Raw genomic sequence first — 53,749 nt, 5'->3', positions numbered from 1 at the left:
GAAGAATGCCCCGCCGGGTGCCAATCCTGTGTCAGGATCACCGTATCGAACGTATCCATGATCGCATTGATCGGTGCGACGATCTCGTCCCCTCCGGCTACGGCAAGCGCGCCGCCTGGGCAGAAGTCATTCTGAACATCGATAACGAGCAGGGCGTGGGACATGCTGGCCTCCTAAAGTCGTGTTATCGGTATGGTGCGCAGCGGGTATCGTCAATCCGGTCTCTTGTGTGTTTTTGCCAAGGGCATTAGATCGCCCACATGTACACAATCGCTGCCCTCTATCATTTCACGCGTTTTCCCGACCCAGATGCGCTGCGCCCAGCTTTGCACGAGCTTTGCCGCGCGCAGTCGGTAAAAGGCACTCTGCTGTTGGCGCAAGAAGGGATCAATGGCACCATCGCCGGACCCCGCGCAGGTATCGATGCGGTTCTGGCGCATATCCGTGCGTTGCCAGGATGCAGTGATCTTGAGTGGAAAGAGGCGACCTCGGACCATCCGCCCTTCGGCAAGATGAAGGTGCGGTTGAAGAAAGAGATCGTGACTATGGGGCAACCCGATGTCGATCCCCGCGCAAATGTCGGGAATTACGTCGAGCCTGAGGACTGGAACGCGCTGATCCGTTCAGATGATGTGGTGGTGATCGATACCCGCAACGATTACGAGGTGGCGATTGGCACTTTTGAGGGTGCAATAGACCCTAACACGGCCAGTTTCCGCGATTTCCCGGCGTGGTGGGAACAGAACAAGGACCGTTTTCACAACAAACGCGTTGCCATGTTCTGCACCGGTGGAATCCGGTGCGAAAAATCCACCAATTATCTGCTGGGGCAAGGGGTCGAGGATGTCTATCACCTGAAGGGTGGCATCCTGCGGTATCTGGAAGAAACGCCACCCGAAGACAGCACTTGGCAGGGTGAGTGTTTTGTCTTCGACAACCGCGTCTCAGTTGGTCATGGTCTGGTCGAGGGGCCGCACAAGCTGTGCCATGGTTGCCGTCGCCCGATCCTGCCCGAAGATGTGAAACGCCCTGAATACGAGCATGGCGTATCCTGCCATCGGTGTATCAATGAGACTTCAGAACAGGACAAGTCGCGGTTTCGCGAGCGGCAAAAGCAGATACAGCTGGCCCGCGCGCGGGGCGAGGAACATCTGGGCTCTGACTGAAATCAGCTTGCAGGCCGCGTTTGAAATCGGATGATTGTGCGCAAGCCCAACCGACGGAGCGCTCATGACCCACGAACCCAGAACCCTGGAAGAATGGAAATCAACTTTTCTGGCGGCGCTTGGACTGGTCTTGGCAAGCTTTCTTGCGTGGTACGGTCTGTCGCGCCTGAACGAAGCCACTGCAGGCGACACCATTGGCACGCTTTCCTCGGTAGGCCTTCTAATCTGGATCGCCTCGCAGTCCTGGTACTACATGACCCAGGTGAAATCTCCCCGGAGGTTGTTGTTCCTGATGGGGGTGTCCTTCATCCAGGTCGTGCCATTCCTGTTCGCAGCCGTCTACGGCGCGTTTGGATATAACGACCATTGTGTGATCGGCGCCGAAGGGCCAGCCGATATTCTGTATTTCTCATACGTCACCTTCACAACGGTCGGATATGGGGACATGTCCCCAACCGGCTTTTGCCGTGGGCTGGCTGTGGCCGAGGCTGTGACGGGTTACATCCTGTTGGGCATGTTTGTGGCCGCCGCCGTCGCGCTATACGCGCGCAACCACGGCAAATAGAGCGATCTATTTATTATGATCGATCCAGCGCGACATCATTTGTTTGTCGCGGAAACACTCGGACGGGATCGGGCGGCGCTTGCTGCGCGAGATACGTTCGGCAAAAGCAACCTGCTTACCTGTTGGGTAGTTTGCAAAGGGCGACGGATCATGCGGCTTATGGGCTGAAATCCAGTCCGACAGGGATTTGCGGTCACGCTGCGCCTCGACCGGAATCTCAAGCGCTGATTGTTGCGCGATGGCGCGGGCAAAGCGCATCTGCCGATCTGTAACTGGCAGCAGGTGATAGTCGTTTGTCGGGCCGCTCAGGGCGGAATTTCGCATGTTCTGGGCCATCGGGTAATCCTCTGACTATGTAGAACATAAATAGAACATTAACCTTTCGTTTCAAGGGAAGACCCTTTGGATTAGGCGAGAACCTGCCAATCCGCGGCTTGATTGACTGATCAGTCAATAATCGATAATTCGATCCTCAACGCACGCGATCTCTTTGCCTAAAGAGATTTCTGAACACAGAGGGAACCGGCATGAAGTTTCAACCTGAGGCCAGCCACTTCATCAATGGCGAGTATGTCGAGGACACCAATGGCGCGCCCATCGACGTTATCTACCCCGCCACCGGAGAGGTCATCGCACGGCTACATTCCGCCACGCCTGAGATTGTTGAAAAGGCTCTAAACAGTGCAAAATCGGCCCAAGCGGCTTGGGTTGCCCTATCGGGCACCGAGCGAGGCCGTGTGCTGCGACGCGCGGCCGATATCATGCGGGATCGCAATCGTGACTTATCGATCATCGAAACCCATGATACCGGCAAACCTCTGCAGGAAACGCTGGTGGCCGACGCTACCAGCGGCGCGGATGCGCTGGAGTATTTTGGTGGTCTGGCGGCCTCGCTGACGGGCGAACATATCCCTCTGGCAGACGGGGATTTTGTCTATACCATCCGCGAGGCGCTGGGCGTTTGTGTGGGCATTGGGGCATGGAACTACCCGACGCAGATCGCTTGCTGGAAGGGTGCCCCGGCGTTGGCGTGCGGAAACACAATGATCTTCAAGCCTTCCGAGACTACTCCGCTGTCGGCATTGCAAGTAGCCGAGATTTTGATCGAGGCAGGTGCACCCAAAGGCGTCTATAACGTTGTTCAGGGCTACGGTGATGTAGGCGCCAGTCTGGTGACCGAACCCCGAGTGGCCAAGGTCTCGCTAACAGGGTCGGTTCCAACGGGCCGCAAGGTGTACGCTGCTGCCGCCGATGGCATGAAACATGTCACCATGGAATTGGGTGGCAAGTCCCCGATGATCGTGTTCGACGACGCCGACATCGAAAATGCCGTGTCAGGCGCCATTCTGGGAAATTTCTACTCCTCGGGACAGGTCTGTTCCAACGGCACTCGAGTTTTTGTGCAAAAGGGAATCAAGGAAGCGTTCCTTAAGCGCCTGTCTGAACGCCTTGCTACGGCGAAAATCGGCGACCCGATGGATGAAGAGGTCAACTTTGGCCCGATGGTCAGCGAAAACCAGATGAATATCGCGCTTGGCTATGTCGAAAAGGGTAAGGCCGAAGGCGCGAGGCTGATCTATGGCGGCGAACGGGTCCAAGGCGATGGTTTCTACATGCAGCCCACGGTTTTTGCCGATGTTAAGGACGATATGACAATCGCGCGCGAAGAGATTTTCGGCCCGGTGATGTCGGTGCTGGATTTCGACACCGAAGAAGAGGTTTTGGCCCGTGCCAATGACACCCAATTCGGTCTGGCCGCCGGCGTCTTCACCAACGACCTAACCCGCGCCCACCGCATCGTGGCAGGTTTTGAGGCGGGGACTTGTTACATCAACACATATAACCTGGCCCCGGTTGAGGCACCGTTCGGCGGATCTAAGATGTCGGGCGTCGGTCGCGAGAACTCGAAACTGGCAATCAACCACTTCAGCGAGATGAAGACAGTCTACGTCTCGATGAATGATGTGGAGGCCCCATACTGAATAAATCCGGTTGAATAGTCTCTGTTCTTGACAGTTCACGTCGGGGGCAGAGCACATGCCGGTTCGTACATATGGCTAAATTCCTCAAGACGACTCGTCCGCAAACCGGAGATCAGCCTATGAAAACACACGCCCAAGCTTATGTGATCGGAGCAGTTTGATCCTTTATCATCTGGCCTAGTTTGGTTGGATTGACGTGGCGATGCTGGAAAGGGCGAGCTATCTTGGGGCCAACCCCAGACCATGTCCCAGGCACAATACGCAATGCCAATTGTAGCGATTGTTTTGGCGGAGCATGTTCGCATCTGGGCTGAACACATCTCAGGGGCGGGTCTGCCGGATCCCGATGTGGCAACCGTAATGCCCCGGATCACGGTTTCAGAAAGTCTGAGTCGCTCGGCCTGGATTACCAAGCGCAGATGTGGTGATCGTAATCTCAGATGGAGTTGTCCAAGAACCAGCACACTTGAACGCGTGCGGTGGTCCTGAATGATCATTGAGCCAGCTGTAGATCTTCGACACGTTCACGGAGTTTACCGCCACTGTCCTATGGGCATCATGGATTGATGCATAGGAAGTCCAAAATGAATTCAACACCTTTGTTAGAGGCTGATTTTGGCGTCTATCAGCCTACAGGCCAAAGCAGTTACACTTGTCTCTGCAAGAACAGACTTCCAAGGTTCAGTTCGGGTCGATTGCGCGCACTGTCTCAAGCATTTCAGTGATCTGCGCGCGTGCGATGGTGCTGTCCTGTATTAGCATTGCGGCGTCCGACAATGGCTTGTCCGGCTGTCGCGCAACCGGCTTGATCAGGGATGTTCGGATGCGGGACAAATCGGTGAAGGTGTTTGACCTCTCTTCATCCGCACCGCCGGAGCCCGCCAACCAGTTGTATCGATCGGCCATCTCGTGCTTCCCGCCTGCCTGCAATGCGCGCGCGACGGCATCGAAATCCTGTGTTTGCATCATGGCCTGGGCGCGCAACTCTTGCGCGGTGTCCGAGGAATCGTCCGCGATTTCCAGCAGCGCCTGACGGGGACGGTTGTCCATCAGAGCCGCCTTTGCCCGAAGCCGAGCACGATCACGGCTGCGTTCCCGATCTTGCGGTCGGTTTGCCAGCGCGTAAGCCTGCGCTGAAAACCCAAGGTCAGCCAATCGCTCTGCCATGGACACGGCAGTTTCGACCGCCAGCGCGTTGCGTCGCCTGTCCTTCAATTCCATCACATGGCGCAGGAAAGTAATGTCGTCCGCCCGCTCCGCCAGCAATTGGAACACCTGATCTCGTGTCCTCTGCCATTCGTCGGAATCTGAGACATCCTCAAAACCGGCAAGAGCTCCGGTAAAATCCTGGGACAAAGCCATCGCCAAAGCGTGAGCACGCGCCAACATCGGGCCAAGTTCGGACTTCCGAAGCTCGCGCGCATAACTTGCAGCTAAATCGAGGTCGCGGGGCGAGACCGTACCCCGGTCCGACCACCGCTTTTCGATCAACCGCGCAAGTGCCAACGGCGCATCGGTCGCGGCATCGGGCGCCGATATGACCTCGGTCAACAGCGTTTCCGCGGTATCGGTATCCCCTGCAGCATCCGCGATTTTGGCTTGGGCAAAGGTTACATCAGCGGGTTCGTCCTCTAAGATCCGTTCGACCGCACGCAAGATCCGGCGCGATGCTTCAAGCCGGCCTGCCGAGACAAACATCTCGGCGATATCCGGGCCGAGATGTTGCCTGAGATGCCACGGCAGCCGACCAAAACTGCGTTCGATCGCTTTCACATGCGCATCGGATTGAAGTTTACCCTCACTCAAAAGCGCCCAGAGTGCGGCGGCACCATCACATCTTTGCTGCCCTGCCAAAGGGTTCGGCGTCGGTGCAGGCAACCCGTCCATCACTGATGCGATGGCCGCTAATCTGCGCTGCTCAACCGAGGTCTCCGACAACAAAGACAGGGCTTGGTGCGCTTCTACACCGAACCCGAAATACGTATAGAGCTTCGCCAAATCCATTGCATACGCCTGGTCGACACGATCGAATTCCTGAAATAACCCGACCCGCAATTCGGCCACATCCTCGGAAAATGATCGAGCGCCCGACCATGTCCCAAAACCCAGTTCGCTGTCCGTGATACATTCCGGTTTGCTATCAATCTGAGGAACTGCCAGATTGCCCAGCCCCGAAACCTCATCGAGCACCGAAGACAGTCGCAGATTTGGCACCAACTTTTCCGAAGATCGCAGCGGCCCAAAACTGGACGATTCCCTGCTTCCGACACCTGCCAGTTCAAGATCAACAACCTCTCGATCAGCGCTTTGCAATATACGTGATGCTAACTGCTCCTCAAAATTTCGTTGATTTAATTGCAGCAAAGGCAAGGCCAGTTCGGTGGCTGGAATATCAGTAGGTAAGGGTTTTTGGGCCGGGATACTCGCAGTCCTGGGAAGCGCCTCTGGCTCTACCGGGTCACTTGCAGGTGTACCCTGGCCGGGTGCGATATCTATGACAACCATAGTTTGGCGATGCAGAAATGCCGTTGCCACGCAGCCGCACCCAAATGTCATCTCCAACGCTGCACCTGGCCCGGCCTGTTGAAGCGATTGCAGACGGTTCCCCGACAGGCGGTCGAAGACAGCTGCAGTGTTGAATGTCGCATTATCGATGCCAATGCTCAGCCGCGCGCCGTTCTCGACCGGATCCAACATCCAACCGGTGCCAGAGGGGACCTGTACCACCAGACGCGTGTATCCCTCATGCTCGCCCGATCGCACGGTCAAAGCCTGTGCTGACGCGCTTGTGCCCCATGTGAGCAAGACCAAAGACAATGCGCGGATCATGCTGCAGCCTGCTTGAGTTCCTTAAGCGCGTCTTCAAGTTCCGAGAAACCGGGCCGGTTGTGGGTCGGTGTGTTCTGGCGGCCGACCTCTATACACATGGCCGCGTTGTGGTTGTGAAGATTAGCCACCAGAACCTCTTTGATGAGTTGGTAAAAGTGGTTGTCTTCTTCGACAACAGATTTCAGCTTGCCCGCAAAAGGGCCCACCAATCCATAAGCCAGAAAAACCCCCAGAAACGTCCCAACCAACGCGCCGCCGATCAGCTTACCTAGGACTTCCGGTGGTTGGTCGATTGATCCCATCGTCTTGATCACACCCAGAACGGCGGCCACGATCCCCAAGGCGGGCAACCCGTCAGCAACGGTTTGCAGCGCGTGGCTTGAATGCATGGCATGGTGGAAGTTCGCCTCCATCCGCTTCTCCAGCACCTCCTCAACCTGGTGCGGGTCGTCATAGTTCATCGCCGCCGAGCGCATGGTGTCACAGATCAGGTCCACCGCTTCTTTGTCGGCTTGAATCTTGGGATATGCGGAAAATAGCGATGAGCTTCCTGGCTCTTCAATGTGCTGCTCTACCTCGACCGGGTTCGCGCGTGCGATCCGGATCAGAGAGAATAACAAGCATAACAGATCGCGATAATCCTCGGGCTTCCATTTGGGTCCTTTAAAAACTTTCGCGATATCCTTGGCGGTGTGTTTTACGCCGCCGATATCATTGCTGATCAGAAATGCGCCGACTGCGGCCCCTCCGATCATCATCATCTCGAAGGGCAGTGATTTCATAATGATGGCCATCTTGCCGCCTGCGGCAAGGTAGCCGCCGAATACCATGACAAAGATGACGGCAATTCCGATGAGCCCGATCATGAAAGGTCTCCAGCGTTGAGGGTGCAGATAGATATGGCCATGAGGGTCATTCCTGTGGGGCACGTGCATTGCGCCCGGCCATGATCACGCTGATGGTGTAAGCAGCCTCGGGGCTGAGACCGGCCATAACTTCAGCGGCAGCTTCAGTTGGCATTCGAGACAGGAAGCCAGCGGCGAATACCGCGTCCATCGTTTCGAACAACGCGGCGGCATCTTTGGGCTTCATGCTCTGATACACGTCAGTCAGTTGTGTCAGATCGTTTTCGGCGGCCTTTTCGGCAATCGCCACCGTTTCACGCAGAGCGTTCTCGGCGTCCTCCAGCATGGTGAGCCGGGTTTCGATCGCCTGATCGGCAATGCTGAGCGCCCGTTCCCGGTCCAAAATCGTGCTTTCACGCTGGTTTAGAGTCTTTTCACGGCGTAATAGTTCCGTAAGCAGCAATTGTAGATCTGCCGCATTCGCCTCTTTGCGTTCACCACCGACGGGCGAGGCCATGTTTGGTTCCGCGCCGCGGGCAAGTGCAGGCCCGGCCTCAAGCCCGATGCGAATAATCGCAGAGCCGACCATCAGCAAGGAAATGACGGTCAGAACACCGCCGCGCGCTCGGCGATCAGGCGCTTTTGCCCGGTTGCGACTCATTTCGCTGCTCCGCCAGATGGAGCGGCGTGCCGAAAGAACATCAGGCCTTCTGGTTTCTTTGCGGGCGGCTCTGGTGGTGCTTCCGATGGCTCAGTCGAGACCTCAGTTGGTTCACCAGACGGATCGGATGCAGTTTCTTGTGCTTCGCCGGGCTGCTCAGACCTGTCCTCAGCAGGTGCGTCATCTGGCTGATCCATGGGAACGTCCGGCTCAGAGGGCTCTTCCTGAACGACATCGTGCATCGAGGCCATCATAAGCTCCAACCGTTGTGCGACGGTTTCCGCCCGTTCGGTCAGCGTCTGCAACGCGGTGCCGGAATCACCCGAAGCCTGACGCGCGCTATCCAGCGATTTTCGCAACTCTTCTGCTTGCGAGGACAGCACGGAAACGGCGCCACCCACACCCTTCTCAAGATCGGTAAACCGCTTCAGGCGTCGCGACAGAACGAAACAATACAGACCAGCCCCAAGAGCGCCCGCAACCAGCAGAATATCGGCAATCAACTCCACCATCGCCTCCTAATTCAGTACAAATTCCATGACCAGAACGTCACGCACGCGGCCTTCGCCCACGACGATCCCAATGCGTCGTAGCAGGTGTCCGCGGATCCTCATCAAAGCCAGAGAATCTTCCAGATCGGTTAACTCAAGGGCGCGCAAATAGCTGTTCAGAACGTCCATGATTCGCGGCTGCATCTTTTCAACCTCGGCGGCGTAGCCCGCATTCACTTCAAGCTGCGCGTGAAATTTCAAATGTCGCGAATCATCTGACTTGACCGAGATGATCACCGGCGGAAGATCGACAAATTTCACATCGGGAAGTGCCTTTACGGAAGCGTCTTCGCCTTTCTTTTTGGCCTCTTTCACCATCTCGGACCCACCTATGGGAAGCAGGCCGGATGCAGTTATGAAATAGCCGCCAACACCGCCCGCGATAGCCAGAATCAGCCCAAGCAGAAAGCCTTTTTTCCCTGATTTTTTAGGGGCTTCCGCCTCATCTGCAGTTGCGTCGGTCATGCCGTCCTCATGAATCTGTTCGGCAACCGTCATAACCCCTCAGGGACTAACCGATTGTTAAGGGCAATCGTCCAAACAAGGGCAGAGCCGCACAGAATGTCGGTGAGTCGGAGGTAAGCGTGCAGCAGATCGGAACTGTCTGGGCAAGTTTGGACAGGCGCAAACAAATTATCGTGGCCGGTGCCGTGGCACTGGTGTTTCTGGGTGTGCTTGCGATGTCACGGATTGTGACAGCGCCGTCGATGACGCTGCTTTATGCGGGGCTCGAAAGCGGTGCGGCAGGGGAAATCGTGCGGGCGCTGGACCAGCGTGGTGTGACCTATGAAATAAGGGGTGGCTCGATCTACGTCCCCGGCGTTCAGCGGGATGAGTTGCGGATGACTTTGGCCAGCGAGGGCCTGCCTGCGAACGGCAATCGCGGTTACGAACTGCTGGATTCGCTCAGCGGCTTTGGCACTACGTCGCAGATGTTTGATGCCGCCTATTGGCGCGCAAAAGAAGGAGAGCTGGCGCGCACGATCGTGGGCAGCCCGCATGTCAGCAAGGCCCGGGTGCACATCGCCAACAGCTCCTCCAACCCGTTTCAGCGCAGCATAGCACCAACCGCTTCGGTTTATCTGGTCCCGTCGGGTGCACCGATTAACGGAGATCAGGCAAAGGCGATCCGGTTTTTAGTGGCGTCGGCGGTTAGCGGGCTGGCACCGGAAAACGTCACTGTGATTGATTCAAACGGGGCCGTGATTGGCGCGCAGGACACGGCGGTGGCAGCCGATACTGCAGATGATAAGGCGCGCCAATTGCGTGAGAAAGTCCTGCGTCTGGTCGAAGCCCGGGTCGGGGCCGGCAACGCGGTGGTTGAGGTCAGCGTAGATACGGTGACCGAAACCGAGTCTATACGGGAACGTCGCTTTGACCCCAAAGGCCGTGTTGCGATCAGCACAGATGTTGAAGAACGGTCGGACAGTGCGCGTAATCAGTCAGCGGATGTGACAGTGGCGTCGAATCTGCCGGATGGCGACGGGGCCGGAGGCGATGAATCCAATTCGAATGCCACTCAGACCCGGGAACGGGTGAATTATGAGGTGTCAGAGACCGAGTTGGAAGTTCATCGCGCGCCGGGCGCCATCAAACGCCTGACCGTTGCCGTGCTGGTAAACGGCGTGCGGACGGTGGGTGCAGATGGGGTCGAGAATTTCGAACCCATGCCGCAGCCTGAGCTTGATGCGCTGCAAGAGCTTGTGGCCTCAGCTGTCGGGTTTGATGCTGAACGCGGCGACGTCATCACACTGAAATCGCTCGACTTGCCCATGGTTGAACCCCAGGGCGAGTTGGTGTCGGGGTCGATCTGGCAGAACATGCATATCGACGCTATGTCGCTAATCCAGATGGTGGTTTTGGCGCTGGTTTCCCTTGTTTTGGGTCTGTTTGTGATACGGCCAATTCTGACGAAATCTGCGGCATCGGCGCTGCTGCCAGCAGGTGCACCGGTCGAGGTCGCCCCAGCGCCTTCCCTGACCGGGGAAATTGCGACCGCAGATGCGCCGGACTTTGCACCGCTCGCGGATGCGGCGCAGCCGAATGTTCCGGCGATTGCCGCTGCGCGAGGGGAAGATCCTGTCGACCGTTTGCGCGCCATGATCGGCGACAAGCAGGAAGAGACGGTAGAGATCCTGCGCAGCTGGCTTGAAGAAGGCGAGGAGAAGGTGTGATGTCGATCGCTCATCTTCTTGAAGACTTCACCGCCCCTGCGGCTGGGGTGGCCGTACATCTACTGGATGAAGACGCACTGGAAGAACAGCGGCTTGCTGCATTTGAACAAGGCTATGGGGCGGGCTGGGAAGATGCGGTTCAGGCGCAGGAACAGACTGGCACACAGCTAAGCTCCGATCTGTCGGCGACGTTATCCGACCTGTCCTTTACCTATCAAGAAGCATTGACCCGCATGACCCTGTCGCTGGAACCGATGTTCCACAGCCTGGTTCAGACTATTCTGCCTGAGACGATCGAGCATGGCTTTGCGAAGCGATTGACCGAGCAGCTTTGCGACATGGCGCGTGAGCAGGTCGGCCAGCCACTGCAGCTGACTGTTCCGGCGGGCACTTCGGATCAGGTCGAGGCGATGCTGCCGCAGGATATCTCGCCGCGTCCCCAGGTTATCGAGGATGTCTCGCTCCAGCCGGGACAGGCGCGATTGCAGGTGGGGATCGCCCAACGCGAGGTGGACTGCGCTGCCTTGCTCTCATCCATTGCTGCAGCGTTCGACGCATATCTGTTTGAAGCAAAAGAGGCTTTGTCAAATGAGTGATCCTCAACCACCGAAACCCGAAAAACCCAACCCGTTCGAGACTGTTCCGATCGAAGTCACCGTCTCGGTCGGGCGTGCGCGGCCTTTGATCCGTGACCTGTTGAGCATGGGTGAAAATGCCGTACTGACACTGGACAAGCGGATCGAGGATCCGGTTGACCTCTATGTCGGGGATCAATTGGTCGCGCGCGGTCTGTTGGAAGAGATGGAGGGCGATCAGTCCGGGCAACTGGCGGTACGGCTGACCGAAATCTCGGATCTGCAGAACGGGATCGGATGATGCGCCACCTGTTTTGGCTGGCATTTTTGCTGGTCATACCCTCCGGTGGCGCGGCGCAAGAACTGTCGCTGTCCCTGGGCGAGGGCGGGTCGATCTCGGCCCGGACCATCCAGTTGATTTTGCTGATCACGGTGCTCAGCCTGGCACCGGGACTGGCGATCATGATCACCTGTTTCCCGTTTTTGATCACGGTTTTGGCGATCCTGCGGCAAGGAATCGGCTTGCAGCAGTCACCACCAAACATGTTGATCGTCAGTTTGGCGCTGTTTCTGACCTATTTCGTCATGGAGCCGGTTTTTACCGAGGCGTGGGAGACAGGGATTCAGCCGATGGTCGAGGAAACGCTTGACGTAGAGCCTGCGCTGGAACGCGCGCTGGTGCCGTTTCGCAGTTTTATGGCAGCGCGTATTGATGCAGACACGTTTCAGGCCATGGCAGACCTGCGCCCGGATGGTGCTGCGATCCAACTATCGCCCGAAGCCCCGTTATCCGTGCTGATGCCGTCCTTCATGTTGTCGGAAATCGCGCGGGCCTTTCAGATCGGGTTCCTGATTTTCCTGCCTTTCCTGATAATCGATCTCGTTGTCGCAGCGGTTTTGATGTCGATGGGAATGATGATGGTGCCCCCGGCTACGGTCTCGCTGCCGTTCAAATTGGCGTTTTTCGTCATCGCTGATGGCTGGGCCTTGATCGCCAGCGCCTTGGTGCGCAACTATGCGCCATGACTATTGCCGTGTGATCTGTAGTCGGGCGCGCAGACCCTGATCTCCGGCCTCGAAACTCAGCGTTCCGCCATGTTGTTCGGCAACGGTGCTGACAATTGTCAGGCCCAATCCGAACCCGTCCGAAGATCCGATGTTTGATCCGCGCTGGAACGGTGCCAGTAGCGCCTCGATATCCGCGACCGATAGGTCGGTGCCCTTGTCCTCGACGACGATCGTGGCGGTCTGAGCATCAGTTTCCAGTTCAACCTCGGCGTGACGACCGTATTTCAGGGCATTATCGATCAGATTGGACAACGCTCGTTTCAATGCGATCGGTTGACCCGTCACCAGGATGCGCCGCGTTTCCGGTAGCGACGCATGCCCACGGCGTGACATGAAAACAGACGACGCGCTTTCGACGACAACCGGATCAACGGCTTTCAACGACACAGGCCGGTCCATATCCTGATAATCGGCCACAAGCGATTCAACCAGCGAGGTCAACGATATCTGGCGCGGTTCCTCGACGCTGAGTTCCGATCGCGTGTAAGTAAGCACGCTTTCTATCATGCCGGTCATCTGGTCCACGTCGGCCTCGAGCTTTTCGCGCAACTCGCCATCGGGAATCAGCGCCGCACGCAGCCGGACGCGGGTTGCAGGGGTCCCCAGATCGTGGCTGACACCCGACAGTACAATGGCGCGTTTCTCAAGCTGCGCACGTTCGGCATCGAGGTGATCATTCACCGCAGTCACGATATCGCGCAGCTCTTCAGGCCCGTCCGCGTCATAGCTTTGCGGCCCGCCGCGACGTCGGCGGTCACCAAGTGCCTGAGCAAAGCGTGCGAAACTGTCAGAAACATTCCCGACCGAGGTCAGAAGCACCGCCAAGGACACAATGCCCAGCAATATTGCGGGCAAACGCAGATCAACCGGCGCAGCCTTACAGCCCCAGATTGCGGTGCCGTCGACTTGCTGCCAGACCCCGCGCCCGAATTGCGCGATCAGGATAGGTTCGCTGCAATATGTGGCCAACAGGCGGGTCAGGTTCCCCATCTTCTCGGGGCCGGTCTGATCGCTGCCAGATACGATGTCTGAAACCGGATAGACCAGTCGATCCGATAACACCGCAAGCGTCAATTCGCGGCCACTCAGGGGGGCTGAACTGTCGGTCAGGATCGACAGATTGGTGACAAAGCGGCGATCCGCAAAGCCGGGCATTTGCTGGAACGCTCCACTATCAGCAAGCGCGGCTGCCTCGGTTGGCAATGGGTTGATCAATAGGCCGGGTGGCGGCGCCATCCCCGTTCGCAAGTCTTCGTATATGGTGAAACCAGCAACAAATGCTGCGGTCTGGTACCGGTTCCACGCCTGTGCCGAGGTGAACCACATCCCGGCAGCGACCAGCCCCGCGACAAAGGCGGACAGGGTCCAGAGCCAGCCAAAACTGCGCAGGCGCAGGGTCATGCGTCCTCATCCACCATAACGTCCGCGGTAAACAGATAGCCAACACCGCGCTCGGTGCGCAGCATCTGGGGGTCTTTTGGATTGGCCTCGATTTTCGACCGCAACCGCCCCACCAGCATATCTATGGCACGGCCTTGCGCCTCGGGCTTGTCGGCCTCACCGGTTACATCCAGTGCGGCGGCGATCTCATCACGGGTCAGCGGAATATGCGGGTTCGCCAGCAAAACCTTCAGCAGGGCGGTCTCCCGTTGGGACAGGGAAACCAGATAGCCTTCGGGCGAATGCACCTCGTCCCGTTTGCCGTCAAAGACCCAGCCGTCAAAGTGAAAGGTGCGCGTGCGGCGGCGGTATGCCAGCGAAGGCGTGCGTCGGGCGCGTTGCATCACCGCACGGACGCGGGCCAGCAACAGTTGCGGGTTGAATGGTTTGGCGATGTAATCGTCTGCTCCAACCTCATATCCTGCCATGCGCTGATGATCCGCCGACAGGGCCGATACCAGAATGATCGGTACATCCTGTTCGGCCCGCAACCGGGCACAGATCTCGACGCCGTTTTCATCGCCCAGCATCACGTCCAACAGGATCAGGTCGATCCGCCCCGAGGTTAGATGCGTGCGTATTTCACTTTCGGAACTGGCAGGCAGAGCAATATACCCGTTCTGCTGAAAGAACTGGGTCATCATCGACCGCATCTCCGAATCGTCGTCCACCACCAGGAGCCGGGGAATGCCCACTCTGTTTCTCCTCCTCAGGGTTCTCCATCGCCGCCAATTGTAACGAATGGAAACGGATTCAAGGCCAACGTAACACGGGGTAACAAAAGCGGTGAAAATTTCCACCTTGTCAGGATATTGCATCGCATTCTGCGTTGCCATGCGGCAATCCGTTAGCGCTATATCACCTATGGCCGCCCTTGGGGTGGCACCGAATTCTCAGGGAGGAGAACAAAAAATGAAGCGTTTTGCATTTGCCACCGTGTCGACCTTGGCCGTAGTGGCCGGGTCGGCTGTTGTGGCTGAACCAAAGGCCGAAGTTCTGCACTGGTGGACATCCGGTGGTGAGGCGAAATCGGTCGCGGTTCTGCAGGAAGAGTTCGCCTCGAACGGCGGCACATGGACCGATATGCCGGTCGCAGGTGGCGGCGGCGATGCGGCCATGACTGCGCTGCGGGCCCGGGTTCTTGCGGGTAACGCGCCGACTGCTGTTCAGCTGAAAGGACCTGCCATTCAGGAATGGTATGAAGAGGGCGTTTTGGCAGACATTTCATCCGTGGCAGAAGCCGAAGGCTGGGCCGATGTGCTGCCAGCATCGATTGCAGGCCACATGATGTGCGAAGGTACGTGGTGCGCAGCACCTGTGAACGTGCACCGCATCGACTGGATCTGGGCCAATGCTGACGTTCTGGCCGCCAACGACATTGAAATGCCCACAACTTGGGAAGAGTTCAACGCCGCTGCCGAAAAACTGCAGGCTGCCGGAGTGATCCCGTTGGCCCATGGTGGCCAGGCGTGGCAAGACGCCACAGTGTTCGAAGCGGTTGCGCTGGGTCTGGGTGGCCCCGAGTTCTACCAGAAAGCCTTTGTCGATCTCGACCCCGAGGCGCTGACCTCTGACACCATGGTGCAGGTCTTTGACCAGATGCGCACCCTGCGCGGTTATGTGGACGAAAACTTCTCAGGCCGCGACTGGAACCTTGCCACCGCCATGGTGATGAATGGCGAAGCAGCTTTCCAGATCATGGGTGACTGGGCCAAGGGCGAATTCCTGGCGGCTGGCAAGAAGCCCGGCGAAGACTTCCTGTGTGCCTCGACCCCCGGCGACGGATATCTGTACAACGTCGACAGCTTCGCCATGTTCGAAGTGGAAGGTGACGACAACCGCGCTGGTCAGGAATTGCTGGCCAAGCTGATCGTCGCGCCGAAATTCCAGGAAGTGTTCAACCTGAACAAGGGTTCGATCCCTGCGCGGACTGATGTGGCGCTGGATGCGTTCGACATCTGCGCGCAGATCTCGGCCGAAGATATGGGTTCGACCTCGGCAGGCGGTTCGCTGCTGCCGTCTTATGCCCATGGCATGGCGCTGCGCGGGTCGCAGGCCGGTGCGATTACGGATGTTGTAACCGCACATTTCAACTCGGATATGTCCTCGGCTGACGCGGTTCAGCAACTGGCGGACGCGGTAGCAAACAGCTACTGATCCAATACGCTCTGCCCCCTATAGTGAGGGGCAGAGCATCTTTCCCCGGAGGCTAAAATGTCCGAATGGCTGGAAAACCACCTGCCCAAGGTGGTGCTGGCACCGTCGTTCATCGCCGTATTGATCTTTGTCTACGGATTTATCGGATGGACCGCATGGGTGTCGCTAACCCGATCGAAACTACTGCCGAAATACGAGATCAAAGGCTTCATTCAGTATGAACGCCTGTTCGACTCACCCCGCTGGGATACGGCGATCAACAACCTGTATATCTTTGGCGCGCTGTTCATCGTGATCGCGATGGTACTGGGCCTGTTGCTGGCCATCCTGCTGGATCAGAAGATCCGCGTCGAAGGCGCGATCCGGACGATCTACTTGTACCCGATGGCGTTGTCGATGATCGTGACCGGTACGGCGTGGAAGTGGATTTTGAACCCGGGCCTGGGCATCGAATCCATGGTGCAGGGGTGGGGCTTTCCGAATTTCGAATTCGACTGGCTGGTGAACCCTGACTATGCGATCTACACTATCGTGATCGCCGCGATCTGGCAGAGTTCCGGCTTCGTCATGGCGTTGTTTTTGGCCGGTTTGCGTTCGGTCGATGGCGAGATCATCAAGGCCGCACAGGTCGATGGTATCCCCACTTGGCGCATCTATACGGCGATCATCATCCCTTCGATGGCCCCGATTTTCCTGTCTGCTTTCATCGTGCTGGCGCACCTCGCAATCAAAAGCTTCGACCTTGTCATCGCCCTGACTGGTGGCGGTCCGGGCTACGCAACCGATCTGCCCGCTACTTACATGTACGCCATGGCGTTTTCGCGCGGCGATATTGGTCAAGCAGCCTCGTCCGCGATGATCATGATGCTGGTCGTCTTTGCCATCGTGGTTCCCTATCTTTACTCAGAGCTGAGGGCGAAAAATGACTGATCTGTCGATGCCCCAAACACAAACCCGCACCCAAAGCGCTACGGGCAAGATTGCCCTGCGTTGGTTGCTTTATATCCTGCTTGGCCTGTTTGCACTGTATTACCTGATGCCGCTCTTCGTGATGTTGACGACTTCATTGAAAAGCCTTGAGGAAATCCGCACCGGCAGCCTGATTTCGCTGCCGCGAGAGGTCAGCTTCGACGCCTGGAAAACCGCATGGTCCGGCGCTTGTACCGGTATCCAGTGTGAAGGTTTGCGACCCTATTTCTGGAACTCGGTTCTGATCGCGGTGCCTGCGGTATTTTTGTCGACCCTGTTGGGTGCGCTGAACGGCTATGTCGTGGCGCAATGGCGGTTCAAAGGGGCCAATATCATCTTCTCGCTGATGCTGTTCGGTTGCTTCATCCCGTTCCAAGTTGTTCTGCTGCCAATGGCACGTCTGCTGGGTATGATGGGGATTGCGGGTACCATTCCGGGCCTGATCTTTGTCCATGTGATCTACGGGCTGGGCTTCACCACGCTGTTCTTCCGCAACTACTATGTCACCATTCCGGCCGAGCTGACCAAGGCCGCTCGTGTCGACGGTGCAGGCTTCCTGCGAATTTTCTGGTCGATCTTCCTGCCGCTGTCGCTACCAATCATCGTGGTGACTGTGATCTGGCAGTTCACGCAGATCTGGAACGACTTCCTGTTTGGCGTGTCGTTCAGCCAGGCAGGGACACAGCCCGTGACTGTTGCGCTCAACAACATCGTAAACTCCACCACCGGCGTCAAAGAGTACAACGTCGACATGGCCGCCGCGATCATCGCGGGGCTGCCAACGCTGCTCGTCTATGTCGTTGCCGGTAAGTATTTCATCCGCGGCCTGACCGCTGGCTCAGTGAAGGGATAAGACCCATGGCTCCCATCCTTGATATCAACAAACTCTACAAGAATTACGGCGCGACCGAGATTCTGAAAGACATCAACATCTCGATTGAACCGGGCGATTTCCTGGTGCTTGTCGGCCCCTCGGGCTGCGGTAAGTCTACGCTGCTGAACTGCATTGCGGGACTGGAAGAGATCACCGGTGGCACATTGTCCATCGGCGGCAACGACATGACCCATGTCAGCCCCAAGGATCGCGACATCGCGATGGTGTTCCAGTCTTACGCTTTGTACCCGACCATGTCGGTGGCCAAGAACATCACCTTCGGCATGAAAGTGCGCGGGGTCGATCAGGCCACGCAGGAAGCCAAGCTGAAAGACGTCGCCTCCTTGCTGCAGATCGAACCATTGCTGAACCGCCGCCCCAGCCAACTGTCGGGTGGTCAGCGTCAGCGGGTCGCGATGGGCCGGGCGTTGGTGCGCGACCCCAAGCTGTTCCTGTTCGATGAACCGCTGTCGAACCTTGACGCCAAGCTGCGGGTCGAGATGCGGACCGAGATCAAGAAGCTGCACCAGACACTGGGCGCATCCATAGTTTATGTTACCCACGACCAGATCGAAGCGATGACGCTGGCCACCAAGATCGTAGTCCTGAAAGGCGGGGTCGTGCAGCAGATCGGTACTCCGGCTGAGATCTACAACAACCCGGCCAACCTGTTTGTGGCGGATTTCATGGGCTCACCTGCGATGAACCTGATCCCGGCACAGGCATCGAACAATGGCTCGGGGACGCAAATCTCGATCGCGCGCGAATCCGGTGAAACGCTGGTTCTGAACGATGCACGCGACTTGTCTCTGCCGCAGGATGTCATCCTTGGTCTACGCCCTGAAGATATCGCCGAGGCGGGGTTCCGCGCTGGCGCAGGCGTGCAGGAAGCCGCCTGCATGGTCGATATGGTCGAACCCGCAGGGGCAGATACCTATGTGGTGTCGGAATTGGGTGGCAAGCAGGTCACGGCGCGGCTGCATGCTGAAACCAGCGCGCAGGCCGGTCAATTGCTGAACCTGGCGTTCGACATGAGCAAGGTGTCCTACTTTGCCAAGGAAACGGGTGAACGGCTGAATTAAGTTGCCGTTGGCCCGCACCAACCCGGGGTGGGCCATAGCAATCACGGTCGGTTTTGGCCGGTTAATTTGAAATATGCTATCTTGGGACGTAGCGAAGGGAGTCGCGCTATGTCCGATCCGTATTCCGATCTGGCCGGGCAGGATATCTCGGTCCAAGAGCGTATCGCCGAAGCTATGGAAGCGCGGTGTCTGGAGCCGGCGCAGAAAGATATCAGGGATAGCTATCTAAGTGATCTGATTGTCCCTGAGGGCGGGTTCGCGGTTGAGCTGGGTTCAGGCACCGGGCACATCACGCAAGAGCTGCTGTCAGTTGGCGGGGTGGAGCGCGCGCTCGGCATTGAGCCCTCACCGGTTATGGTCGAACGTGCGAGAAACAGCTTCGCCAGCGAGAGCAATCTTGTTTTTGAAACCGGCGATGCAAAGGCAACCAGGCTTGAAGATAGCTCAGCAGACCTTGTTCTGGCGCATACACTGTTGTGCCATGTACCCGGCCCCGAAGATGTGGTTTCCGAGGCCTTTCGGATACTGAAACCGGGCGGGATATTTGCGATTTGCGATGGGGACTACGATACCGCCACAGCGCAGATTGCCGATTTTGATCCTCTGGATCAACTCATTCGGTTCATGATCAATCAGAACGTCACAAACCTCTGGATCATGCGCCAGATTGGCGGTGCACTCTCTCAAGCAGGTTTTGAGTTGGGCCGTCGCCGGGGACACGGTTATGTGGCCGAAGGAGAGGCGACTTACTTTCTGACCGTTATCGACCGTGGTGCGGATCGAATGGCCGAGACCGGGTTGTTGGCGCCTGAAACGGCACAGGCGCTGAAATCCGAGGCCCGGGCGCGTGTGTCTGCAAGCACGTTTTTTGGCTACATGTCTTATGTCAGCCAGATCGCGCGCAAGCCTGCAACCTGAACAAAAAAGCCACCGCGCGAACGGGTCGAGCGGTGGCCGGCGTAGGATAATACCTCTGATCAGCCAGTCTTTTTCAGATCCTTGATCAGGCGATTCAGGTCGCCGCCGCGCGCATCCAGCATTGCGCCAATCTCTGTGCGCTCGGTCAGCAACAAATTCACACCTTCGATGAACATGTTGTAGAACTTTCCACGACCCGATTTGTCGGACACCAGGAATGTCACTTCGAACGGGGATGAGCCGCGCAATTTGACCGAGGTTCTGACCTCGTATCCGGTCTTGATCTTGCGCGCGTTACGCACGGTGACCTCACCGCCGATGAACTCGCGGAACCGGCGACCATATTTGCGCGAAATATAGCCTTCGAACGCTTTGGTGAACTGACCCAGCTGTGCGGATGAGGCTGTGCGTGCATCCGCCCCCAGCGCATAGCGGGCCATGATCGGCACATCACCGTATTGCACAAAGATCTTTTGAAAATCACGCAGCATGGCATTTTCGGATTTACCCGAGTCAATGATACGCGTGATATCGGCCACAACGCTGTTGACCAGCTGTTTGGCCTGCGCTTCGGTCAGCGCGAACGCGGGCAGAGGCAATGCGGCAACTGTCATCCCGGTCAGGGCGGTGGCCACAAAACGGCGTCGGTTCAACAGGTTATTCGGCATAGGGGTCCTCGTACGGGTCAAGATAGGGGTCTCTGACAGGGTCGGTCCCGGTGGTGGCGTAGGGATCGTCATACAGACCCAGATAGGCGTCTTCATCATCCCTTGCCAGTTCAAAGCGGCGATTTTGCAGGTAGATCGTGCGCGCTTGCGCGTAACTGTCTGCACTTTCGTACAGAATCGAATCAACTGTATCCGAGAACCGACCGCGATCTCCCATCCGCCGCACGACCTCGGCATAGACACCAATATTGTCGACCGGGCGGGTCGGGCTAAAGTTGATCGGATTCGAGAACAGGTTGACCACAACGCCGACCGCATCGCGCGCGGTGGACGGGCCGTAGAAGGGCAGTTCCACATAAGCACCTTCGCCCACGCCCCAGACATGCAGGGTTTCGCCGAAATCAGTATCAACAGGCGGCAGGTTCAGCTCATCGGCCGGGGCTGACAGGCCAAAGCCGCCCACGGTCGAGTTGATCAGAAAGCGCAGCAGCGCATTGCCGGACTGTTTCAGATTGCCTTGCAGCAGATAGTCCAGCGCCTGCCCGGGCATCGTCAGGTTTTCGGCAAAGTGATTGAAACTGGTAACCATCGGATCTGGTACGATCTTCACATAGCCTTTCGAGGCCGGTCGGAACAGGAATCGGTCCACACCCAGATTGAACTTGTGAATGCCCCGGTTGGTCCCTTCATAGGGGTCAAAAATCTCACCCCGCGCCGCTGCGTCCTGAGGCTGCGTCGCGCATGCCGATAGGACCGTCAGGATGCCGAATATGATCAGGTGCTTCAGACGAATGTAACTTGGCACTGTCTTCGTTACTCCGAAAATTGCCCAGCGGTATCCGGGCCTTCAATCAATACAGCCTTTGCACCCTTGGTGGCGCAATTGGTCTCACATAGAGGTTTCGCGCAGGATTTGAAACAACAACTCGCGTTTACCTCAGCCGATGGGGCGACGTAAAGTGACACGAATTCAACACTTCCTGAATAAGAGAAGACCTGCCCAGTTTGCAGGCAATGGGAAAAATCCCGCTTTCACGCTTTCGGAAACAGGTTTTCCCGGTTAGCGTCCGCGCGGAATCACTATGAGATGAGGATAATCCACATGAGCATCGCAGCAAAACTGGACAGCCTGGGTGTCAGCCTGTCGGACGCACCTGCTCCGGCAGCGAACTACGTTCCTTTCGTGCGCATCGGCAACATTGTCTACGTGTCGGGCCAGATCTCCAAGGCGGATGATCTGATCACTGGTAAGCTCGGTGATGATATGGATGTTGAGGCAGGCGCCGCTGCAGCCAAAGTCTGCGCCATCAACCTGTTGGCTCAGGTCAAAGCGGCTTGTGGTGGCGATATCGACAAGCTGGTGCGCGTGATCAAGCTGACCGGTTTTGTAAACTCGACCGCTGATTTCACAGAACAGCCGAAGGTGATCAACGGGGCCTCCGACTTCCTGGTCGAAGCGCTGGGCGACGCCGGTCGTCATTCGCGCTCGGCCGTCAGCGCAGCCTCATTGCCTTTGGGTGTTGCCGTTGAAATCGAGGGTATTTTCGAGGTTCAATGAAACCGTCCCTTCCGTCTGAGTTCCTGCAGCGCCCGATAGCACATCGCGCGCTGCATGACATTTCTGATCAGCGGCCCGAGAATAGCCGGGCCGCCATTCGTGCCGCAATAGACGCCGGTTATGGGGTCGAGATTGATCTGCAACACACCCGTGACAATCGGGCCATGGTGTTTCACGACTATGACATGACACGTCTGACCGGGCAGCCCGGACCGATCCAACAGATCACCGAGACACAAGCGCGGGCCCAGACGCTTCTGCATTCTGACGGTGAAGGTATCCCCTCGCTGGAAGAGGTGCTGGCCATTGTTGCAGGACGGGTGCCCTTGCTCATCGAGCTGAAGGATCAAGATGGTGCAATGGGCCCCGATATCGGCGCTTTGGAAGCAGATGTTGTAAGCGCACTGAAAGACTATGAAGGCCCGGTCGCGTTGATGTCGTTCAACCCGCATTCAGTCGCAGAGATTGCACGCCTTGCGCCACATTTGCCGCGCGGTCTCGTTACCAGCTCTTATGAGCCCAAGGTCGAGCTTCTGCCGCAAGCCGTCTGCGATCATCTGCGCAACATCCCGGATTTCGACCGCGTTGGAGCCAGCTTTATCAGCCATGAAGTCATCGATCTTGACCGCCCCCGGGTCGCTGAGTTGAAGGCACAGGGTGTGCCGATCCTGTGCTGGACCGTGCGTTCGCTTGAACAAGAAGCAGAGGCACGCAAGGTTGCCGATAATGTTACGTTCGAAGGCTATCTGGCCGAACATCCCGCTTGATCCCGGCGCGCGCGATCACAGATAAAGGTGCAGCGCGGAGGGGATATGGATCAGGCACAGATTGAGGTTCGGGTTCTGACATCGGTCTCGCAGATTTCCGCGAGCGACTGGGACAGTTGCGCCTGCCCTGAGGTTGCCGATGGCGGGCGACCGCTTGATCCGTTCACGACACATCGGTTTTTGCATGCCCTGGAAGAAAGCGGCTCGGTCGGGCGTGGTACTGGCTGGCAGCCGCAATACCTGACAGCCTATCTGGACGGGATGCTGATTGCGGCAGCCCCGATGTTTGCCAAGTCGCACTCCCAGGGTGAATACATCTTCGACCATAGCTGGGCTCATGCCTATGAAAGCGCGGGCGGGCGATATTATCCCAAGCTGCAGATCGCGGTGCCCTTCACACCCGCGACTGGCAGGCGTTTTTTGGTGCGACCCGGCTACGATGCTGTCGGGATCTCGGCGCTGGTGCAAGGAGCGGTGCAACTGGCCGCCGAGAATCGAATTTCTTCCCTGCACGCGACCTTCTGTACCGAGGCCGAGGCGCTGGCAGGGGAACAGATGGGCCTGATGGTGCGTCACTCGCAGCAGTTTCACTGGCTCAATGATGATTACGCCGATTTTGACGAGTTTCTGGCTGCGCTGTCCTCGCGCAAACGCAAGAATATCAAGAAGGAACGCAAGCAGGCCTGTGATTTCGGTGGGCAGATTCGAACAATCACCGGCGATGATCTGCGACCCGAGCATTGGGACGCGTTCTGGCGGTTCTATCAGGATACCGGCGCGCGAAAATGGGGCTCGCCCTACCTGACGCGACAATTCTTTGATATCGCTCAGGAAACCATGACGGATGACATCGCCTTGGTGTTGGCCGAACGTAATGGATACCCCGTCGCCGGTGCGTTAAATTTTGTCGGGCGGGAAACGCTGTATGGCCGGTATTGGGGCTGTGTCGAACATCACCCCTGCCTGCATTTCGAACTGTGCTATTATAGGGCGATCGACTTTGCCATTGCGGAAGGTCTGGCGCGGGTTGAGGCCGGTGCGCAGGGCGAGCACAAGCTGGCGCGCGGCTATCTGCCAACCCGCACGCATAGCTTGCACTGGGTTGGCGATCCGGGTTTTGCTGATGCGGTTCAGAAATATCTGGACGCCGAGTCCCACGCAGTGGGAGAAGAGATCGAGATTCTGACGGATTATGGTCCGTTCAGGAAATCGAACCCGGAGGAACAGCAATGACCGAACTTCTGTCAACCGAGACCCGCGGCCCGCTGCTGGACCCGCTGTTCAGAAATGGCTGGACCATGGTCGAAGACCGCGATGCGATCACCAAGACCTTCATCTTCGATAATTTTGTCGCCGCCTTTGGCTGGATGACGCAGGTGGCGATCTGGGCCGAGAAATGGAACCACCACCCCGAATGGTCGAATGTCTACCGCACGGTAGAGGTGGTCCTGTCGACCCATGATGTTGGCGGTCTGTCTGCACAAGACGCCAAGCTGGCGCGTAAGATGGACAGCCTGCTAACGGTCTCCGCGTGAACCCGTCCCACCGGCCAGCAATGTTGCCGTTCCCAGCTGCTTGAATTCTGCCGGAGTGATCGTGCCGTCGCTGACATTGATATTGCCCGGAATTCTGATCGTACGGGTGCCGATGGACCGCACGCTGCGGGCCGCCGGATTGATGTCGAGACACCGATTTTCATAACAGGTCAGACCGCTGGTATTGATCTGAATCTGCACCTGACCATCAGGGCCGCTGATCACCGGGGATTGCTGTACGTCACATGCGGCCAAAGCCACCAGGCTACCGAGGCAGATCCATTTATTCATGACACGCTCCTGCCAACCAAGTTGGCGTTTAATCTAAGAGACCGTTGCCATCCTTATCCGCAGCGTCAAAATCGTTCTGCATCTGGCTGACATACTCTGCCTTTGAGATAAGACTGTCGCCATCCCGGTCAACGGCTTCGAACTGTTTGATATCCAAGAACGGTTTTGCTTCGCTCAGGCCCAGAGTGCCGTTCTTGTCTTCGTCCATTGCCTGAAATGCATAGTCCGAGAAGGCGTTGAATTCGTCCTTGGACAGGAAGCCGTCATTGTTGGTGTCGATGTTATTCAACTCGGCCTCGTGCAGTTCTGCGACAGTCTCTGCGTTTGCAGCAGCAGCCATCACGAATACGGTGGTGATAATTAATACTCGTTTCATCTCAAATCTCCTCAGCACGCGTAACGTTCGCCAGACACGCCACCCGCAGCGGCGCCCGCCGCCGTCAGGATGGTCTTGCCTGAACCACCGCCAAATTGATTGCCGATCACTCCACCGATCAGGGCGCCGCCTATGGTACCACTCAGGCAGGCGATCTCGTGCTGTCGCGCAGCCTGTTGTTGGGGTGTGGGTGCAGGTCCGCACGCCGCCAGGGCCCCGGCGGTGCCAAGAAACAATGTAAGAAATTTCAGTCGCATCAATGAACTCTCCAGTTGTATGGGCCAAGTATTGGCGCATCGGGGCGTTGCATCAAGTTAAATGCGTTTCACGTGGCCCCGGTCAAACCGGGGCCGACAGGGATCAGATACTATCAAGCAGGCCTTCACCAGCCGAGACCTCACAGACACCGGGGTTTTCTTCCAGATTCATCGCCACAACCTTGCCGTCTTCAACCAGCATTGCATAGCGTTTGGAGCGTGCAATCAGGCCTACGGGCGGGGCGTCGAAATCCATGCCGATGGCCTTGGTAAACTCGGACGCTGCATCGGCCAGCATGGTCAGCCCGGCCGCTGTTGCACCGGTGCTTTCTCCCCAGGCGCCCATCACGAAAGGGTCGTTGACCGAGATACAGATGATTTCCTCTACACCCTTGGCATCGAACTGGTCCTTGGTCCGCATGAAGCTTGGTACATGAGCGGTTGTGCAGGTTCCGGTGAACGCACCGGGTACAGCAAAGATCACAACCTTGCGCCCTTTGGTCTTGTCTGAAATCCGAACCTCCTCGGGGCCTTCGGCACCCATCTGGATCAGCGTGGCCTCGGGCAGCATGTCACCTGTTGCAATCATTTTTACGCTCCTGTCATTTGGATTTGCAGAGTCGGGCTTTGCCGCAATATAGGTGGTCGAAACAAAGTAACCACGTGAATTCTGCAGGGTGAGCGAAACATGAGCCATATTGTCGTGATCGGGGCAGGGCAGGCCGGTGCTTCTTTGGTAGCACGGCTGCGCAAGGACGGGTTCGAAGGTGACATCACCCTGATCGGAGCCGAGCCGCATTTGCCCTACCAACGCCCGCCCTTGTCCAAGGCTTACCTGTTGGGCGAGATGGAGCTGGAGCGCCTGTTCTTGCGGCCCGAGAGCTTCTATGCCGAAAACAATATCACCCTACGGTTGGGTCAACGTGTGACGGCGATTGATCCAAAGGCCAAGACGGTGACCCTCGGCGATGAGGTGATCACCTATGATGAACTGGCGCTGACCACTGGGTCCGACCCACGCCGCCTGCCCGCAGCGATCGGGGGCGATCTTGAGGGTGTCCATGTGGTGCGAGATCTCGCCCATATCGACGAGATGGAACCTCGGGTATCGGATGGCGCCCGCGCGCTGATCGTTGGTGGCGGCTATATCGGGCTTGAAGCCGCCGCCGTTTGTGCCAAGCGCGGGGTCAGGGTGACCTTGGTCGAGATGGCCGACCGCATCCTTCAGCGTGTTGCGGCGAAAGAGACAAGCGACTACTTTCGCACGCTGCACACCGAATACGGGGCCGACATTCGTGAGGGCGTCGGGTTGGATCGTCTGGTTGGTGAAAACGGCAAAGTGAAGGGTGCTATTCTGACCGACGGCACCGAGCTTGAGGTGGATTTCGTCGTGGTTGGCGTCGGCATCGCGCCGTCGATTCAATTGGCTGAAATAGCCGGGTTAGAGCTGGATAACGGCATCAAGACCGACGCCCATGGCCGCACCTCAGATCCGTCGATCTGGGCGGCGGGCGATTGCGCGTCGTTCCCGCATGGCGAAGGCCGTATCCGCCTGGAAAGCGTGCCGAACGCCATTGATCAGGCCGAGATCGTGGCCCAGAACATGTTGGGCGCGGCTAAGGATTACACTGCAACGCCATGGTTCTGGTCCGATCAGTATGACGTCAAGCTGCAGATCGCCGGGCTGAATACCGGCTATGACCGTGTGGTGACTCGCAAGGGTGAGGGCGCGACGGTGTCCTTCTGGTACTACAAGGGCGATCAGCTGATCGCGGTCGACGCGATGAATGACCCGCGCGCTTATATGGTCGGCAAACGCCTGATTGATGCGGGCAAGACCGCTGATCCGGCTGTTGTTGCCGACCCAGAAGCGGACCTGAAACCGCTGCTCAAAGCGTGAGGATCATCGCCGGAGACTTCCGGGGCCGGGCTCTGACTTCGGTTGGCAAAGGCGATGCCGGTGCGCATCTTCGCCCGACCACTGACCGGGTAAGGGAAAGCCTGTTCAACGTTATAAATCATCAGATCGACTTCGACGGCTTGCAGGTTCTCGACCTGTTTGCGGGCACCGGTGCATTGGGACTTGAAGCGCTGTCTCGAGGCGCGTCCCACGTCACGTTTGTCGATGATGGGAGGGTCGCGCAGGGTCTGATCCGCAAGAATATCGCCCTGACCGGAAGCGCCAGCCAGACCACTTTGATCCGGCGGGATGCGACCCGTTTGGGCGAAAACCCGGGCACTGTTTGTGATCTGGTTTTTCTGGATCCGCCTTACGGAAAAGCTCTGGGTCAAAGGGCACTGGCCGCGGCTACCCAAGGTGGTTGGTTGTCTGATGACGCTCTGATCGTCTGGGAAGAAAGCACCCCCATGCTCGCGCCCGAGGGCTTCACGCTGCACGACGCGCGGAAATATGGCGACACGCATATCTCGCTGATGTGGCGCACAGGGGGCTGAGATGCACGATCTGGTTATCTTTGATTGCGACGGCGTTCTGGTCGATAGCGAGGTTTTGTCCAATCAGGTCATGGTCGACAATCTCGCTGGCCATGGCCTGCACTTGTCCTTAGCCGAATGCATGTCCCTGTTTGTTGGCGGCACCATGACCGGTGTGCGCGACAAGGCGCGCGAGCTGGGGGCTGATCTGCCGGATGACTGGACTGATCAAATCTATGCGGAAATCTACGAGACGCTGAAAGCAGGCACGCCTCTGGTCGCGGGTATCCGTGAATTGCTGGCGCAACTGGATGCAAGCGACATTCTCTACTGTGTCGCCTCAAATGGGCGGCCTGAGAAAATGAAGATCACTTTGGGCCAGAATGGTCTTTGGGAGCGTTTTCAAGATGTGATGTTTTCGGCTCAGGTGCTTGGAACGGGCAAGCCCGACCCGACCCTGTTCCTGACCGCTGCACAGCATTTCGGCGCAACGGTGCCGGTTGTGATCGAAGACAGCGAAAACGGTGTCACCGCAGCAATCCGCGCCAATATGCGCTGCCTGGGCTACGCGGCCCATGATGATGGTGCGCGATTGGAAGAACTAGGGGCCGAAGTGTTCTCCGACATGTTACATGCGCCCAAGCTTTTGGGACTTTGAGCCATAAACGTGTTATGCTTGGTCCATGGACCGCGCTATCACACCTCCGCTCTGGGCTTTTTCGAAAGACGCCGACACCACAACTGGGCCTCCGCCCAAACCGATGCGCGCGCCGGTGTTCATTCACGACGCGGTCATCCCGTGGCGGGATGAAACCTTGCTGCTGAAGCTATTACGCGATCAGGCGACCGATCAGGACGAATAGGTCGGGTGATATTTGCCGCCCGGTGACAAGGTGAAAATCTCAACCCCATCTGCGGTCACACCGACCGAATGCTCGAACTGCGCCGACAGCGATTTGTCGCGGGTCACGGCAGTCCAGTCATCGGACAGTGTCTTGGTTTCAGGACGCCCCAGATTGACCATCGGCTCGATGGTAAAGAACATGCCCTCTTCCAACACAGCTCCGGTACCCGGACGACCATAGTGCAGGACATTTGGTGGCGCGTGGAACACCCTGCCCAGACCGTGGCCGCAGAAATCGCGTACAACGCTCATCCGATGCGCCTCGACATAGGCCTGAATGGCGTGGCCGATATCGCCGAAGGTATTGCCCGGCTTGACCATCTCGATACCTTTGAACAGTGCGTCGTGGGTCACCTGAATCAGCCGTTCGGCCTTGCGCGGCAATTTACCCGCCACATACATGCGCGACGTATCACCGAACCAGCCATCAACGATGACGGTCACGTCGATATTCAGAATGTCGCCATCCTTCAGCTTTTTGTCACCCGGAATGCCGTGACACACCACGTGGTTCACGCTGATGCAGCTGGCGTGCTGATAACCCTTGTAGCCAATGGTTGCCGATTCCGCACCTGCATCCTCGACCATCTGAGTGATCAGCCCGTCAATCGCACCGGTGGTCTGGCCGGCAAAAACATATTCAGCAATGTCATCCAATATCCGCGCAGCCAGCGCCCCTGCCGCATGCATGCCGGCAAAGTCACTCTGTTCATAGATGCGGATACCGTCTTTGGTCAGACGGCCACGATGTTCTTTCATCGGTGCGGGACTCCAAATATTTCACGCAGCACTTCTTTTACGCTGCTTGTGCAGAAAGTACCAGAGGGCTCAGTTTTCAACTAGTAAATAGGGTCTATCAAAGAAGTTTCTAGCCCGTGCCCCATTGCCGAGCGGGCTCAACCCAGACGCCTTCGGGCGTGATCCGAGTTCCAACGACAAAGCGTTCAACCCCTATCGCCGCCTCAAACGCCGCCGCATAGGCTGGGTCAATATCATCGGCCAGTGCAAACCGATTGCAATCGGTCCTTTGCACCAAATATAGCATGATCGCCCGGTGGCCCTGTACGGCCATCTTTGCCAGTTCGCCCAAATGTTTGGTGCCGCGTGCGGTGACGCTGTCGGGAAACTCGGCGAGGCCCGCTTGGCGTGAGAGGGTGACGCTTTTGACCTCGACATAAGCATCGGGTAGGCCCGGCCCAGTCAGCAGGAAATCGATACGGCTGTTTTCACCGTATTTGACCTCGGGGCGCATGGTTTCATAGGCGGCCAGCTCGGGGATTTCACGCGCCTCGAGCGCCAACCGAAGCGCCTTGTTGGGGACTGATGTGTCGACCCCTGTGAAATGCCCGTTCTCATGATCGACCAGCCGCCAGCCGTATTTCAGCTTTTTCTTCGGATCGTCGTTGGGCTCCAGCCAGATTTTCTCACCCGGTTCTGCCAGCCCCATCATTGAGCCCGGATTGGCGCAATGGGCTGTCACCTCGCGCCCGTCTTCCAGCCTGCAGTCTGCCAGAAAGCGTTTGTAGCGGCGGATCAGTCGAGCGGGGACAAGGGGGGTTTCAAATCGCATGGCCAAGGGCCTATACCTGCCCTAACGGTCGATCAAGAGGGAGGGCGCGTCATGGCCAATCCAACCGCTGCAATGTTGGTGATCGGGGATGAGATCCTTTCGGGCCGCACCCGCGATGCCAATATGCATTATCTGGCTGGAGAGCTGACCAAACACGGCATTGACCTGAAAGAGGTGCGCATTGTCAGCGATGATGCACCCGCGATTGAGGCAGCCGTAAGGGCGCTATCAGAGGCCCATGACCATGTGTTTACCAGTGGTGGTATTGGTCCGACCCATGACGACATCACCGCCGATTGCATCGCCCGTGCCTTTGGCGTGCATATCGATGTTCGCGACGACGCGCGTGCATTGCTTGAGGCGCATTACGAGAAATCCGGGCTGGAGCTGAACGACGCTCGCCTGCGCATGGCGCGTATTCCGGAAGGGGCCGAATTGATCGACAACCCGGTCTCGACCGCGCCCGGCTTTACCATCAACAACGTCCATGTCATGGCCGGGGTGCCTTTGGTTTTTCAGGCCATGGTTGCGAGTGTTCTGCCTTCGCTCATCGGAGGTAGCCCGCTTTTGTCGCAGACGCTGCGTGTGGATCGGGGTGAAGGCGATATTGCAGCAACTTTGGCCGCACTGGCCAAAGACTTCGGCGATCTTTCGATCGGCTGTTATCCGTTTCAGACGAATGGCGTCTTCGGAGCCAACGTCGTCGTGCGCGGCACCGAGGGTGGACGGATCGATGCCGCCATGACCCGCCTTGCGAAAGAGATCGAGCTTTGAATCCCGATTGGGCCGCCGTTGTCGATGGCACATGGCCTGCCGCCGGCTATCAAACGCAAGGCCCATTTCGACTGCGGCAAGGACAGGGCGGAGGTTCACGCGTTTCTGCCGCCAATCGCACCGGGGACGTCACCAGCGCCGATATCGATGCGGCCGAAAGCGCCATGCAGGCGATGGGTCAAAAACGCATCTTCTGCCTGCGGCCCGGAGATGAGGCGCTGGATGCAATGCTTGCGCAACGCGGCTACGACATCCTTGATCCGGTTAATATCTATTCCTGCCCGGCGCAGCAGTTGACCGATATCCCGATCCCGCGCGTGACTGTTTTCAACATCTGGGAACCGCTGGCCATCATGCGTGAGATCTGGGCGCAGGGCGGTATCGGCCCCGAACGGATTGCGATCATGTACCGGGCACCGGGCCCAAAGACCGGCCTTTTGTTGCGCCACAGCGATCAGCCCGCAGGAACCGGCTTCGTGGCGATCCATGAAGGTATCGCAATGGTTCACGCGCTGGAAATCCTACCGGATCACCGCCGCAAGGGGTTGGGCCAGTGGGCCATGCGCGCCGCGGCCTTTTGGGCGCTGGACAATGGCGCGCAGACGCTTAGCGTGATCTGTACCAAGGCGAACGCGGGGGCCAATGGCCTCTACCACTCGCTTGGGATGAAGATCGTCGGAGAATACCACTATCGCCAGCGCGTCTGAGGAGGACGAATTGACCAAACAGGACATGCCCACTGCCCTGGATCTGCCAATGGTGGACCCACTACCGTCAGAGACGCAGAAATACTTTGATATCTGTGTTGAGAAACTGGGAATGGTGCCGAATGTCCTGCGCGCCTATGCCTTCGATATCGACAAGCTGAATGCCTTCACTTCGATGTATAATGATCTGATGCTGGCCGATAGCGGGCTGACCAAGCTGGAACGCGAGATGATTGCGGTCGTGGTGTCCTCGATCAACAAATGCTTCTACTGCCTCGTGGCTCATGGCGCTGCGGTGCGGCAGCTTTCGGGCGATCCGCAGCTGGGTGAGATGCTGGTCATGAACTACCGCGTCGCCAAATTGGACGCGCGCCAACGTGCAATGCTGGATTTCGCAGCCAAGATGACCACCGCCAGCACCACAATCGAAGAGCCCGATCGCCAGCTTTTACGTGATGTCGGGTTTTCGGATCGCGATATCTGGGACATTGCCAATGTCACTGGTTTCTTCAATATGACCAACCGCGTGGCCAGTGCCACTGCCATGGTCCCGAACCCCGAGTATCACGCACAGTTCCGATGATCCGTTTCCTGTTACTTAGCCTCCTTTTGGCCGTGCCTGTGCAGGCGCAGGAACTGACGTTGCCCGCCAGCGCCCGGCAGATTTCGGATCGCACCAGTGCATTGGACAGCTACGACCTGCCAACCGGCGTGTTTGCCGACGGCGCAGTTCCATCCCGCACTGTCGAAGGGCGTGTCGAGCGGCTAACATGGCGTCTGCAGGCCGGGTCCAGCACGACGCTGCAAATTCTTGCACCGCTTCGGGATCAGCTTCAGGCGCAAGGTTTCGAGATCGCGTTTGAATGCGAGGCACGCAATTGTGGCGGGTTCGATTTCCGCTTTGGCACCGAAGTGGTGCCGACGCCTGACATGTATGTGGCGATCCACGATTACCGTTTTCTATCCGCCTCCCGCGGTGACGAAGTGCTGAGCCTGCTGGTCAGCCGCAACCCGCCGGATGGCTATGTGCAGATGATCCGGGTAACCCCGCAAGGTACGCAGCCTGCGCAGCCACTTGTGATCGAGGAAACTGTTGAGGGCCCTGCCGGGTTGCTAAACGATCTCAGCAGTACCGGACATGTCATCCTTGATGACCTGCACTTTCGCACCGGCGAAGTCGCGCTGGGCGAAGGGCCGTTTGCCTCGCTGGCGCTGCTTGCGGGCTATTTGGCCGACAATCCTTCGACCCGTTTGGCGCTGGTAGGGCACACGGATGATACGGGCGCATTGCAGGCCAATATTGCGGTCAGCACCAAACGGGCGGAAGCCGTGCGTGCGCGCCTGATCGAAGCGCACGGTGTTGCCGCCGACCGGATCGAGGCGCAGGGCGTAGGCTATCTTGCGCCCATCACCTCTAACGCTACGCCCGAGGGCCGCGATCTCAATCGCCGGGTCGAGGCGGTGTTGCTGGTCAACTAACAGGCGCGAGCACCGCGGACGCCCTGTGTCCCCCTTGCCCTGATGGCGCGGCCTGATGCACACTTGCAGCTAATCGGTGCGTCTGTCTTGCCATCAGGCCTGTTGGCAGGCAGTCCCACCAGTCACCATGCTTTGGGAGGAATGCGTCATGGCATCCAAAACCGAAGATACCACTCCGCCGGATAACACGGTCCCACAGCAATCCATGCCCGAGGCTAACAGGCTGACGGCCGAGGATATTACGGCATCGCTGAAGGCCGGGTTTTCCGACTTCCTCGCACACCCGGTCATGAGCGGCTTTTTCGGCCTGTTCTACGCGGTTTTCGGCATCCTGTTCGTTTGGTGCCTGGTCGGGCTTGGCAAGATCTGGATGATCATTCCTGCCGCCGTAGGCTTTCCGCTGGTTGCCCCATTTGCGGCCGCCGGGCTTTATGAAATGTCCCGTAGGATGCAGAAAGGGGAAAGCTTCGGCTGGTCCGAAATCCTCAGCGTCATGGCCCATCAGCGCAAGCGCGAGATGGGTTGGATGGCCTTTGTCACCCTGTTCATTTTCTGGGTATGGACCTACCAAATCCGCCTTTGGCTGGCGATCATCCTGCAAAAGGCGTCCTTCTCGGATTTCGAAGGGTTCATGAACACCATCTTCTTCACACCGCAAGGCTGGACCTTTCTGGCGGTCGGCACCTGTATCGGCGCTTTTTTGTCGGCGGTCCTGTTCTCGGTGACTGTGGTGGCCATGCCCATGCTTCTGGATCGGGAAACCAACTTTGTTTCCGCCATGCTCACTTCCATTCGCGTGGTCGCTGAAAGCCCGGTGGTAATGCTCAGTTGGGCGGCGATCATCTCGGTTACCATGCTGTTGTCGCTGGTTCCGGCGTTTCTGGGGCTGATTTTCACGCTGCCGATCCTGGGCCACACCACGTGGCACCTGTATCAGCGGGCCGTATCACCAGAGACTAACTGATGCATCGCTAGACAAAAAAAGACCCGTGCCATTCAGCACGGGCCGTTTAGGTGCCACAGGGAGAATTCTACCAATCCATCGGACCCTTTTCAGCAAAGGACTCGACAAGAAAATCAATGAACGCCCGCACCTTGGGCTGGGTGAACCGGCCCGGCGGGTAGACCGCATAGACGCCCTGAACCTCATCCGGTAGCGATGGCATGGCGTCTACCACCTCGCCCGATTTCAGTGCTTCGGCATATAGATAGCTGGGCAGATGCGCGATCCCAAGCCCCGAGATCGCGGCGTTCAGAAGCGACTGCCCATCATTTACGCTCAGCCAGCCAGCAGTGCGGACCTGACGCTTCTCGCCCGAAGGCGCCGTCAGCTTCCACACGCTGCCCGAGGATTGGCTGGAGTAATGCAGCAGTTTGTGCTCGTTCAAATCGTCGATCTTCTGCGGGCGCCCGAACTGCTCGATATATCTCGGCGACGCGACCATGCGTTTCACTGTTTCGGTCAGCTTACGGGCGCGCAGCGTGCTGTCTTCCAGCTCGCCAATGCGCACGGCCACGTCAAAGCCTTCGGAAATCAGCTCAACATAGCGGTTGTTCAGAACCATGTTCACGGTGATGTCCGGATAGGCCGACAGGAAGTCCGACAGGACCGGCGACAGGTGATTGACGCCAAAATCTGTTGCCACAGAGATCCGCAGCAGACCAGAAGGCGCAGATTGCATCGAAGTCACCAGCGCATCCGCTTCGCCTGCGTCGTTCAGCACGCGACGGGCGCGATCATAATAGGCCAACCCGATCTCGGTTGGCGAAACCCGGCGCGTTGTCCGGTTCAAAAGCCTTGCCCCCAACCGCGCCTCGAGGCTCGAGACGTGTTTAGACACGGCTGATTTGGAGATGCCCATTTTCTTGGCCGCGTCGGTGAAACCACCCTGGTCCACCACGTTGGAAAAGGCCTCCATTTCAGTTAGTCGATCCATTCTCGTTCCCCAGGTCTTCCGTTCGTTGTCTCTTTATCGCGATCAATCTGGGCAAGAACTGGGCAGACATGGGATAATATCAGGGTTTTGAATCGGATCGTTTGCAACTAGGAAACGCCCGGGCCTATATGCCGCGGACCATGCCTTTCGATACAAAACCCCGTTTTCTGGACTTTTTTCCAATCGTGCTATGATGAGAATGGCATTTTTGTGACCACGGAGGAGACTATGAAAGCCCTATTTGCTGTCATTACCCTGTGTCTGACCGCCAGCCTCGTGTGGGCCGGAGGGGAAACACCATCGAATCCAGATGCGAAGGTCTATTTCGTCAACCTGTCTGACGGTGACACCGTGCAATCACCTGTGACCGTAGTCTTTGGCCTCAGCGGCATGGGCGTTGCCCCCGCTGGAACCGAGAAGGAAAATACAGGGCACCATCACCTCCTGATTGATCGCCCACCACTTGGGCAGGGAGAAGACGGTGCGGACGAACTGTCATACGGTCTGCCCGCAGACGACAATCACATTCATTTCGGTGGCGGTCAGACCGAGGTGACTTTGGAACTTGCTGCGGGTGAGCATACTTTGCAGCTGGTGCTTGGGGATGCAGGCCACGTCCCTCATGCGACGCCCATTGTGTCCGAGGTGATTACGATCACTGTAGAGTAACAATTCACCTTCGCCGCAAAACACGATTATGCGGCGGCAGGCAGCAGGAATATATCGCGGGCAAGCTGCGTGTTGAGACGGTCCGCAGAATACCATTGGTTGAGTACTGACTTGGCCATCAGGTCGGAATTTTGCTGTGCGAAACTCTTAAAGTCAGTAGCTTGCGTGTTGGCCAGCCGCTCTGCGATCAGGCTCATGAATGCGTAGGTGATTGTCAGATTGAACTTGTCCGGTGCGCCTGCGTTCGCTGCTAACGCGCGAATTCCCTTGGCGTAGATCGCTGCGGCATCGATGAAATCATACTTGTGTAGCAGGTCATAAGCGACTTGCACATGTTCGGCGTGTCCGAACGTTGCGTTGTCGATTGCGTGGGCTTCAAATGCGATGGTGACGTCGGCGTATCGCGATGCGCTCATTCTTCATCCTCCTTGAAACGGTGACTGTCTTCAGCTGTCCAATCGAAGTCGTAGACACTTTTGAGCTGTTTGATCTTCTTCAACGTCTCTTCAGAGAAGGCTGGCTTGTTCTCAAAGCTGTGCAGCGCGATGCCCTCAATCAGGTCGCCAAGGGTCATGTCCAGCGATTCTGCCAGCCCTTTGAGAACTTTCAGAAGCCGCTTCTCGATTCGAATTCCTGTTTGGGTGCGTTCTATTTTCTGACTCATGTGGTACATATGTATATTGATAACAATTGAGTCAAGGAAAACGAAAAAAGCCGCCTCTTCCGGGGCGGCTTTCTCCAGCGCACTGGCATTACAACGTCAGAACGCTGCCGCCAGACGTGTGCCCTGATTGATCGCACGTTTGGCGTCCAGCTCAGCTGCCACATCTGCTCCACCAATCACATGCGGGGTCATTCCACGTTCGAGCAGCTCATCCGCCAGCGACCGGTCCGAGACCTGCCCGGCACATAGGACGATCGACTCGGCTGCGATCACGGTTGGATCATCGCGGGTTTCACCAAAGCTGACATGCAGGCCGTCCTCGTCGATGCGCTCATAATTCACACCACCAACGAAACTGACGTCCTTCATCTTTAATGTCGCGCGGTGGATCCAGCCCGTTGTCTTTCCGAGCCCCTTGCCGTGACGCTGCGCCTTGCGCTGCAGCAGCGTGACCTGCCGTGCTGGTGCTTCGGGCTGCGGGCCCTCGGGGGCCAGGCCCGAGCGGTGTTCTGCGGGGTCGGTCACGCCCCATTCCTTCATCCACAATGGAAGGTCCGTGGTTGGGCTGTGACCGTCTTCCAGCAGGAATTCGGAGACATCGAACCCGATGCCTCCGGCCCCGATCACGGCGACGGTGCTGCCGACCTCGGCCTTGTCGCGCAGCACGTCGATGTAGCTGAGCACATTGTCCCGATCCTGGCCGGGAATCTGCGGATCACGAGGAGTGACACCGGTGGCGATGACCACCTCATCATAACCGGTCAGATCATCCGCGCTGACCTCGCGGTTCAGTTCGACCGTCACGCCTAGGTCGTCCATCATGGTGCGATACCAGTCAACCAGTCCCCAGAACTCTTCTTTCCCTGGCACCTGTTTGGCCATGTTCAATTGCCCGCCTATCTCGGCGGCGCGATCAAACAGGGTTACATCATGGCCGCGCTGGGCAGCTGTCATCGCGGTGGACAAACCTGCAGGGCCAGCGCCGACAATGGCCACGGTCTTACGTGTCTCGGCCTTGCCGATCACCAATTCGGTCTCATGACAGGCGCGCGGATTGACCAGGCATGAGGTCAGCTTACCGCTGAAAGTGTGGTCCAGACAGGCCTGATTGCATGCGATGCACGGGGCGATCTTCGCGGCTTCATCTGCAATCGCCTTGTTCACGAAATCCGCATCGGCCAGCATCGGCCGCGCCAGAGACACCATATCGGCGCAACCGGTCGATAGAACTTCTTCGGCAACCTCAGGCGTGTTGATCCGGTTCGAGGTGATCACCGGAATCCCGACTTTACCCATCAGCTTCTTGGTAACCCACGCAAATGCAGCACGGGGAACGCTGGTGGCAATCGTTGGAATCCGCGCCTCGTGCCAGCCGATACCGGTGTTGATGATCGTTGCCCCGGCCTGCTCAATCCGCTGCGCAAGTTCAACGACTTCGTCATGGGTCGACCCATTGGGCACAAGATCAATCATCGAAAGGCGATAGATGATGATGAAATCGCTCCCCACGGCTTCCCGCGTGCGGCGCACCACCTCAATGGGCAGACGCATCCGGTTCTCGTATGACCCACCCCAGCGATCCTCGCGCTTGTTGGTGTGGGTCACGAGGAACTGGTTCAGGAAATAGCCCTCGGAGCCCATGATCTCGACCCCGTCATAGCCCGCCGTCTGGGCCAGAACAGCCGCGTTGACGATATCGCCGATCTGCTTCTCGATGCCCTCTTCGTCCAGCTCATGCGGCGGAAACGGAGAAATTGGAGATTTCACCGGGCTGGGGGCGACGCATTTCGGCCCATAGGCGTACCGCCCCGCATGCAGGATTTGCATGGCGATCTTGCCGCCTGCCTCATGCACGCGTCGGGTGACGATGGAATGGTTCGCCACCTCTGTATCGTTGGTCATCATCGAAGCCCCCGGCAGCACCGAGCCTTCAAGGTTTGGGCCAATCCCACCGGTCACCATCAGCGCCACACCGCCGCGCGCCCGGTCTGCGTAGAATTCAGCAACCCGATTCCAATCGCCAGTCTCTTCCAGCCCGGTATGCATCGAGCCCATCAGCACGCGGTTCTTCAACGTGGTAAAGCCCAGATCCAGCGGGGCCAGCATGTTTGGGTACGCAGTCATGGCAAACTCTCCCTCCCGACTTTGACCGTCAGATTGACCTTCGCGTCACCTTTGTCACGCGAAACCTAACGTCATTCCCTTTGCCTTTACTGCGGCGCTTGCTAGAGACGCAGCAAAGCTTAATCACGAGGCCGCGCATGACCCCTGATGAAATCGCCAAACTGCCCTATCGCCCCTGCGTGGGACTGATGTTGATGAATGCCGAAGGCAAGATCTTTGTCGGTCAGCGCAATGATCGCCACAAGGACACCTGGCAGATGCCTCAGGGTGGCGTGGACAAGGGCGAAGACCCGCGCGATGCGGCCCTGCGCGAGCTTTGGGAAGAAACTGGAGTGCCCGCTGATCTTGTGGAAATCATCGCCGAGACCGACGGCTGGCTGCCCTATGACCTACCGCATGACATTGTGCCGAAAATCTGGAAGGGCCGGTATCGCGGGCAGGAGCAGAAATGGTACCTGATGCGGTTTCTGGGCCGGGATGATCAGATCGACATCGCAACCGAGCACCCCGAGTTCACCCACTGGAAATGGCAGACCACGACGCGGCTGGTCGATGAGATCGTGCCGTTCAAAAAGGACGTCTACCAGCAGGTGCTTTCTGCGTTTCAGCCGCATCTCGGGTAGTTCGGGTTAGGAACCAAGCGCCGTAATCACCGCTTTGGCCAGCGGCAGCGGGGAATAACCGGTATCGGACGGTGTAAGCCCCAATCGCACGATCACCAGATCACGCGAAGGGAATATCCCGACCGATTGCCCATCGTGTCCGGCCATCCAGACCGCATCTTCGAACGGGGGTTCTCCACCCGGCACGTCGCGCCACAAGTGACCTTTGGCATATGCCCCGCCCGAGACAGCAACCGGTTCGAACATCCAGTCAGTGAACCCTTCGGGCAGAATTTGCTGCCCGTCCCATGTGCCGCCCTGCAGCAGGAATTGCCCATATCGTGCCCAATCCCGCGCTGTGGCGTACATATAGCTTGAGCCGACAAAGGTGTCAGAAACATCAGTTTCAAGTATGGCCGAGGTCATGCCCAGTGGCAGCAGGAGTGCGCGCTGCGGATAGGACAAGCTGTCATCTTTGACCTGATCCTGCCAGACCCGCGCCAAGACGGTGGATGTGCCCGACGAATAGTTGAATTCAGTATTTGGCTCAGCCTCGGCCTCAAGCGAAGTGACAAACCCCGCCATGTCGTCGCTCAGATATAACATCCGAGTCACGTCCGAGACTTCACCATAGCCTTCGTTCCATCGCAGGCCGCTGGACATGGTCAACATATCCTCGACGGTAATGTGCTGCCGGTTGTCCTCTGCCCAATCGGGAAATGAATCGACCAGTGTATCCGTCAACTTCATCTGACCGGATTTTATCAGCGTTCCAATCAATCCAGAGGTTATGGTTTTGGTCATTGACCAGCCCAGAAGAGGGGTATTTTCGTCGAATCCATCCGCATAAGCCTCACCAATGATCCGGCCATCATGCACCACAACAACGGCGCGGAAGCCCTTTCCCAGAATGGTCGGGCCCGACAGAACCATTGCCAATTTGGAGTTCTGCGCTGGGGCCACGGTGGTGCCTTCCGGCCAAAGTGCATCAGACAGCGCGGGCAGAGTGTTTAGCTGGGCGTTGACCGGTTGGGCCTCATGCGTATTCGCACATCCCAGCCCCTCGCGATATTGGCTGGTCGCAGGGGCGAAGATCCCGAGTAGCTTTGCAGATACTGATTGCGCCTCGGGGTCAACCGAGACCGAGACGTGTTTCAGCAACGGATGCCCGGGCGCCTGCACATCTACCGCCAGTACCTCCTGCGCATCCCGCCCGGCGATGAACACGTTAGAACAGACGATCTTGGCCGAATAGTTGGTCCCGACTCGCAACAGGTCGGGCGGAGAGATCAGCAGGTACCCAACGCCGGCCACAAGCCCCAACGCCAATGTTCCTGCGGTGATCCTGAGTGCTCTGCCCAACATGAATTGGCTCCCCCCTTACATCCAAAAAAAAGGGTAGCCATCCCGAAATGTGACGCACCAGCGTTACGTTGCGTTTCGCGGGATCAGAGCAATCCCTCAGCCCGCAGCAATTCCTGCATATTCGCCTCGGGCCGGGGGCCGATATGGCTGATGACTTCGCGTGCGCAGACGTTGCCAATTTTTGCGCAGGTCTCGTAATCGCGGCCCGTCGCCATGCCGAACAGGAATCCGGCGGCGAATTGATCGCCCGCGCCGGTCGCGTCCACGGGTACGACCTTTTCAACCGGTACATCGATGCGCGCGTTGCCGTTCAGAACAGTCACCCCGTCGCCCGACCGGGTGCAAACGACCAGTGGGCAAATCTCGGCCGTTTTCGCCAGCGCCTCCTCAAGATCGTCGGTTTCGAACAGCGATTTGATCTCGGCCTCGTTGCCGATTACGAAATCCAGCTCATTCTCGATCAGCAGCAGGAAATCGACCCGGTGCCGTTCTACACAGAACGGGTCAGAAATGGCGATGCCCGCCTTGCCGCCACCCTTGTGGCAGTTGCGCGCGGCCTCCAGGAATGCCGCCTTGCCCTTTTCCTTGTCGAACAGATAGCCCTCGAGGAACATGATCTGGCTGTTGCCCGCGACGTCTTCCGAGACATCCCGAGAAGACAGCTCGGACGAAATACCCAGATAGGTGTTCATCGACCGCTCGCCGTCGGGCGAGACAAAGATCATCGAACGCGAAGTTGGCAGCTCCCCACCCGGCACCGGCGGGTTCACGAAATCCACCCCATCCTCGTTCATCGCATCCGCATAGAACCGCCCCAGCGCATCATCATGCACCCGCCCGATAAACGCCGAATCCAGACCCAGTGCACCCGCACCCGCAATGGTATTGGCAACCGAGCCGCCCGGCGTCTGCACCCGGCCTTCCATTGAGGCATACAGCACCTCGCCGCGCTCCTGCTCGATCAGCTGCATGATGCCTTTTTCGATGCCCATCAGCTCAAGAAAACTGTCATCGGCTTGGGAAATTACGTCCACAACGGCGTTTCCGATGCCGGTCAGTTGGTAGGTTTTCATTCGGTTTTGTCCTCAAATTCGCAGAGATCGCGGATGATACAGGTCGGGCACTGCGGTTTGCGTGCCTTGCAGTGATAGCGGCCATGTAGGATCAGCCAGTGATGCGCATGCAGCTGAAAGTCGGTCGGTATGTTGTCTTCGATGGCGCGTTCGACGGCGTCCACATTCTTGCCCGGGCAGATGCCGGTGCGGTTGCCGACGCGAAAGATATGCGTGTCCACGGCCTGCGCCGGATATCGCCACCACATGTTCAGGACAACATTGGCTGTCTTGCGCCCCACACCCGGTAGCGATTGAAGCGCCGCGCGGGAGTTGGGCACCTCACCGCCATAGTCTTCGACCAGAATGCGACTCAGCTTGATTACGTTCTTGGCCTTCTGGCGGAACAGGCCGATGGTCTTGATGTGCTCGATCAGACCTTCTTCGCCCAGATCCAGCATCTTCTGCGGCGTGTCGGCGATCTTGAATAGCGCGCGCGTAGCCTTGTTGACGCCGGCATCGGTCGCCTGCGCTGACAGTGCGACGGCAACGACCAGAGTATAGACGTTTACATGCTCCAACTCGCCCTTGGGTTCAGGGTCGGCGTCGTGAAAACGCGTAAAGATCTCGCGGATCTTGTGGTATCCGAGTTGTTTGGCCATCCGAGCCTTAATGCCCTGCCAGGCAAGCGGTCGCAATTGAAAAGGTGCGTTTTGGTTTTGCTTAGGCGCGGGTCTTGGTCGATTTATCCCTATGCCTCACGTCTGCAGTCGGAAATCCACCCCCGCCGTTGCAAGTTGATCCCTGATCCCCTGCCACCGGTTCGGATCAGCTGCCAGTACAGCCGCCGGATCGATCTGAACCCGATATCCTCGATTGAGCGCGCCCTGCGCGGTCTTACTCACGCAATGACACCCGTCCAACCCTGTCAGAACCAGCGTTCCGATCCGTTTGTCTTGCAGGAACCGTTCAAAGCCCGGCGAAGAAAAGGCGTCACCTACGGATTTTACAAACTCGGCATCGGGATTCAGCGCAAGACGCGGATCCAACCCAACTCCGTCGGAACCTGCGTTGCCGCGCCCCTGATTGAACCACCCGTTCAGCAAGTTCGCCAGCCGTCCCTTGAATTCATGACGGATGGCAATCACGGACCAGTCAGACCGGCGGGCGCTGTCCGTCGTTGACCGGATCGTCGACAAGGCACCCTCAATTTGTGCATCATCCCAGGTGGGTATCGAGGTAAAATCTGTTTGCATATCGATCACCAGCAGCGCCGTTTCAGGCCGCGACGCCAGGTCTATTTTGGCTCCGGTTGTCGGAGTGCCAATCTTTCGGATTTGCAAGAGGATGTACAACACGGCGATCATGATGCTTGCCGCCATTATCCAAAGGACGGTCATGTCAGGCCTCCTTGGCGAGTTCTGCGAAATAGCGGGTCAGGGCCAGCTGAACCTTGTGATAGGCGGCAAGCTCTGACGCAGAAAAATCCTGTGCAAAGCGTGTCAGCTTGGCCATCTCATCCGCTCTGATTGCCGTGATCGTCTCTTCGCCCGCAGGGCTCAGCCGGTAGCAGTAGGTGCCTGCACGTTTGGGATTGGGCTGGCTTTCGATCAGCTGTGCGCCCATCAGCTCTTTTAAGATGCGCGAGACATATTGTCGTTTCAGCTGCAACTCGGCGCACAGCACCGGGGCGGTCGCGCCGGGAGATAGCGACAGACCTTCCAAAAGGGCACGTTGCCCGACGGTCACGCCTTTGCGCTGGCTGCCCTGCTCAACTGCTGCCGTGATGTTCCGCAGCAAAGGCCGGGTGGCCTGAACTGTCTGATAAAGCTGATCCAACCTGTGTCCCATACCTGAATGGTAGGAGAAATCGATTTGATTCGTCAACTCAGTTGACAAGATAAAGCGCAGGTTCCGGGTCGCAAGATCGACAGGGGCAAGTTACTGTTCCGGTAACTGATGAGGTGACCGATGAACGTCCAGACAGCAGAAAGCGGATATCATTATAACGTCATGCGGCGCGCGATCGAATTGATCGATCAAGGCGGAGAGAGTCTCAGTCTTGATGAGTTGGCTCGCCAGATGGATATGAGCCCTGCCCATTTTCAGCGTCTGTTCTCACGCTGGACCGGGGTCTCACCGAAGCGATACCAGCAATACCTGACTCTCGGCCATGCCAAAGCTCTGTTGCACGAGCGTTTCACCACGCTGGAAACCGCTCATAATGTGGGGCTGTCCGGCAGTGGGCGGCTTCATGACCTGTTCCTGAAATGGGAATCCATGAGCCCGGGTGAATACGCCCGCAAAGGCGCAGGCCTCACGATCTACTGGGGCTGGTTCGAGTGCCCCTTTGGCCCTGCGCTGGTTATGGGAACTGACAAGGGAATCTGTGGAATCGCCTTTGGGGCCGAGACAGGCGAGGAGGCGGCGATGGAAGACATGATCTCTCGTTGGCCCAATGCTGATTTTGTCGAGGACCCGATGCGCCTGCGGCCTTGGGTGCTCAGCGCCTTCGGTGCGGCCAGCGACCGGTTGGAGCCGACCCCACTCTACCTGATTGGCTCACCACTGCAGATCAAGGTATGGGAAGCGCTGATGCACATCCCTTCGGGGCTGGTCACCACCTATTCCGAGATCGCGCAGCGGGTCGGCTCACCCCAAGCGGTGCGCGCCGTGGGCACCGCAGTTGGGCGCAACCCGGTCAGTTGGCTGATCCCCTGCCACCGTGCCTTACGCAAATCGGGCGGCCTGGGCGGCTACCACTGGGGACTGCCCGTCAAGCGCGCCATGCTGGCCTATGAGGCGGCGCAGGCCGACGCCTGATTGACATTCTGGCGTGTCGTTGCCATATGCACGGCAGGTTCGGGTCCCCTGCCGTTCGCGGCCTTTGGCTTTGGTGAAACCCGATTGAATCACATCTGTTGCCCTTTCCAGGCGCGCGGATGGCAATGCGAACCCCGTCCAGATTTCGCGCCCGTTTCAGGAAACGAGGCAAACTATGACACATACTCAGAACATCGCTCCGGTTGCGGAGCTGAAAGAGCAGGCAAAACGCCTGCGCAAACGCCTGCTGGACGCCGGAGTGAAGCTATCGCATAGCGAGGCGCTGGAACTGTTGGCGCATCAACTCGGTGCGCGGGATTGGAACACGTTGCACGCGATGGCAGGAAATCGAGTGCAGCTGCGCGTTGGTGACCGGGTTGAGGGCCGATATCTGGGTCAGCCCTTCACCGCCGAAATCCGCGGTCTGACCATGATTGGGGATGGCGGACATCGCCGGGTGACCCTGCAGTTCGACGTGCCCGTAGATGTGGTCCGGTTCGACAGTTTTTCCGCCCTTCGCCAGCGGGTGACAGGTGAGATTGGCTGGGATGGTCGATCCACCCGCCACACGTCGGACGGAGAGCCGCAGCTTATCGTCCGACCTGCCTAAGAAACAAAGCGAGGCACCCTTAGGGTGCCTCACATTTTGATAGCACCAAGATTGACTATTCGGCGGCCCAACCGCCAACGGCCTTGACCTCAAGGAAGTCCTCCAGTCCCCAAACCCCGCCTTCGCGGCCATTGCCGGACTGTTTCATCCCACCAAACGGGGACCCAGCGCTGCGCGACTGGCCGTTCATCTCAACCATGCCCGACCGCAAGACGCGAGCCATTCGGTTGGCGCGTGCACCGTCTTGGGTCTGAACATAATTGGTCAGCCCGTAAGGTGTGTCATTGGCAATCTCGATGGCTTCTTCTTCGGTGTCGAAGGGGATCATAGTCAGAACCGGGCCAAAGATCTCCTCGCGCGCGATCGTCATCTGGTTATTGGCATCGGCAAAAACCGTTGGGCGCACATAATAGCCCTTGTTCAGCCCCTCTGGCCGACCCGTGCCGCCTGCAACCAGACGCGCGCCCTCATCAATTCCTTTCTGGATCAGGTCCTGAATTTTGGTCCACTGCACTTCGTTCACCACCGGTCCGATATGTCGGCCTTCCTCGGCGGCACTGCCGACGGTGACCTTGTTTGCCACTTCGGCGGCTGTCTCAACCGCCTGATCATAGATCGGACGCTGCACCAGCATCCGGCTGGGCGCGTTACAGCTTTGACCGGTGTTGTTCATCATGTGCAGGACGCCGCGTTTTACCGCCTTTTCGTCGGCATCGGCGAAGACCACATTGGCCCCTTTGCCGCCCAGTTCCAGATGCACTTTCTTCAGTGTATCCGCCGCATTCTTGGAAATCGCAGTGCCCGCGCGGGTCGAACCGGTGAAGCTGACCATATCAACATCTGCGTGCCCCGAGAGCTGAGAGCCCACGCCCACGCCATCGCCATTCACCAGGTTGAAAACACCAGCCGGGAAGCCAGCCTCATCCATCATCTCAGCAAAGATCATCGCGTTCAGCGGGCTTTGCTCGGACGGTTTCAGCACCATCGTGCAGCCCGCAATCGCCGCCGCGCCGACCTTGAGCGTGACCTGATTCATCGGCCAATTCCATGGGGTGATCAGGGCTGCCACACCCACCGCTTCATAGATGATCCGGTCATTCGGCGCATGATCGCCCAACGGACGTTCGAATTGGAACGCCTTGGCGGCACGGATGAAGTTTTTTAGGTGATAGATCCCCGCGCCCGATTGCTGGCTGCGCGCCATTTCGATCGGTGCACCCATCTCCATCGACATCGCCTGGGCCAGATCCTCTGAGCGGGTGGCGTAAATATCGACCAGTTTCTCGACCAAAGCGATGCGCTCGTCCACCGGGGTTGCCATCCAACCAGGCAGAGCAGCTTTGGCCGCGGCGACCGCTGCGTTAGTGTCAGCCTCTGACCCCAATGAGATCACCGCGCATGGTTCTTCGGTCGACGGGTCGATCACTTCGAAATCATTCGGCTCTGATGGGGCGACCCATTTGCCGTTGATATAGAAATCGCGTTTTTCGATCATGGCTCATCCTCCGGATCAGGAATCAATCGACCGAACGGTCGGTTTTCATTCGCACTCTGTCACCCACCCGGGTGTCGGGCAAGGGTAAAACATAATTTGATCAAATTATCTACCTACTGAATCTTCTGACAGCGCAACATGAATGGTTTAACCTCTGCGCAAAGTGATTAGGTTGGCAGCAATCGACTCGCGATTTTTCACAGGAAAGGAGTTTCCCAATGGGTTTGCGCATCAATGATACGGTCCCGAATTTCACCGCAGAGACAGATCAGGGCACCGTCCAGTTTCATGACTGGATTGGCGATAGCTGGGCCATCCTGTTCTCACACCCCAAGGACTTCACTCCTGTTTGCACGACCGAGTTTTCGGCAGTTGCGCAGCTGAACGATGAATGGGCGGCGCGGAACACCAAAGTGATCGGCGTGTCGGTCGATGGTGTCGAAGATCATAAGAAGTGGAAAAAAGATATCGAGGCCTATGGCAACGCCAACCCCGGCTTCCCGATCATCGCCGATGACGGTCTGGCTGTTTCCAAAGCCTTCGACATGCTGCCGGCCGAGGCCTATCTGCCCGACGGCCGCACGCCTGCCGACAGCGCAACTGTACGCTCTGTCTTTATCATCGGACCCGATAAGCAGTTGAAACTGTCCATGACCTACCCGATGACCGTGGGCCGCAACTTTGCCGAGATTCTGCGTGCGCTGGATGGCCTGCAGATGAGCGCCAAGGGCGTGGCAACCCCCGCAAATTGGGTGCCGGGTGAGGATGTGATCATTCCACCTGCGGTCTCCAACGATGAGGCAAAAGAGAAGTTCGGCGAGTTCGAGACCATCTTCCCCTATCTGCGCAAAACCAAAGCGCCGTCGTAATCGGATCAACGGGCAGGGGGCGAAAGCCCCCGCCTTCTTCTAATGCGCAAACGCCGAGGTTGCGCCGCAAGGGGCAGATAGCTCTGGGCGCAGCATCTGCACTTCGTACGGTTTCAGAACCGGCAGCACCGTATCACCATAGCCGCCTGTGTCGGAATGAAGCTCAGGGAACAGCTCGAATAGTTCCTCCTTCACTGCACTGCTCATCGCGTCCAGCGTATATCCGCCGGGATAAAACGATTCCGACCACAATCCTTCGACATTCACCAGCTCATGCTGGTCGAATAGAATGTGAATGTACTCGACGCCCCCGCTTGGCGGTACTTGCGTGATAGACTTGCCGTTGAGCAGAGACTTGGCCGTCGCCAACATCATCGGGTGACTATGATGCAATTCCAATGCAGGTGAGGACACGACAACCCGATGCTGAGGTGACAGCAGCAGATCTCGCGATGGTGTCTGCGGCCCAAGACTGCCCGCACTGATCCGGATCGGGCAATGCTTAGGGGTCTGTCTCAGATCCGCCTCACTCAGCCGTCGCTGACCCACCCAGCGCACGGCCCGACCGGTGCCATCTGCGGTGATCACATGATCGCCTGCTTTGACTTCTTCGATCAGACGCTGGCCCGATGGTGTCAGAATATGTGACCCCGAAGTAAAGCAGACAAAGCTGGGAAGGTTGTCATATTCGACCGCAGGTGCAGTACCCTGGGCCAGTGAGTTGCCTGTCAGTACATCGTTAACAGCAACGTTTCCCGAGGTCACAACGATGTATTGCGTACCCGAGAATTGCAGCAGTGTGTAGGTGACCGGTGCATCTCCGACCGTCGCGCTGTAGCCTTCGAATATCTGAAAGCTGCCGGAGTTGTTCAGCCCGGGGATTGGGAGGGTATCGAACTGTTGGCTGCCGTTGTTGTCCGGATTTTCGAGAAAATTATCATCATCAGTAATGGTGACCTGAAACCCCTGGGTCACCGTCACACTGGGGTTGCCAAACGGATCTCCGTCGATCTCAAAGATGGTGATAGAGGCCAAAGCGCGGCGACGTCCCAGATGATTTGGATTACCTTAACTTTGAGCTAACTCAACTTAGAAGTGTTAACATATCGTTTACCGTGACGCGCAGGGCTCGAAAGCGGCACTGATCGAAAAAGGCAGATTGGCTATGGTTGGATCGACTGTGTGCACGCCTGCCGAGGCGGTGGTTGGGATCGGATACGTCAGTTGAACGCGGTCTCGCTGCCAAAGGATTGTAGCTTCTGATGGAAACTGAAAGCCGCGCTGACTGCGCTGACCAGGCGAAACATTGCCTTGATGTTCGATACCACAGAGCTGCGTATCTCGAGGCGATTAACTGGGATCCGATTTTGGACGTCGAAAGGTTGCGTTGAAGGCAACCGTGACGCGGCTTTCTTTACTTTGGTTTGGGTGGACCCAATGGGTCAGATAGGATGGAAAAAGGATCATTTCGCCGGCTGCCGGGCGCAGCTTCTTTTTGTTCCGAAAAGCACTCGCCTGAAGTATGCGCCAGTGAGGCAACTCGTTTCGAGGGTCGAGAAACTCAATCATTCCAGACGAACCTTCTTCGATCTCGGGTTGAGAAACATAGTACACTCCAGACCAATGCGCGCCGGGATGAGTATGCGGCGCATTGTACCCGCCGGAAGGATTGTCGTTTATCCACCCGAACAGTTTCAGGCGAAGTTTATCCGGTTCAACCTTGTCTGAGACCTTTCGTGTTATTTGAAACACCGCATCTTCGGCCGCGTCTCGCAAATTCTGAATAGCGGGCGTATCGCGATCAAAGAGGTTTCCGTTTGAGTGCCATCCGCCGCGATTGGATTTTGAGGCACCCTCGTCTTCCTCACGCATCTTTTCGGCCTCAAACAGAATCGCCGCATTAAGCGCTGCACTGTTAGGCACCACAAATCGCATCATTGGAGTAGAGAAGAGCTTTTCGAATTTCTTGGCTTCGGGCATATCCTCGGTGTCACCTTCAAAAACTACATGGCTGTAAATTCAGATCGGTCCGAGATCAAATTCAGGAATTTGCTCCTGAAAAATTTTTCGGCGCTCTCCAAATCCACGTTCCCGCACATTGCGCGCATTACCCAGTACCGTTGAGGATATAGTTCTTTGGTTCAAGTCTGGCCTAACCAACCTAAGTTATATTCCCATCGCAAAGCGCCGATGTTTTAGTTCAATTGGCAATTCCTTTGAGGATGGGAACATGAACAAGAAAACTATCGGTCTGACATCAACTTTCGTTCTGATGGCCACCACGGCGCTTTCGCAAACCACCAAGCAAGACATCATCGACGAACTCACAGAACAAGGTTTCCAACGAATCGAAATAACCAACACGCTGTTTGGGAATCTTCGCTTTGAAGCGACTGGACCTGGAATCGAGAGAGAAGTGGTGCTGGGGAAAGACGGAACCATCGTTCGGGATCGTTCAGAGCGAGACGATGAGTTCGACGATGAGGAAGATGACGACGAAGATTTTGATGACGAAGATGACGACGAAGATGACGACGAAGGATTTGATGACGAAGGTGACGATGACGAAGGCGATGGGGAAAACGATAGCGAAGGCGACGATGGTGAACGCGACAGCGAAGGCGACGATGGTGAGCGCGACAGCGAGGGCGACGATGGCGAGCGCGACAGCGAAGGCGATGACGGCGAACGCGATAGCGAAGGCGATGACGGCGAACGCGATAGCGAAGGCGACGATGGCGAGCGCGACGGTGAAGGTGACGATGGCGAAGGGGATGACGAAGGCGACGATGATTAATTCAGCTTCCAACTTGAGCCCAAGCGAGATTGGGGTTTGAACAAATGGTTTAAAAAAGAAGCCATGTTCAAAGCGGGGATCGCTGTATATGCGATCTCTGCTTTGACGTTTGTGATCGAATTGATTGGCGAAATAACAGGGTACTACATTTTTTCCGCGAGTTGGGTGGTCCATGAAATCACGGCTCTCATCACCCTATTTGGGTTTATTCTTGGGGGGCTTTTGATTTGGCAAAGCCACAGGCTGTTTTTGCGACGTCACCAAGAAGTCAAACAGAACCTGCGGAAGGCTCAAGGCGAGTTTTTTCGAATGCTGGAACTACAGTTCGACCGTTGGGGCCTTAGTGCTGCGGAACGAGATGTTGCACTTCTCACCGTAAAGGGCCTGTCCCTCGCAGAAATAGCTAAACTGCGCGAGACCAGCGAGGGAACAATCAAGTCCCAGAACAATTCAATCTACAAAAAAGCCAAGGTCAAATCGAGGACGCAACTGTTAGGCGCGCTCATAGAAGAGCTTTTGATCGAAGAAAAGAAATAAACCAAGAAACGATCGGATATCGTCGTAAATTCATTCATTTATCGGCAATGAGTAGAAAAGAATGCCCAAGTAGATGCCCCGGGCCTGTAAAGCCAACGTTTTAAGTGGTTGTGAGGCTCTGTTTCAGGGCAATGCACTCAACAATCAGAATTGTAGCCTCATCAAAATTGAAGCCTACCCCAGCAAGCAGATGGTCGGCACATTCCACAGCATCGCTGCGGCACTCGACATTCGCCCAAAGAAAAAGGCCCCGGCGGATTACCGGGGCCTTCGTTCTTGCAAAAGAGGCAGATTACTCTGCGCTTTCCTCTTTCTTTTCTTTCTTCTCGGGAACGATCTCTTCGCCGGTTTCCTGATCGACAACTTTCATCGACAGGCGCACCTTGCCGCGATCGTCAAAGCCCAGCAGCTTGACCTTTACTTCCTGACCTTCTTTCAGAACATCCGACGGATGGTTCAGGCGTCGGTTTTCGATCTGGGACACGTGCACCAGACCGTCGCGCTTGCCAAAGAAGTTCACGAAGGCACCGAAGTCGACGATCTTGACCACTTTACCGGTGTAGATCTGACCTTCTTCCGGCTCGGCCACGATCGAGTGGATCATCTCATAGGCCTTCTTGATCGATTCACCGTCGGGCGACGCGATCTTGATGACGCCGTCGTCATTGATGTCGACCTTGGCACCCGAAACCTCGACGATCTCGCGGATGACCTTACCACCCGAGCCGATCACTTCGCGGATCTTGTCGGTGGGGATGTTCATGGTCTCGATGCGCGGCGCGTGGACCGAGAATTCGTTGGTTTCGGACAGGGCTTTGCCCATCTCACCCAGAATGTGCATCCGGCCGTCCTTGGCTTGCGCCAGGGCTTTCTCCATGATCTCAGGCGTGATGCCCGCAACCTTGATGTCCATCTGCAGCGAGGTGATGCCGTTTTCGGTACCCGCAACCTTGAAGTCCATGTCGCCCAGGTGATCTTCGTCACCCAGAATGTCCGACAGGATGGCGTATTCGCCGTCATCTTCCAGGATCAGACCCATGGCCACACCGGCAACCGGTGCTTTGAGCGGAACGCCCGCATCCATCATCGACAGCGAACCGCCGCAGACCGACGCCATTGAGCTGGAGCCGTTGGATTCCGTGATCTCCGACACGATGCGGATCGTGTAGGGGAAGTCGGTCGCCGCAGGCAGAACCGCCTGCAGGGCACGCCATGCCAGCTTGCCGTGGCCGATCTCACGACGGCCCGGACCACCCACGCGGCCAACTTCACCCACCGAGTAGGGAGGGAAGTTGTAGTGCAGCAGGAAGTTGGATTTGAAGTTGCCGTGCAGCGCGTCGATGAACTGTTCGTCGTCACCTGTGCCCAGCGTGGTCACGGCCAATGCCTGAGTCTCACCACGGGTGAACAGGGCAGAACCGTGGGTCCGCGGCAACATCGAGGTTTCTGCAACGATCGAACGGATATCGGTGGTCGAACGACCGTCGATACGCTTGCCGCCTTTGACGACGTCGCCGCGCAGAATGCCTGCTTCCAGCTTCTTCATTGCGGAGCCGAGGTTGCCGTCTTCCAGCTGCTCTTCGGTCAGCGCTTCCTTGATCGCTTCACGGGCCGCGGCAACAGCGGCGGTGCGCTCTTGCTTGTCGGTGATCGCGAACGCGGCGCGCATCTTCTCTTCACCGGCAGCCGAAACAGCGGCGGACAGCTCCGAGTAATCGGGGGCGACGAATTCGAACGGCTCTTTCGCGGCTTCTTCGGCCAGCGAGATGATCAGGTCGATCACGGGCTGAATTTGCTCATGCGCGAAGTTTACCGCGCCCAGCATTTCCGCCTCGGACAGTTCGTAAGCTTCCGATTCCACCATCATCACGGCGTCTTTGGTACCGGCAACAACCAGGTCCAGACGCTGTTCAGGGTTCAGGCGCAGGTCCTGCATGTCGTCGACGGTCGGGTTCAGAACGTATTCACCATCCTCGAAACCAACGCGGGCACCGGCGATCGGACCCATGAACGGCGCGCCGGAAATGGTCAGAGCAGCGGATGCCGCGATCATCGCAACGATGTCGGGGTCGTTGACCAGATCGTGGGACAGCACGGTGCACATCACCAGAACTTCGTTTTTGAAGCCGTCAACAAACAGCGGGCGGATCGGACGGTCGATCAGACGCGCGGTCAGCGTCTCTTTCTCGGTCGGGCGCGCTTCGCGCTTGAAGAAGCCACCCGGAACCTTACCGGCGGCATAGTATTTTTCTTGATAGTGTACGGTCAGCGGGAAAAAATCCTGACCGGGCTTTTGAGCACGGGCAAAGGTCACGTTTGCCATCACGCTGGTTTCGCCCAGCGTGGCAATCACGCTGCCGTCGGCCTGACGGGCAACCTTGCCGGTTTCCAGTGTCAGCGTCTCTTCGCCCCACTGAATCGATTTCTTTGTTACATCAAACATATGCGTATCCTAGAACGGAGCACTCCCGCCCCTGCGGGTCTCCGGTTTGCATGGCGGCCCCATTGCCGCCGACCCCACTTTATCTTCCATTCGAGTGCCGGGGTCAGGGCACAACGTCTCAGATGACAGGCCCATACATCAGTTTGCAAGCTTTGGAAAGTCGGGAGTTTTTGGGGGGCAGGGGATTGCCTAACCCCCGCCCAAGCGGGGCAGGGGCCGATGTATCAAAGGATAGCGTGCGCCAATATCATCACCACGCCGCAGCCCAGCGCATATCCGGTGTCGACTGCGATGGCGAAGCCGCTTTTCTGCGACCATGCCCCGACCGATGCGGCCTGAGCAGCCACTGCGAGGATCGCCAGCACCGCAACGCCAAGGCTGTTGTTGGTCTCGGTCACCGCGATCACAGCGGCTAGCAGGATCAGGAAAACGATCTGGGCCGCCATCTGCGGCAGGGGTGGAGATTCGGGCGGGGTGGGGTCGATCCGTGTTCCCTCGGCCCAGCGTTTCTGAAAGCCGACGGGTCCGTAGACCAGCCAGCCCAGCAGAAAGGCCGCGATCACACCCACGCCAAGGGCGAGCCAGTT

General features: G+C 57.5%; 63 protein-coding genes (2 of these 63 running past the window's edge). 32 read left to right on the top strand and 31 right to left on the bottom strand.

Annotation, left to right across the window (positions count from 1 at the left end):
- Window positions 1-164: the 5' end (the start) of a bifunctional nicotinamidase/pyrazinamidase gene (pncA, locus tag ACR0DK_RS08140; RefSeq protein ID WP_170408552.1), read on the bottom strand. It extends 430 nt beyond the left edge of the window; only the first 164 of its 594 coding nucleotides appear in the window; its start codon is at window positions 162-164; the stop codon falls past the left edge of the window.
- Between the two features lie 96 nt (window positions 165-260).
- On the opposite strand from pncA, the gene trhO reads away from it, so the two are divergent.
- Both trhO and ACR0DK_RS08130 read left to right on the top strand, forming a co-directional pair.
- Complete coding sequence (gene trhO, locus ACR0DK_RS08135) at window positions 261-1,166, top strand: oxygen-dependent tRNA uridine(34) hydroxylase TrhO (RefSeq protein WP_480735602.1); 906 nt, start codon at window positions 261-263, stop codon at window positions 1,164-1,166.
- A 64-nt stretch (window positions 1,167-1,230) separates the two neighbouring features.
- Window positions 1,231-1,731, top strand: coding sequence for a potassium channel family protein (locus ACR0DK_RS08130; protein WP_170636577.1), 501 nt, complete (start codon window positions 1,231-1,233; stop codon window positions 1,729-1,731).
- A gap of 6 nt (window positions 1,732-1,737) precedes the next feature.
- On the opposite strand, the gene ACR0DK_RS08125 is transcribed toward ACR0DK_RS08130, so the two are convergent.
- Window positions 1,738-2,067 carry a hypothetical protein gene (locus ACR0DK_RS08125; RefSeq protein WP_170394874.1) on the bottom strand — a complete coding sequence of 110 codons (330 nt, stop codon included), beginning with the start codon at window positions 2,065-2,067 and terminating at the stop codon, window positions 1,738-1,740.
- Between the two features lie 191 nt (window positions 2,068-2,258).
- Between ACR0DK_RS08125 and betB the strand changes: the two genes are divergently transcribed.
- Window positions 2,259-3,713: a betaine-aldehyde dehydrogenase gene (gene betB, locus ACR0DK_RS08120; protein ID WP_480735598.1), complete on the top strand. Its 1,455-nt coding sequence runs from the start codon at window positions 2,259-2,261 to the stop codon at window positions 3,711-3,713.
- A gap of 681 nt (window positions 3,714-4,394) precedes the next feature.
- Here the strand turns inward: betB and ACR0DK_RS08115 are convergent.
- From ACR0DK_RS08115 to ACR0DK_RS08095, 5 genes are read right to left on the bottom strand one after another with little or no spacing between them, the layout of a single operon-like run.
- The gene (locus ACR0DK_RS08115; protein ID WP_480735595.1) at window positions 4,395-6,542 is read right to left on the bottom strand and encodes a tetratricopeptide repeat protein; all 2,148 of its coding nucleotides are present in this window, start codon (window positions 6,540-6,542) and stop codon (window positions 4,395-4,397) included.
- Window positions 6,539-7,408 carry a flagellar motor stator protein MotA gene (motA, locus tag ACR0DK_RS08110; RefSeq protein ID WP_170408548.1) on the bottom strand — a complete coding sequence of 290 codons (870 nt, stop codon included), beginning with the start codon at window positions 7,406-7,408 and terminating at the stop codon, window positions 6,539-6,541. Before motA ends, ACR0DK_RS08115 begins: the two co-directional genes overlap by 4 nt.
- Window positions 7,409-7,454: 46 nt before the next feature.
- Entirely contained in the window at window positions 7,455-8,048 is a 594-nt protein-coding gene (locus ACR0DK_RS08105) for a MotE family protein (RefSeq protein WP_480735593.1), read from the bottom strand.
- Entirely contained in the window at window positions 8,045-8,557 is a 513-nt protein-coding gene (locus tag ACR0DK_RS08100; RefSeq protein WP_480735592.1) for a hypothetical protein, read from the bottom strand. Before ACR0DK_RS08100 ends, ACR0DK_RS08105 begins: the two co-directional genes overlap by 4 nt.
- Before the next feature lie 9 nt (window positions 8,558-8,566).
- Complete coding sequence (locus tag ACR0DK_RS08095; RefSeq protein WP_480591566.1) at window positions 8,567-9,064, bottom strand: flagellar basal body-associated FliL family protein; 498 nt, start codon at window positions 9,062-9,064, stop codon at window positions 8,567-8,569.
- Between the two features lie 119 nt (window positions 9,065-9,183).
- On the opposite strand from ACR0DK_RS08095, the gene fliF reads away from it, so the two are divergent.
- The 4 genes from fliF to fliP are packed head-to-tail and all read left to right on the top strand — an operon-like array spanning window position 9,184 to window position 12,374.
- Entirely contained in the window at window positions 9,184-10,773 is a 1,590-nt protein-coding gene (gene fliF / locus ACR0DK_RS08090) for a flagellar basal-body MS-ring/collar protein FliF (RefSeq protein ID WP_480735590.1), read from the top strand.
- On the top strand, window positions 10,773-11,369 hold the full coding sequence (locus tag ACR0DK_RS08085; protein WP_170802617.1) for an ABC transporter ATP-binding protein: 597 nt from the start codon (window positions 10,773-10,775) through the stop codon (window positions 11,367-11,369). The genes fliF and ACR0DK_RS08085 overlap by 1 nt, the downstream gene beginning before the upstream one ends.
- A complete protein-coding gene (locus ACR0DK_RS08080; protein ID WP_170394848.1) occupies window positions 11,362-11,649 on the top strand; it encodes a FliM/FliN family flagellar motor switch protein in 288 nt (95 codons plus the stop codon). Before ACR0DK_RS08085 ends, ACR0DK_RS08080 begins: the two co-directional genes overlap by 8 nt.
- Window positions 11,646-12,374, top strand: coding sequence for a flagellar type III secretion system pore protein FliP (fliP, locus tag ACR0DK_RS08075; protein WP_480735587.1), 729 nt, complete (start codon window positions 11,646-11,648; stop codon window positions 12,372-12,374). The genes ACR0DK_RS08080 and fliP overlap by 4 nt, the downstream gene beginning before the upstream one ends.
- Here the strand turns inward: fliP and ACR0DK_RS08070 are convergent, their stop codons facing one another.
- Window positions 12,375-13,817, bottom strand: a complete 1,443-nt coding sequence (locus ACR0DK_RS08070; RefSeq protein ID WP_223117222.1) for a sensor histidine kinase — start codon at window positions 13,815-13,817, stop codon at window positions 12,375-12,377. It abuts the gene before it with no gap.
- Window positions 13,814-14,551 (bottom strand): response regulator transcription factor, encoded by a 738-nt coding sequence (locus ACR0DK_RS08065; RefSeq protein WP_170408540.1) that lies wholly within the window; start codon window positions 14,549-14,551, stop codon window positions 13,814-13,816. The genes ACR0DK_RS08070 and ACR0DK_RS08065 overlap by 4 nt, the downstream gene beginning before the upstream one ends.
- 217 nt (window positions 14,552-14,768) lie before the next feature.
- Between ACR0DK_RS08065 and ACR0DK_RS08060 the strand changes: the two genes are divergently transcribed.
- The 5 genes from ACR0DK_RS08060 (at window position 14,769) to ACR0DK_RS08040 (ending at window position 19,856) form a co-directional block, all read left to right on the top strand.
- Window positions 14,769-16,013: an ABC transporter substrate-binding protein gene (locus ACR0DK_RS08060; protein WP_170514081.1), complete on the top strand. Its 1,245-nt coding sequence runs from the start codon at window positions 14,769-14,771 to the stop codon at window positions 16,011-16,013.
- Window positions 16,014-16,070: 57 nt separating this feature from the next.
- The gene (locus ACR0DK_RS08055; protein ID WP_039543053.1) at window positions 16,071-16,943 is read left to right on the top strand and encodes a carbohydrate ABC transporter permease; all 873 of its coding nucleotides are present in this window, start codon (window positions 16,071-16,073) and stop codon (window positions 16,941-16,943) included.
- A complete protein-coding gene (locus tag ACR0DK_RS08050) occupies window positions 16,936-17,835 on the top strand; it encodes a carbohydrate ABC transporter permease (protein WP_480591558.1) in 900 nt (299 codons plus the stop codon). Before ACR0DK_RS08055 ends, ACR0DK_RS08050 begins: the two co-directional genes overlap by 8 nt.
- A gap of 5 nt (window positions 17,836-17,840) precedes the next feature.
- Window positions 17,841-18,938, top strand: a complete 1,098-nt coding sequence (locus ACR0DK_RS08045) for an ABC transporter ATP-binding protein (protein WP_480735584.1) — start codon at window positions 17,841-17,843, stop codon at window positions 18,936-18,938.
- A gap of 108 nt (window positions 18,939-19,046) precedes the next feature.
- On the top strand, window positions 19,047-19,856 hold the full coding sequence (locus ACR0DK_RS08040) for a methyltransferase domain-containing protein (RefSeq protein ID WP_170408535.1): 810 nt from the start codon (window positions 19,047-19,049) through the stop codon (window positions 19,854-19,856).
- 59 nt (window positions 19,857-19,915) lie between these two features.
- Here the strand turns inward: ACR0DK_RS08040 and ACR0DK_RS08035 are convergent, their stop codons facing one another.
- On the bottom strand, window positions 19,916-20,524 hold the full coding sequence (locus tag ACR0DK_RS08035) for an MlaC/ttg2D family ABC transporter substrate-binding protein (RefSeq protein ID WP_480735581.1): 609 nt from the start codon (window positions 20,522-20,524) through the stop codon (window positions 19,916-19,918).
- The gene (locus ACR0DK_RS08030; RefSeq protein ID WP_170408533.1) at window positions 20,514-21,329 is read right to left on the bottom strand and encodes an MlaA family lipoprotein; all 816 of its coding nucleotides are present in this window, start codon (window positions 21,327-21,329) and stop codon (window positions 20,514-20,516) included. The genes ACR0DK_RS08035 and ACR0DK_RS08030 overlap by 11 nt, the downstream gene beginning before the upstream one ends.
- A 297-nt stretch (window positions 21,330-21,626) precedes the next feature.
- Between ACR0DK_RS08030 and ACR0DK_RS08025 the strand changes: the two genes are divergently transcribed.
- From ACR0DK_RS08025 to ACR0DK_RS08010, 4 genes are read left to right on the top strand one after another with little or no spacing between them, the layout of a single operon-like run.
- Window positions 21,627-22,082, top strand: coding sequence for a RidA family protein (locus tag ACR0DK_RS08025; protein WP_170394820.1), 456 nt, complete (start codon window positions 21,627-21,629; stop codon window positions 22,080-22,082).
- On the top strand, window positions 22,079-22,849 hold the full coding sequence (locus ACR0DK_RS08020; protein ID WP_480735579.1) for a glycerophosphodiester phosphodiesterase family protein: 771 nt from the start codon (window positions 22,079-22,081) through the stop codon (window positions 22,847-22,849). The genes ACR0DK_RS08025 and ACR0DK_RS08020 overlap by 4 nt, the downstream gene beginning before the upstream one ends.
- 45 nt (window positions 22,850-22,894) lie before the next feature.
- On the top strand, window positions 22,895-24,082 hold the full coding sequence (locus tag ACR0DK_RS08015; protein ID WP_480735577.1) for a GNAT family N-acetyltransferase: 1,188 nt from the start codon (window positions 22,895-22,897) through the stop codon (window positions 24,080-24,082).
- Window positions 24,079-24,384 (top strand): 4a-hydroxytetrahydrobiopterin dehydratase, encoded by a 306-nt coding sequence (locus tag ACR0DK_RS08010; protein ID WP_170394812.1) that lies wholly within the window; start codon window positions 24,079-24,081, stop codon window positions 24,382-24,384. Before ACR0DK_RS08015 ends, ACR0DK_RS08010 begins: the two co-directional genes overlap by 4 nt.
- On the opposite strand, the gene ACR0DK_RS08005 is transcribed toward ACR0DK_RS08010, so the two are convergent.
- From ACR0DK_RS08005 to ACR0DK_RS07990, 4 genes are all read right to left on the bottom strand, one after another.
- Complete coding sequence (locus tag ACR0DK_RS08005; protein WP_170664287.1) at window positions 24,367-24,675, bottom strand: hypothetical protein; 309 nt, start codon at window positions 24,673-24,675, stop codon at window positions 24,367-24,369. The genes ACR0DK_RS08010 and ACR0DK_RS08005 overlap by 18 nt on opposite strands.
- A 28-nt stretch (window positions 24,676-24,703) precedes the next feature.
- Entirely contained in the window at window positions 24,704-25,051 is a 348-nt protein-coding gene (locus ACR0DK_RS08000; RefSeq protein WP_170626752.1) for a penta-EF hand family protein, read from the bottom strand.
- 11 nt (window positions 25,052-25,062) lie between these two features.
- Window positions 25,063-25,308, bottom strand: a complete 246-nt coding sequence (locus ACR0DK_RS07995; protein WP_170466621.1) for a glycine zipper 2TM domain-containing protein — start codon at window positions 25,306-25,308, stop codon at window positions 25,063-25,065.
- A 103-nt stretch (window positions 25,309-25,411) separates the two neighbouring features.
- A complete protein-coding gene (locus ACR0DK_RS07990) occupies window positions 25,412-25,897 on the bottom strand; it encodes a peroxiredoxin family protein (protein WP_170408529.1) in 486 nt (161 codons plus the stop codon).
- Window positions 25,898-25,996: 99 nt separating this feature from the next.
- Here ACR0DK_RS07990 and ACR0DK_RS07985 point away from each other — a divergent pair, with 99 nt between their 5' ends.
- Genes ACR0DK_RS07985 through ACR0DK_RS07970 form a run of 4 tightly spaced genes read left to right on the top strand, consistent with a single transcriptional unit; the run spans window position 25,997 to window position 28,604 of the window.
- Window positions 25,997-27,208 (top strand): NAD(P)/FAD-dependent oxidoreductase, encoded by a 1,212-nt coding sequence (locus ACR0DK_RS07985; RefSeq protein ID WP_223117218.1) that lies wholly within the window; start codon window positions 25,997-25,999, stop codon window positions 27,206-27,208.
- Window positions 27,205-27,762 carry a 16S rRNA (guanine(966)-N(2))-methyltransferase RsmD gene (rsmD, locus tag ACR0DK_RS07980; protein WP_480561937.1) on the top strand — a complete coding sequence of 186 codons (558 nt, stop codon included), beginning with the start codon at window positions 27,205-27,207 and terminating at the stop codon, window positions 27,760-27,762. The genes ACR0DK_RS07985 and rsmD overlap by 4 nt, the downstream gene beginning before the upstream one ends.
- Window position 27,763: 1 nt before the next feature.
- The gene (locus ACR0DK_RS07975) at window positions 27,764-28,399 is read left to right on the top strand and encodes an HAD family hydrolase (protein ID WP_480735572.1); all 636 of its coding nucleotides are present in this window, start codon (window positions 27,764-27,766) and stop codon (window positions 28,397-28,399) included.
- A gap of 25 nt (window positions 28,400-28,424) precedes the next feature.
- Window positions 28,425-28,604: a hypothetical protein gene (locus ACR0DK_RS07970; RefSeq protein WP_170394788.1), complete on the top strand. Its 180-nt coding sequence runs from the start codon at window positions 28,425-28,427 to the stop codon at window positions 28,602-28,604.
- On the opposite strand, the gene map is transcribed toward ACR0DK_RS07970, so the two are convergent.
- Together map and sfsA are read right to left on the bottom strand one after the other, a co-directional pair.
- The gene (map, locus tag ACR0DK_RS07965) at window positions 28,592-29,404 is read right to left on the bottom strand and encodes a type I methionyl aminopeptidase (protein ID WP_480735569.1); all 813 of its coding nucleotides are present in this window, start codon (window positions 29,402-29,404) and stop codon (window positions 28,592-28,594) included. The two genes, ACR0DK_RS07970 and map, sit on opposite strands and share 13 nt — an antisense overlap.
- Before the next feature lie 109 nt (window positions 29,405-29,513).
- Window positions 29,514-30,215, bottom strand: coding sequence for a DNA/RNA nuclease SfsA (sfsA, locus tag ACR0DK_RS07960; RefSeq protein WP_480735568.1), 702 nt, complete (start codon window positions 30,213-30,215; stop codon window positions 29,514-29,516).
- A 51-nt stretch (window positions 30,216-30,266) separates the two neighbouring features.
- Between sfsA and ACR0DK_RS07955 the strand changes: the two genes are divergently transcribed.
- From ACR0DK_RS07955 to ACR0DK_RS07935, 5 genes are all read left to right on the top strand, one after another.
- Complete coding sequence (locus ACR0DK_RS07955) at window positions 30,267-30,989, top strand: molybdopterin-binding protein (RefSeq protein WP_170394779.1); 723 nt, start codon at window positions 30,267-30,269, stop codon at window positions 30,987-30,989.
- Window positions 30,986-31,696 carry a GNAT family N-acetyltransferase gene (locus ACR0DK_RS07950; protein WP_170636559.1) on the top strand — a complete coding sequence of 237 codons (711 nt, stop codon included), beginning with the start codon at window positions 30,986-30,988 and terminating at the stop codon, window positions 31,694-31,696. The genes ACR0DK_RS07955 and ACR0DK_RS07950 overlap by 4 nt, the downstream gene beginning before the upstream one ends.
- 25 nt (window positions 31,697-31,721) lie before the next feature.
- Window positions 31,722-32,279 carry a peroxidase-related enzyme gene (locus ACR0DK_RS07945; protein WP_480735565.1) on the top strand — a complete coding sequence of 186 codons (558 nt, stop codon included), beginning with the start codon at window positions 31,722-31,724 and terminating at the stop codon, window positions 32,277-32,279.
- Window positions 32,276-33,175, top strand: coding sequence for an OmpA family protein (locus ACR0DK_RS07940; protein WP_480735563.1), 900 nt, complete (start codon window positions 32,276-32,278; stop codon window positions 33,173-33,175). The genes ACR0DK_RS07945 and ACR0DK_RS07940 overlap by 4 nt, the downstream gene beginning before the upstream one ends.
- 148 nt (window positions 33,176-33,323) lie before the next feature.
- The gene (locus ACR0DK_RS07935) at window positions 33,324-34,139 is read left to right on the top strand and encodes a DUF2189 domain-containing protein (RefSeq protein ID WP_480735561.1); all 816 of its coding nucleotides are present in this window, start codon (window positions 33,324-33,326) and stop codon (window positions 34,137-34,139) included.
- A 67-nt stretch (window positions 34,140-34,206) separates the two neighbouring features.
- On the opposite strand, the gene ACR0DK_RS07930 is transcribed toward ACR0DK_RS07935, so the two are convergent.
- A complete protein-coding gene (locus ACR0DK_RS07930) occupies window positions 34,207-35,112 on the bottom strand; it encodes a LysR family transcriptional regulator (protein ID WP_170394766.1) in 906 nt (301 codons plus the stop codon).
- A gap of 228 nt (window positions 35,113-35,340) precedes the next feature.
- Between ACR0DK_RS07930 and ACR0DK_RS07925 the strand changes: the two genes are divergently transcribed.
- Window positions 35,341-35,781, top strand: a complete 441-nt coding sequence (locus ACR0DK_RS07925; protein ID WP_170514032.1) for a DUF4399 domain-containing protein — start codon at window positions 35,341-35,343, stop codon at window positions 35,779-35,781.
- 26 nt (window positions 35,782-35,807) lie between these two features.
- On the opposite strand, the gene ACR0DK_RS07920 is transcribed toward ACR0DK_RS07925, so the two are convergent.
- The 3 genes from ACR0DK_RS07920 to ACR0DK_RS07910 form a co-directional block, all read right to left on the bottom strand.
- Window positions 35,808-36,197: a hypothetical protein gene (locus ACR0DK_RS07920; RefSeq protein ID WP_480735558.1), complete on the bottom strand. Its 390-nt coding sequence runs from the start codon at window positions 36,195-36,197 to the stop codon at window positions 35,808-35,810.
- Entirely contained in the window at window positions 36,194-36,445 is a 252-nt protein-coding gene (locus ACR0DK_RS07915; RefSeq protein ID WP_170394756.1) for a hypothetical protein, read from the bottom strand. The genes ACR0DK_RS07920 and ACR0DK_RS07915 overlap by 4 nt, the downstream gene beginning before the upstream one ends.
- Before the next feature lie 96 nt (window positions 36,446-36,541).
- Window positions 36,542-38,569: an FAD-dependent oxidoreductase gene (locus tag ACR0DK_RS07910; protein WP_480735556.1), complete on the bottom strand. Its 2,028-nt coding sequence runs from the start codon at window positions 38,567-38,569 to the stop codon at window positions 36,542-36,544.
- A 137-nt stretch (window positions 38,570-38,706) separates the two neighbouring features.
- Here ACR0DK_RS07910 and ACR0DK_RS07905 point away from each other — a divergent pair, with 137 nt between their 5' ends.
- Window positions 38,707-39,192, top strand: a complete 486-nt coding sequence (locus ACR0DK_RS07905; protein ID WP_480735554.1) for an RNA pyrophosphohydrolase — start codon at window positions 38,707-38,709, stop codon at window positions 39,190-39,192.
- 6 nt (window positions 39,193-39,198) lie between these two features.
- Here ACR0DK_RS07905 and ACR0DK_RS07900 read toward each other — a convergent pair whose 3' ends face one another.
- The 5 genes from ACR0DK_RS07900 to ACR0DK_RS07880 form a co-directional block, all read right to left on the bottom strand.
- On the bottom strand, window positions 39,199-40,536 hold the full coding sequence (locus tag ACR0DK_RS07900) for a serine hydrolase domain-containing protein (RefSeq protein WP_480735552.1): 1,338 nt from the start codon (window positions 40,534-40,536) through the stop codon (window positions 39,199-39,201).
- An 83-nt stretch (window positions 40,537-40,619) separates the two neighbouring features.
- Entirely contained in the window at window positions 40,620-41,609 is a 990-nt protein-coding gene (locus tag ACR0DK_RS07895; RefSeq protein WP_170466608.1) for an adenosine kinase, read from the bottom strand.
- Window positions 41,606-42,250, bottom strand: a complete 645-nt coding sequence (gene nth, locus ACR0DK_RS07890) for an endonuclease III (protein WP_170426127.1) — start codon at window positions 42,248-42,250, stop codon at window positions 41,606-41,608. The genes ACR0DK_RS07895 and nth overlap by 4 nt, the downstream gene beginning before the upstream one ends.
- 96 nt (window positions 42,251-42,346) lie before the next feature.
- Entirely contained in the window at window positions 42,347-42,988 is a 642-nt protein-coding gene (locus ACR0DK_RS07885) for a cysteine hydrolase family protein (protein ID WP_480735549.1), read from the bottom strand.
- A 1-nt stretch (window position 42,989) separates the two neighbouring features.
- Window positions 42,990-43,439, bottom strand: coding sequence for a MarR family winged helix-turn-helix transcriptional regulator (locus ACR0DK_RS07880; protein WP_480735547.1), 450 nt, complete (start codon window positions 43,437-43,439; stop codon window positions 42,990-42,992).
- 120 nt (window positions 43,440-43,559) lie between these two features.
- Between ACR0DK_RS07880 and ACR0DK_RS07875 the strand changes: the two genes are divergently transcribed.
- Complete coding sequence (locus ACR0DK_RS07875; RefSeq protein ID WP_480735545.1) at window positions 43,560-44,411, top strand: bifunctional helix-turn-helix domain-containing protein/methylated-DNA--[protein]-cysteine S-methyltransferase; 852 nt, start codon at window positions 43,560-43,562, stop codon at window positions 44,409-44,411.
- 175 nt (window positions 44,412-44,586) lie between these two features.
- Window positions 44,587-45,021 (top strand): glyoxalase superfamily protein, encoded by a 435-nt coding sequence (locus tag ACR0DK_RS07870; protein ID WP_480735543.1) that lies wholly within the window; start codon window positions 44,587-44,589, stop codon window positions 45,019-45,021.
- 55 nt (window positions 45,022-45,076) lie between these two features.
- On the opposite strand, the gene ACR0DK_RS07865 is transcribed toward ACR0DK_RS07870, so the two are convergent.
- The gene (locus ACR0DK_RS07865) at window positions 45,077-46,516 is read right to left on the bottom strand and encodes an aldehyde dehydrogenase family protein (protein WP_170394725.1); all 1,440 of its coding nucleotides are present in this window, start codon (window positions 46,514-46,516) and stop codon (window positions 45,077-45,079) included.
- Between the two features lie 218 nt (window positions 46,517-46,734).
- Between ACR0DK_RS07865 and ACR0DK_RS07860 the strand changes: the two genes are divergently transcribed.
- Complete coding sequence (locus ACR0DK_RS07860; RefSeq protein WP_170408508.1) at window positions 46,735-47,385, top strand: peroxiredoxin; 651 nt, start codon at window positions 46,735-46,737, stop codon at window positions 47,383-47,385.
- Between the two features lie 39 nt (window positions 47,386-47,424).
- Here the strand turns inward: ACR0DK_RS07860 and ACR0DK_RS07855 are convergent, their stop codons facing one another.
- Both ACR0DK_RS07855 and ACR0DK_RS07850 read right to left on the bottom strand, forming a co-directional pair.
- Window positions 47,425-48,420: a Hint domain-containing protein gene (locus tag ACR0DK_RS07855; protein ID WP_480735540.1), complete on the bottom strand. Its 996-nt coding sequence runs from the start codon at window positions 48,418-48,420 to the stop codon at window positions 47,425-47,427.
- Window positions 48,421-48,735: 315 nt separating this feature from the next.
- A complete protein-coding gene (locus ACR0DK_RS07850; RefSeq protein ID WP_170737211.1) occupies window positions 48,736-49,365 on the bottom strand; it encodes a TIGR02466 family protein in 630 nt (209 codons plus the stop codon).
- A 250-nt stretch (window positions 49,366-49,615) separates the two neighbouring features.
- Between ACR0DK_RS07850 and ACR0DK_RS07845 the strand changes: the two genes are divergently transcribed.
- Entirely contained in the window at window positions 49,616-50,182 is a 567-nt protein-coding gene (locus ACR0DK_RS07845) for a hypothetical protein (RefSeq protein WP_170466591.1), read from the top strand.
- A 36-nt stretch (window positions 50,183-50,218) separates the two neighbouring features.
- Window positions 50,219-50,719, top strand: coding sequence for a helix-turn-helix transcriptional regulator (locus ACR0DK_RS07840; RefSeq protein ID WP_170394711.1), 501 nt, complete (start codon window positions 50,219-50,221; stop codon window positions 50,717-50,719).
- 292 nt (window positions 50,720-51,011) lie between these two features.
- Here the strand turns inward: ACR0DK_RS07840 and pnp are convergent, their stop codons facing one another.
- Both pnp and ACR0DK_RS07830 read right to left on the bottom strand, forming a co-directional pair.
- Window positions 51,012-53,162 (bottom strand): polyribonucleotide nucleotidyltransferase, encoded by a 2,151-nt coding sequence (gene pnp, locus ACR0DK_RS07835; RefSeq protein ID WP_170394709.1) that lies wholly within the window; start codon window positions 53,160-53,162, stop codon window positions 51,012-51,014.
- A gap of 224 nt (window positions 53,163-53,386) precedes the next feature.
- Window positions 53,387-53,749, bottom strand: partial view of a DUF1761 family protein gene (locus tag ACR0DK_RS07830; RefSeq protein WP_480735538.1) — the 3' portion only. 6 nt of this gene lie beyond the right edge of the window; only the last 363 of its 369 coding nucleotides appear in the window; its start codon lies beyond the right edge, outside the window; it ends in the stop codon at window positions 53,387-53,389.

Source organism: Ruegeria sp. CE6, assembly GCF_056537485.1.
This window is presented reverse-complemented; position numbering and strand designations above follow the sequence as displayed.

What these genes read in the sequence shown, in the direction of transcription:
- sfsA (WP_480735568.1), bottom strand. Translation starts at nt 30,215, where the DNA reads ATGCGATTTGAAACCCCCCTTGTCCCCGCTCGACTGATCCGCCGCTAC.
- ACR0DK_RS07970 (WP_170394788.1), top strand. Translation starts at nt 28,425, where the DNA reads ATGGACCGCGCTATCACACCTCCGCTCTGGGCTTTTTCGAAAGACGCC.
- ACR0DK_RS08055 (WP_039543053.1), top strand. Translation starts at nt 16,071, where the DNA reads ATGTCCGAATGGCTGGAAAACCACCTGCCCAAGGTGGTGCTGGCACCG.
- ACR0DK_RS08060 (WP_170514081.1), top strand. Translation starts at nt 14,769, where the DNA reads ATGAAGCGTTTTGCATTTGCCACCGTGTCGACCTTGGCCGTAGTGGCC.
- ACR0DK_RS07995 (WP_170466621.1), bottom strand. Translation starts at nt 25,308, where the DNA reads ATGCGACTGAAATTTCTTACATTGTTTCTTGGCACCGCCGGGGCCCTG.
- ACR0DK_RS08125 (WP_170394874.1), bottom strand. Translation starts at nt 2,067, where the DNA reads ATGGCCCAGAACATGCGAAATTCCGCCCTGAGCGGCCCGACAAACGAC.
- ACR0DK_RS07850 (WP_170737211.1), bottom strand. Translation starts at nt 49,365, where the DNA reads ATGCCCGAAGCCAAGAAATTCGAAAAGCTCTTCTCTACTCCAATGATG.
- ACR0DK_RS07895 (WP_170466608.1), bottom strand. Translation starts at nt 41,609, where the DNA reads ATGAAAACCTACCAACTGACCGGCATCGGAAACGCCGTTGTGGACGTA.
- motA (WP_170408548.1), bottom strand. Translation starts at nt 7,408, where the DNA reads ATGATCGGGCTCATCGGAATTGCCGTCATCTTTGTCATGGTATTCGGC.
- ACR0DK_RS07955 (WP_170394779.1), top strand. Translation starts at nt 30,267, where the DNA reads ATGGCCAATCCAACCGCTGCAATGTTGGTGATCGGGGATGAGATCCTT.
- ACR0DK_RS07945 (WP_480735565.1), top strand. Translation starts at nt 31,722, where the DNA reads ATGCCCACTGCCCTGGATCTGCCAATGGTGGACCCACTACCGTCAGAG.
- betB (WP_480735598.1), top strand. Translation starts at nt 2,259, where the DNA reads ATGAAGTTTCAACCTGAGGCCAGCCACTTCATCAATGGCGAGTATGTC.
- ACR0DK_RS07885 (WP_480735549.1), bottom strand. Translation starts at nt 42,988, where the DNA reads ATGACCGTCCTTTGGATAATGGCGGCAAGCATCATGATCGCCGTGTTG.
- ACR0DK_RS08025 (WP_170394820.1), top strand. Translation starts at nt 21,627, where the DNA reads ATGAGCATCGCAGCAAAACTGGACAGCCTGGGTGTCAGCCTGTCGGAC.
- ACR0DK_RS07930 (WP_170394766.1), bottom strand. Translation starts at nt 35,112, where the DNA reads ATGGATCGACTAACTGAAATGGAGGCCTTTTCCAACGTGGTGGACCAG.
- ACR0DK_RS07905 (WP_480735554.1), top strand. Translation starts at nt 38,707, where the DNA reads ATGACCCCTGATGAAATCGCCAAACTGCCCTATCGCCCCTGCGTGGGA.
- ACR0DK_RS08015 (WP_480735577.1), top strand. Translation starts at nt 22,895, where the DNA reads ATGGATCAGGCACAGATTGAGGTTCGGGTTCTGACATCGGTCTCGCAG.
- ACR0DK_RS07920 (WP_480735558.1), bottom strand. Translation starts at nt 36,197, where the DNA reads ATGAGCGCATCGCGATACGCCGACGTCACCATCGCATTTGAAGCCCAC.
- ACR0DK_RS07865 (WP_170394725.1), bottom strand. Translation starts at nt 46,516, where the DNA reads ATGATCGAAAAACGCGATTTCTATATCAACGGCAAATGGGTCGCCCCA.
- ACR0DK_RS07940 (WP_480735563.1), top strand. Translation starts at nt 32,276, where the DNA reads ATGATCCGTTTCCTGTTACTTAGCCTCCTTTTGGCCGTGCCTGTGCAG.
- ACR0DK_RS07875 (WP_480735545.1), top strand. Translation starts at nt 43,560, where the DNA reads ATGAACGTCCAGACAGCAGAAAGCGGATATCATTATAACGTCATGCGG.
- ACR0DK_RS07880 (WP_480735547.1), bottom strand. Translation starts at nt 43,439, where the DNA reads ATGGGACACAGGTTGGATCAGCTTTATCAGACAGTTCAGGCCACCCGG.
- ACR0DK_RS07975 (WP_480735572.1), top strand. Translation starts at nt 27,764, where the DNA reads ATGCACGATCTGGTTATCTTTGATTGCGACGGCGTTCTGGTCGATAGC.
- pnp (WP_170394709.1), bottom strand. Translation starts at nt 53,162, where the DNA reads ATGTTTGATGTAACAAAGAAATCGATTCAGTGGGGCGAAGAGACGCTG.
- ACR0DK_RS07900 (WP_480735552.1), bottom strand. Translation starts at nt 40,536, where the DNA reads ATGTTGGGCAGAGCACTCAGGATCACCGCAGGAACATTGGCGTTGGGG.
- ACR0DK_RS07910 (WP_480735556.1), bottom strand. Translation starts at nt 38,569, where the DNA reads ATGACTGCGTACCCAAACATGCTGGCCCCGCTGGATCTGGGCTTTACC.
- nth (WP_170426127.1), bottom strand. Translation starts at nt 42,250, where the DNA reads ATGGCCAAACAACTCGGATACCACAAGATCCGCGAGATCTTTACGCGT.
- ACR0DK_RS08000 (WP_170626752.1), bottom strand. Translation starts at nt 25,051, where the DNA reads ATGAAACGAGTATTAATTATCACCACCGTATTCGTGATGGCTGCTGCT.
- ACR0DK_RS07935 (WP_480735561.1), top strand. Translation starts at nt 33,324, where the DNA reads ATGGCATCCAAAACCGAAGATACCACTCCGCCGGATAACACGGTCCCA.
- ACR0DK_RS08020 (WP_480735579.1), top strand. Translation starts at nt 22,079, where the DNA reads ATGAAACCGTCCCTTCCGTCTGAGTTCCTGCAGCGCCCGATAGCACAT.
- ACR0DK_RS08130 (WP_170636577.1), top strand. Translation starts at nt 1,231, where the DNA reads ATGACCCACGAACCCAGAACCCTGGAAGAATGGAAATCAACTTTTCTG.
- ACR0DK_RS08045 (WP_480735584.1), top strand. Translation starts at nt 17,841, where the DNA reads ATGGCTCCCATCCTTGATATCAACAAACTCTACAAGAATTACGGCGCG.
- ACR0DK_RS07925 (WP_170514032.1), top strand. Translation starts at nt 35,341, where the DNA reads ATGAAAGCCCTATTTGCTGTCATTACCCTGTGTCTGACCGCCAGCCTC.
- ACR0DK_RS07845 (WP_170466591.1), top strand. Translation starts at nt 49,616, where the DNA reads ATGAACAAGAAAACTATCGGTCTGACATCAACTTTCGTTCTGATGGCC.
- ACR0DK_RS08080 (WP_170394848.1), top strand. Translation starts at nt 11,362, where the DNA reads ATGAGTGATCCTCAACCACCGAAACCCGAAAAACCCAACCCGTTCGAG.
- ACR0DK_RS08070 (WP_223117222.1), bottom strand. Translation starts at nt 13,817, where the DNA reads ATGACCCTGCGCCTGCGCAGTTTTGGCTGGCTCTGGACCCTGTCCGCC.
- ACR0DK_RS07990 (WP_170408529.1), bottom strand. Translation starts at nt 25,897, where the DNA reads ATGATTGCAACAGGTGACATGCTGCCCGAGGCCACGCTGATCCAGATG.
- ACR0DK_RS07915 (WP_170394756.1), bottom strand. Translation starts at nt 36,445, where the DNA reads ATGAGTCAGAAAATAGAACGCACCCAAACAGGAATTCGAATCGAGAAG.
- ACR0DK_RS08085 (WP_170802617.1), top strand. Translation starts at nt 10,773, where the DNA reads ATGTCGATCGCTCATCTTCTTGAAGACTTCACCGCCCCTGCGGCTGGG.
- ACR0DK_RS07860 (WP_170408508.1), top strand. Translation starts at nt 46,735, where the DNA reads ATGGGTTTGCGCATCAATGATACGGTCCCGAATTTCACCGCAGAGACA.
- ACR0DK_RS08050 (WP_480591558.1), top strand. Translation starts at nt 16,936, where the DNA reads ATGACTGATCTGTCGATGCCCCAAACACAAACCCGCACCCAAAGCGCT.
- trhO (WP_480735602.1), top strand. Translation starts at nt 261, where the DNA reads ATGTACACAATCGCTGCCCTCTATCATTTCACGCGTTTTCCCGACCCA.
- ACR0DK_RS07985 (WP_223117218.1), top strand. Translation starts at nt 25,997, where the DNA reads ATGAGCCATATTGTCGTGATCGGGGCAGGGCAGGCCGGTGCTTCTTTG.
- ACR0DK_RS07870 (WP_480735543.1), top strand. Translation starts at nt 44,587, where the DNA reads ATGACACATACTCAGAACATCGCTCCGGTTGCGGAGCTGAAAGAGCAG.
- ACR0DK_RS08040 (WP_170408535.1), top strand. Translation starts at nt 19,047, where the DNA reads ATGTCCGATCCGTATTCCGATCTGGCCGGGCAGGATATCTCGGTCCAA.
- ACR0DK_RS08095 (WP_480591566.1), bottom strand. Translation starts at nt 9,064, where the DNA reads ATGACCGACGCAACTGCAGATGAGGCGGAAGCCCCTAAAAAATCAGGG.
- ACR0DK_RS08005 (WP_170664287.1), bottom strand. Translation starts at nt 24,675, where the DNA reads ATGAATAAATGGATCTGCCTCGGTAGCCTGGTGGCTTTGGCCGCATGT.
- ACR0DK_RS08010 (WP_170394812.1), top strand. Translation starts at nt 24,079, where the DNA reads ATGACCGAACTTCTGTCAACCGAGACCCGCGGCCCGCTGCTGGACCCG.
- ACR0DK_RS08035 (WP_480735581.1), bottom strand. Translation starts at nt 20,524, where the DNA reads ATGCCGAATAACCTGTTGAACCGACGCCGTTTTGTGGCCACCGCCCTG.
- ACR0DK_RS08105 (WP_480735593.1), bottom strand. Translation starts at nt 8,048, where the DNA reads ATGAGTCGCAACCGGGCAAAAGCGCCTGATCGCCGAGCGCGCGGCGGT.
- ACR0DK_RS08115 (WP_480735595.1), bottom strand. Translation starts at nt 6,542, where the DNA reads ATGATCCGCGCATTGTCTTTGGTCTTGCTCACATGGGGCACAAGCGCG.
- map (WP_480735569.1), bottom strand. Translation starts at nt 29,404, where the DNA reads ATGAAAGAACATCGTGGCCGTCTGACCAAAGACGGTATCCGCATCTAT.
- fliP (WP_480735587.1), top strand. Translation starts at nt 11,646, where the DNA reads ATGATGCGCCACCTGTTTTGGCTGGCATTTTTGCTGGTCATACCCTCC.